The organism is Natrialba aegyptia DSM 13077 (assembly GCF_000337535.1).
Classification (GTDB): Archaea; Halobacteriota; Halobacteria; order Halobacteriales; family Natrialbaceae; genus Natrialba; species Natrialba aegyptia.
Window position 1 is genome coordinate 281,911 of the sequence record NZ_AOIP01000016.1, and the last position, 56,750, is coordinate 338,660.

Sequence of the window (56,750 nt, forward strand, 5' to 3'; positions counted from 1 at the left end):
GGCGAACCGAATCGGCACTCGACCCGGCCGCCGCCGAAGTCCTCGGTCGAACGACCACCGACGCGCCGCTCGCCGCCGTCGTCGAAAAGCCGCGCACGGAGACTGCGATCGAATCGCTGCGCGCCGAAGGCGTCTACGACGACTCGCGACGCGTGCGCGAGACCGATGCCGAAAGAATCGCGCTGCCGATCACCGAGCCGCCCACCGAGACTGCCGTGCTCGATGTCGTCCGGCAACTCGATCCCGAACCGCGCACGACCGACCTTTCCGACCTGCTCGCCGAGCGCGGCTGGAGCGAGGCTGCACTCGAGTCGATCCCGAACTCGTGGGCCGTCATCGGCTCGGTGATCCAGGTCACGGTTCCGGATGGATTTCCGGACGACCAAGACGGAACGCGAGAGCGAGAACAGGGACGAGAACGGAAACGGGACCGAGAACGGGAACTCGGCGAAGCCCTCCTCGAACTCCACGGCGAAGCCGACAGCGTGATCGCGGACGAAGGCATCGCCACCGAAGGCGAGGCGGGTCGCATGCGCGAACCGCGAACGCGGCACCTCGCCGGCGAGCGCGATACGGAGACGATCCACACGGAACACGGCACGAAGTACGGTCTCGATCCGACGGCAGTCATGTTCTCGCCGGGCAACCAGGCCGAGCGCGTTCGGATGGGTGAACGCTGTGCGCCCGACGAGCACGTCTTCGACATGTTCGCCGGGATCGGCTACTTCACGCTGCCGATGGCCCGCGCCGGCGCGCGGGTGACGGCGACCGAGATCAACCCGACCGCGTTTCGCTACCTGGTCGAGAACGCACTCTTGAACGACGTGAGCGAGCACGTCGACGCCTACATGACCGACTGTCGCGACCTGGCCGGCGAGATCGACGCCGATCGCGTCGTTATGGGCTACTACGGCAGCGGCGGCCGTTCAGACGGGGATACAAAAACGGAACCAACAACGGAATCGGGGACGAACGCGGAATCCATCTCTGAACACGAACCCCATTCCGAATCCGAGCCCGAACCCGAATCCGACCCCGAGTTCACCGCGAGAACAGACGCCGCCCACACGTTCCTCGACGACGCCCTCGACGCCCTCGTCCCCGGCGGGACCCTCCACTACCACGAGGCGACTCCCGAAACGCTGCTCTGGGAGCGACCGATCCGGCGCGTCGAAACCGCCATCGACGCCGCCGGCCGAACGCTCACTGAACTCGACCACCGCCGCGTCAAGAGCCACAGCGCCGGTGTCGACCACGTCGTTCTCGACGCGACCGTCGAGTGAGGGTCCTGCGGAACGTGCTGTCGCTTCCGTTGTGAGACTCGCTGTTGACCCTGAGCGGTGCAGTTAGAACCATTACATATCCGAAACTCGAGTTTTCAGAGACTGAGTAGCGGCTTGAGCGAGGAGAACGGCTGAAAACGAGAGTAGACGGTCGGTAACGCGAATTATTGCGCGCGTTTACCCTTACTACACATATACTTTTTGGCCGATTTCTACCGTAGAGAATGGTTATTACCATTTAACGAAATATTCATTAGAGTGTGACTGTGTCGCAAAAGAAAACGTTGCGACACAGACAGAGACATGAGTCGACACACATCGAAATCAGCGGTAATACGGAGTATGGCAGTCGTCTTTGCCCTCCTCATGATCACGTCGGTCCCGGCAATGGCGGGGATCAGCGGATCGAGCGGGGCAACGGAGACATCACAATCAGCACCGGCGGACGCTATCGAGGAGTCGCTCCGCACAGCGGACGGCACGACCGAGATGATCGTCCGGTTCGAGAGCGCAGACACCGCCGCTGCGACGAGTTCAGCCGATGCCGTCGAGATGATGCAATCGCAGGCTGACAAGTCGCAGGTGAAAGCCCAGAATTGGGCGGCAGAGACTGACGGCGTCGAGTTCGTCGAGAGCTTCTGGATCGCGAACGCGGCGCTGCTGGAGGTCGACACGGACGAAGTGTCGCCGAAGGAAGTGCTTCGGTACACCGGTGGCGAGCGCGTTCACGAGAACTTCGAGCTGTCGCTCCCGGAGAGCCAGTCCGACGCTGACGAGAGCTACTCGCCGGCCAACGAGAGCGCCAACGTCACGTACGGCCTCGACATGATCAACGCGACCGAGGTCTGGGACGAACACGACACCCAGGGCGGGGGCGCTGGCGTCGCCGTGCTCGACACCGGCGTCGACGGCGACCACCCGGACATCGATATCGCCGACGAGAACTGGCAGGAGTTCGATAGCAACGGCGAGCCCGTCGACTCCGAGCCGAACGACGGCCAGGGTCACGGCACGCACGTGAGCGGCACGGTCTCCGGATCGGACGATCCGGCCGGCGACGTGCCCGCCTTCGGCGTCGCACCCAACGCCGAACTCTACCACGGGAAGGTGCTCGACGACAGCGGCGGCGGCACGTTCGCCCAGATCATCGCCGGGATGGAGTGGGCCGTCGACGACACCGACGCCGACGTGGTCTCGATGAGTCTCGGCGCGGACGGCTACGACAGCCAGATGATGGAACCGTCCGAGAACGCCCGCAACGCGGGCGTCGTGCTCGTGACGTCCGCCGGCAACTCCGGCAACGGCATCAGCGGCGTGCCGGGGAACATCTATCCAAACTTCGCGAGCGGTGCCGTTGACGCGGAGCACAACGTCGCCTCGTTCTCGAGCGGTGAAGAGATCGAGACGGCCGAGGCCTATCCCGACGCGCCCGAGTACTGGCCCGACAACTACACGGTGCCGAACGCTGCAGCGCCCGGCGTCGACGTGCTGAGTTCGGTGCCCGGCGGCGGCTACGACGACACCTACTCGGGAACGTCGATGTCCGCACCGCACCACGCGGGGGCGTTCGCGCTGATGATCGCCGCCTCCGGCGGCGACGCCGACCGCGAGATGCTCTACGATGCGATGGAGGAGACCGCCTGGAAACCGGCCGACTGGGACGAACCCGACGACGAGTACGACACCCGCTACGGCATGGGTATCATCGACGTCGCGGCCGCGACGAACATGGTCGCACTCGACAGCGGAATCGACGGCACCGTCACGGACGCCGCCGGTGAGCCGATCGAGGGCGCAACCGTCGCCATCGAAGACGGTCTCGAGACCGAAACGGACGCGAACGGTGAGTACAGCCTGGTCGCTCCGGCCGGCACCCACACCGTCACCGTCGACGGCTTCGGCTACGAGTCGACCAGCGCCGACGTGACCGTCACCGAAGAAAACACCACCGTCCAGGACTTCGAACTCGCCGACGCGCTCGACGCCGAACTGGCCGACGGCCAGCCCGACGGCGTCGAAGGCGGCGATGCGATCAACGTGACGACGACCGTTGCGAACGCCGAAACGGTCACCGTCGACCTCGCGGGCGACTACGACCCCGCGGACGCGACGCTGTACGTCGAGGGTGAGGAAGCCGCCTTCGGCGAACCGATCGACCTCGGCGGACCGATCTCGGGCGACCTGACGATCACCGTCGAAACGACCGAAGACACCGCGGGTGAACTCTCGCTCGAGCAGACGATCGGCGGCATGGGCGACGAACTGACCGTAAGCACCGGTCCGACGATGGTCTTCGAGGAGTACGTTCCCGTCGCCGTCGTGGACGACGCCGGTGCCCAGGGAGAGGCCGTCGCCGACACGCTCGACGGTTCGCTTCCGGAAATGTACGATCCCGTCGTGACGACGTCCGAGGACGCGATGGACGGCTACGACGTGATCGTCGTGCAGAACATCGAGACGGCGAACGCAGACGAGTTCGTCAGCGCGACCGAAGGGGGCGACACCGGCGTCGTCTACCTCGATCAGTGGGGCGACGGAAGTAACGGCGTTCCGGCCCACTCCGAAGCGACCGGCGAGCCGGAATCCACGTTCGAGGACGACCTCGTCTCGCCACCGCTCGGATACGAACTGACCGCCGACCACGAGATCTTCGAGGGCGTCGGTGAGGCCGGCGATACCGTCGACCTCCACAACGCGCTCTTCGGCGATCACACCTGGTTCGAGGGCACCGAGTACGACGTGCTCGCGGAGACGACCGTCACCGGAGAGTCGGTCGGGTCCGGCTTCGCCGTCGACGACGAGAGTTCGACGATCCTGGCGTCGAACCTGGGATACACGGCCTTCGTCACCGGCGGTGACTACACGGCGGACGCCGACGCGATCCTGTCGAACTCGGTCGAGTACCTGGTTTCGGGTGCCGACGAGCAGGAGAGCGCCCTCATGTTCGGCGAGGGCGACTACATGGGATCCATTGGCGAGACGACGACGGTCGAGATCAACACGAGCGCCGAGGCCGTGGCCGGCTACGAGACGCAAGTCCACTTCGATCCCGACGTCGTGCAGGTAGAGGGCGTCGAAGGCGTCGACTTCGCGGACCCGGTCACGAGTATCGACAACGAGAACGGCACGGTCTCGCTCGCACAGGCCCAGAGCAGCACCGAAGCGATGCCGACCCTCGCCGAGATCGACTTCGAGTTCGTCGCCGAGAGCGATACCGAAACCGACCTCGTGTTCGACGAGGACAACACCTACCTCAACGACGAAGCGGGCGAGGTCAACGTCACGCTGGTCAACGGAACGATCGCGTCGGCTTGGCCCGGTGACGTGAACGCCGACGGGACGGTCAACACGCTTGATGCGACGTTCACCCAGCAGTATCTCAGCGGCGAGGAACCGAACGGCACCTTCCACGAGGAACTCGCCGACATGAACGATAACGGCGAAGTCGATGCCGGCGACGTGACGAGCATCCTCGAGGAGATCGTCAACACGCACGGTATCCAAGCACTCGCGTAAGCGACCGACGGCACAGTCTACGAAACACACCATCGAATCGCCACGTGGCGATTCCGTCTGTACCCGCGGGTCGTACTAGGACCGACCTCGCGGCCGCAGGCTGCAGAGAACTCACATTATTTCCAGATCCAATGACACGTACGAGATTGACGCCACGACTGTTCGTTCTCACACTGATCGTCGTCCTCGTGACGACAGCGATGGCCGCGACGGCAGCGACGGCGGCGACGCCCGTCTCCGAAACGGACGCGGACGCACAGCCGACGATCCACACGACCAGCGACCAGGGCGCACTGCTTACGACCAATGCGGACGAGACGCTCACGCTCGAGGTCCTCGAGGAAACCGACGAGACCATCACCGTCGCCATCTCCTCGACGGCCGCCGATACCGCCGGCTTTCAGGCGAACCTGAGCTACGATCCCGACGCGACGAGCGTCGCTGACTTCGCGTTCGAGGATCTCGACGGGATGGCCGAGGACAACGTCGACCCCGACACCGGTCACCTCTTCCTGACCGAGTCCGTCGTCGGAGCCGACAGCCTCGACGAACCGACCCTCGCAACGGTGACGTTTACCGTCGGCGAGGACGGCCTGGACGAACTCGAGTTCGTCGACGACGACTCGCTCGTGAGCGACAGTGACGGCGAGGTAATCAGTGGCGAAGACGATGGCGACGACGGCGAGTCGCCGCCTGCAAGCGGTGGCGGTGGTAGTAGCGGTGACGACGATAGCTCCGGGAGCAGCGGTGGGGGCGGCGCTGGAACGAGTGATAACGGCGACGGAAACGGAGACAACACTGACGATACCGACGGCGGCAACGAAACGGATGACGGAGCGGCCGACGGCGGGTCGGACGAAACGGGCGACAGCGACGGTGACGGAAGCGCCGGCGACGATGACGATGCCGGAGCGACCGATGGCGACGACAGCGACGGCGATGCAGAGAGCGATGGCGACGACGGCGGGGAAAGCGACGACACGGACGGCGAAACGACCGACGACGGGAACGGTAGCGACGGCGAGGGAAGCGACGGACTGCCGGGCTTCACCGGTGGCATCACGCTCGGCGTGCTGGTAGCCGTCCTGGCCGTTCTCGGTGCGACGACGCGCCGGCGGGACTAACGGCTCCCGTCTGTGACGGTTTTCGTTGATTTGGCTATTTTGTGGTTTCAACGGGTTTGATTAGTTGACAACACGGATACAGACGAGTTCAGTGCAACTCGACGAGCGATTACGGGGGCGTCGGCGACGACGAACGCGACGTCGACGACGGACGTGACATTCATACGATCGGAGCGAATCATGGGAACCATGAACCGAAACCAGATCATCGCGCTCGTCTTCGCGTTCCTCATGGTGACCTCGGTGTTCGCGGGCGTTCTCGCTGCATTTTAGCGCGGGTACCGAGCCGGATTCGAAGACGAAACGCAAACGCCGATCGGATGACGGACGGGATGGGACGTCCGCGCCGGGCAGCGCAGGGCGCATCGCTGGCGGGCAGCGATAGGTAACACGAGAGGGAGCGTCGGCTTTCATACGGACTGCTGTCAGTGCCGGGACAGCCCCACCCGTCCTGTGGCTTGGCACCCTCCATACTGGCGTCCTCCGTCCTGCGAGTGTGCCGAGAAATCAGTACAGCAGTCCGTATCAGTAACCCGAGTTACGAACCGTCCGTTTCCCAGACATCGGCGAGCGGACTCGACGACGAACGCGACGAGTTCGATGAACTCGATGAACTCGTCGCGGAGTTCGACGACCGGCCTGATCGGTGCGGTCGGCTCCCGGAACGGCCGCGACGACGCGCGTTCGTTTCTCCATTTGTTGAACGCCCCGTACCGCTTCCAGCGCGGGCGGCCTGCGGATCGAACGCCGGGAGGTCAGGGCGGGTCATACGATCGACCTGCGCACTGAACCAGTCCGGCGTGTCCGTGCGAGCGCGGTCGAACAGATCGAGGAGACTCGAGTCCGCGAGGTAGGTCGCGCCGTGGTCGTCCGGCGCGCGGACGACGCGCCCGCAGGCCTGGATGATGGTTCGTAACGCGGTGCGGTAGTACCAGGCCCACTGGCCCTCTTCGAGTCGGTGGGCGACCCGCGAATCGCCGGTGTTGAGATACGGCGCTTTGCAGAGGACCTGCCAGCGACAGAGGTCGCCCTTCAGATCCAGCGCCTCCTCCATTTTCACCGAGAGAAAGACATCAGGGTCGTCGCTTGCCTTCCACTCCTCTAAGTCGGCGTCGCGGCCGTCGCGATCGTGAACTCGGATGCGGTCGCCGACGCCGAAATCGCACAGGAGTTCGGCGAGCCGTTCCTGAATGTCGTAGGAGTGGGCGTGAATCAGCCCCTTTTCGTCGGGGTGGCGCTGCATGAGACGGACGATGGTGCGGGCGATGTCCGGCGTCGTTTCGTCCCGGTGCTCGTAGGTCATCTTCCCCTGCGTCACGTCGTACAGCGGCCGGTTTTCGACGGGAAAGGTGTGGCCCACGTCGACCAGCGCGACGGCTTCGGGGTCGAGTCCGACCTGCCGGCAAAAGGCCGCCTTATTGAGGATGGTCGCCGAGAGGAGGGCGAACTTGTTCCCGCGGTCCCAGACGGTGTGTGCGAGGTACTTCTCGGGGTTCATCGGTTTGATGGTCAGGGGGCCGCCCCGCGCCTCGTCGGTGTCGTCGTCCGTTCCGTCGCCGGTATCGCCCGCGTGCGGCTCGGATTGATCGACCAGCCACGTCGTCGGACTCTGCGGGTCGCGGTAGTCCGAGACGAACCAGTCGAGTTCGCCGATGAGTTCCTGCAGGCGGTCGCGTTCGCGAACTTCGCGTGGCGACAGCGACTCCTGGGAGAGGAGGTCGTCCTTCCGGCGGGTGCAGGTCTGTTCGAGGTTTTCGGCGTAGCGGACGGCGCGTTCGATGCCGTCGATCTGCGGGACGCGCAGGTCGTCCCAGAAGGGGACGGTTCGGGGGCCGAGTTGGATCGTCGCGTACATTTCGGCCCACTCGGCGAGGCCGTGGGCTTCGTCGATGACGACGACGTCGCGCTTGCGAAAGACCTCGCTGCCGGCGGTCTGCATGAAGTACGCGAGCGTCATCGCCGCGATTTCCCGGTTCGAGGCGATGGCGCGGTCCGAGAAGTACGGACAGCGGTGTTTGACCGAGCAGTCGTAGCCGCGCTCGCGAACGCAGGGTGCCTGGTTGACCGGCGTGTTGCGCTCTTCGGGGAGGATGCAGGTGTAGTTCGATTTGCCGCGAATGACGTTCAGGTCGGCGAGCAGGTCGTCGGCCGCAACGTCGTCGAGTTGAGACACCTGCGGCGTCGTGTAGTAGGCTCCCGTGGCCTCGCTCGGGTCGGCGTCCTCGACGGTCCGGGCACAGCCGGCGACGGCGCGGGCCAGAAGGGACTTGCCGCTGCCGGTCGGCGCGCGAACGAGCACCACGTCGTTGCCGGCCGCGAAGGCATCGCGAATGTCGCGGAGCGCCTGCTCCTGGTTCCCGCGGTAACTGGGGGCTGGAAAGGCTTCGAAGAGCCGATCGGGATTCACCGTCTGACTCACGGACCGGCCGACTCCTAAAGGCTACGGAGCGTCGCTCGCGCTGAACCGTTCGGCTGCAGTGACCGAGTTCAGGCGAGCGATCGTGAACTCGTCAGTGCGGATCGAATCGGCGGTAGGCGCTGGATACTCGGGGGTAACTGACCGATTACAAATACGGATTCCGTCCTCGGATTGACGTGCGGAAGGGTCGCTCAGCGGTAGAGCACCGCGGTGCCAGCCGACACTGTCCCTGGCCCGCGGCGGCAGCATGCCTCGTGGCGTTCAAATCCCACCCCTTCCGTGTACGGTTGCGGGAAACATGACCGTTCCCGTTGCCATTGCCGCCACACGACGGGCGGCTTGCGTGTCCATGGCTCGCGTTCGGTCCGGCTAACGCGAACGCGGGCGATGACTCATGTCTCTTCCGAGGATCGTTCGGTACTGAGGGGTGTTGCGTTGTACCTCACGTTCACGAGATCCACGTCCGCTTCTACCGCGTCTTCGTGTTCCCCTTCCTGCTCCGCCGTCGTACTCAGATCAAAGCTACGGGTGTTTCGAGGACGAACGTGACGCCGGAGCCACCCGCGAGTTCTCGTGATCGATCCGTTCGAGCCGAGCGATATCGTCGGCGGTCGGGTTGTCGGGAACGACGTCGAGACAGGGGTGACACAGCAGGTGTTCCGTCCCGTCCTGCAGTTCGAGCGTGATCGCCGAGCCATCGCTGCCGTCGTTTTCGCCGAAGGTCCAGAGGTTGGCGACGCCGCCGGCAACGGTGACCGGTCGCCCGCAGCCGTCGCAGGCGTTCGGTGTCATATTCGATGGTTGTTCCGAGCGCTGAAAGTCGTTCCCCCGCGACCGACGAATTATACGGATCGCCGCGGTACCGTCGACTATGGAGGTGCACTGTGACGGCTGTGCTGGCTGTTGTATGGACTGGACGGCACTCATCGAGCGCGACGGTGACGGGAGCGAGAACGGAACCGAACTCGAGTGCAGCACAGATGCCGACAGTGGCAGTTCCGAAGCGGGGCTCTCGGAATCAAATCTGCGCGGTCGGGTCGGCAATTCGGACGCGGACGCGACGAACCGGCCTCCGTTCGACTCGGACGCCAACTTCGTGCCGCTCACCCGCGAGGAGGTCCGAACCTTTCTGGAGCGAGGGCTGGCCGCCGCGATGACGCCCCGGTTCTGGCACGCCCGCGACGAGAGCGAAGCGGTCGAAATCGACGGGCACGCCGTCGCCGCGATCGCGGACCGCCCGGTCTTCTTCGTCGGCCTCCGAAAACCGCCGAAACCCGTCACCCCCTTCGATCGCACGGAGCCAACGTGGCTCCCAGCCTGCGTCTTCCTCGATCCGACGACGCTCCAGTGTCGCATCCACGATGACGACCACTTTCCGACCGAGTGCGGGGCCTATCCCGCCCACAATCTCGAACTCGACCAGGAAACCGAGTGCGAGCGCGTCGAAGCCGCCTTCGGCGGCGACCGACTGGTCGACGACCGCGTCACCGACGAGGAAATCGCAGACGAACCGCTACTCGGCTTGCAGGCCATCGGCGAGAAACTCTTCTGTCATCCCCGACCGACTGAACTCGAGGGCGTTATCGATCGTCTCGAGGCCGGTACCCTCCGACCGGCCGACCGCGCGGAGTGTCTCGCGGTCGCAAGCGCCTCGAGTTCGGGAACGCTGGCGGTCTCCGAATCCCACTACGAACGGGGGAAAGCGCGGGCGCTCGAGGCGATGGACGGCGACACCGGCAATGACAGTGATGACGACCACGACGACGATACCGACGATACCGACGGTGACGCCGCGGCGGGCGAGTCGGAGACGCGCTCCTGGGTCGGCCCCGCCATCCGCGAGTGGACCCGGCGCTACCGCCACCACCAGCAGTCGACACCGGGGGACGACGCCCCGCCAGCCGAACTCGCAGTCGACATCGAGGAGGCCCGCGGCGCTCCCGAGACGCCGGGCTGGGACGCACTCGAGTGACCGAGGGCCGTCGGATACGATCGTCGCTGAACTCGGCGAGGTCTCTGTGAACGCGCGAGTGCAGGAGCACAGGAGTCAGTACGACAGTGGAGTGCAGCGGGTAGCCGCGGCTCAGGGGCGTAATTGAGGGGAAAACGGCGATGGATCGATCGCCACTAGTCCGACTTGATCTCCTCGAACTGGTCCAACAGATCCTCGGCGGATTCGCCGGCGTCGTACTCTACGCGGCCGTGATATATCGTTCGTTCGTCATCGAAGTCGGCATCGACTCTCGACGCCTGTTGTTCGCGGCGCTCGTGTTCGTCTTCGTCATAGGCACCCATTGACATGGCAAGTATACACATAGTAGGGTCGGTTCGCATATCAATGTAACGGTCGTTCATATCCGAAGTCACTCACGAGGTCGGGACGGTTGAAACGTCTCGCAAAACGTATGCACGGCCGCCCCGTAACACGAGTGTGGCAAAGCCGCTTCGCTTTCGCTATTCGCCCACATCCTGGAGCGAGCAGCGAGTTCGACAGAAGATTCTCCAGCCACTTCGATCGAATATCGGTGCACGTGCAGTGACGCCGCAGTTCGAGATCGGTGCCGACTGGGAAACACACCGCTTCGAGATGCAAAACGACGACGTCGCCCTCTTTGCGCGTACCGACGACGAGGCCTACTGGATGGGCAACACCGAGACGCCCTCTTCGCTGTGGCGGACGGACAAGTACGGCTGGGACGAGATTCCCTATCACGTCTCGCGGTGGGCCCAGCGCGAACTCCTCGCGACGCTGCACGAAGGCGATCCGTGGCTCGCGGACTATCCACACCTCTCGTGGTACTTTCTGCCGGTGTTCATGTCGAAAGACGGGCGCGAATCGACGCGGGCGTTCTTCCGCCAGCACGCGGCAGGCTTTCCCGACGCGAGTCGGCGGGAGGCGACGCGATTCTTCGAGGAGTTTCTCACGACCGGCGTTCTCGACGAGTATCGACACGTCATGTCGGGAAAACTCGGCACCAGCGCCCACGTCGACCGCGTTCGGATGAGCGCCGCGATGGGCGAGTTCATCGCCGCCAAAATCCTCGCCGACGCGGGCTATACGGTCACGCCCGAAATCGAGGTAACGACGGGTCACTCGCTTGATTTCCGGGCGGAGGACGAGGAGACGAACGTGCTCGTCGAGGTGACCCGTCCGCAGCCGCCGGGAAATCGGGCCGCATCCGGGCCGGTCGCGGCAGTTCGTGATACGGCGGAAACGAAGACCAACGGCCAGCTCGCGGAACACGGCGGCGGCGCGGTGTTGTTCGTCGACTGCTCGAGTTTCCGCGACGACGCCTGGGCGGCGGTTCGCGGCGAGCAGCCGGACGTTCGCCACCGGCCAGCCGTCGTCTACCGGACCCGTCCGAACGGCCGCGTCGAGGGCTATCGGAAAGGATCGGTGCCCCTCGAGTTCGGCGACGCGATCGAGTTCATCGACTGAGACGGTCCGCTGTAACGATTTACCGGCGCAACCGCAGGGGGCGCGGTTGTGCCGGAAATGACTTACAGCAGTCCGTATGACTCGCGATTCGCCGCGACGTTACTCGACCAATCGCTCGATTTCCGTCACCAGAATATCGCTCGCACCGGCCTGTTTCACGTCGGTGATCGTCTCGAAGACGGCCCGCTCGTCGACGACCGCGTGGACGGCGACCTTCTCGCCGCCGCCGTTCGCGATGTCCATCACCGTCGGCCCGCCCAATCCGGGGATCACGTCGCGGACGTCGTCCAGTCGGTCCTCGGGCACGTTCATCATCAGGTAGCGCTTGCCTTCGGCCTGTTTGACCGACGCCAGCGCGGTCCGCACCTCCTGAATCTTCGGCTCCTCGCGAACGTCCTCGCGGGCGAACAGCCGCACCGAACTCGAGAGAACCTCCTCGACGACGCCGAGGCGGTTCATCTTCAGCGTCGTGCCGGTGCTCGTGATGTCGACGATGGCGTCGGAAATCTCGACGTGCGGCGTCAACTCCGTCGCGCCGGAGACCTCCACGACGTTCGGCTCGAGGCCCCGCTCCGCGAAGAACTCGCGGGTGACGTTCGGGAACTCGGTCGCGACGGTTCCGCCCGCCAGGTCGTCGACCGACGCGATCGACCCGTCTTCGGGCGCGGCGAGGACGAGCCGACAGCGACCGAACTCGAGGTCGAGGAGTTCTGCCACGTCCGTAACCTGTGCCTCCCGAACCTGGTCGTAGCCGGTGATTCCCATGTCCGCGGCCCCGTCGGCGACGTACTCCGGAATGTCGGCCGCGCGGGCGAAGAGCACGGACACGTCGGGGTCGACCGTATCGGCGTAGAGCTGGCGGTCCGCACCGTTCTCGAGGTGGAGCCCCGCCCGCTCTAACAGGTCGATCGTCGGCTCGTGCAGGCGGCCCTTGTTGGGAACGGCGATTCGCATTGCCACACCCTTCGGTATCGGCGGGCAACTGTCTTTTCATCGAGGCGGGTTTCGCTGGCCGAACCGGTCACGGCGTCGTCGGGACGGGGCCCGGCTGCTGGACTTGCTCCGCAAACAACATCTCGAGCAGCGCCGGCGTCACGTAGGCTTCGACGACGGCGGCGAGGACCAGCAAGAGCCAGGCGAACCCGACGAGCGCGGCGGTCCGAGCGAGATACGGCCTGGTGAGAAACGCCTCGCGGGACCCGAGGACGCGCTCGCCGAACCGAGTCACGAGTCGAAAGCCGACGCCGGCGGCGATGAACAGCGCCGGGAGTTCAAAAATGCCGTGGGGGACCAATCCCGCGACGATGAACTCAACCCCGACGAGTTCGCCGACGGCGGCGCCGACGTTACCGACGATAATGCCGTTGGCGACCATGATGAAGGCGGTGAGCAGGCCGAGCGAGAGCGCGCCGCCGATGGCCAGGAGGAACGGCACGGAGTTGTTCTGGATGAAAAAGGAGGCTGTGAGATCGAGTTCGAGTTGGCCCTGTTCGCTCCCCGGCCCGGAGTCGGGGGCGAGCCCTTCCTGAAGCAGTTCGGCGAGCAAGTCGAGTAAGTTGACGCCGGCGAGCAGGAGGGCGATACCGAGGAGGACGCCGAACGCGAAGAGGCCGGTCGCCGCCCAGGTGGCGCGGCGGTGTTCGTCCCACGCGGCGCTCAGGGCGTCGAACAGTCCAGGGACGGCGGTCCGCGAGACGACGGTGAGGGCCACGAAGCCGAACCCGAGCGCGGTCGCGCCGATGACGGGGCTGCTATCAGGTTGCGTCCCGGCCGTTATCGCGGCCGACAGGAACGAAGCGAGCGCGAGTCCGAGAACGAGCACCGTCCAATTTCGCTGCGCGGTCGGACTGGCGGTGGGGCCGTCGGTCATAGCAGTACCGTCACGGAAATCGGGGATAAATCCGCCGACTGTGTCCGGGCGTCCGACCGCGGGGGCCGTCACGAGCGGTGCGGATCGTTGGTTTCGGTGGTGGTTCCCCGCGAGGCGTCGGCGTGTGCGATCGAAAATCAGAAGAAACATTGACAACTCGGTGGAACAGCATTATATGAGCGGTCGAGTTGGGCCGTCGATGTGGTTCCCGGACCGGCCCCCGACGCGGACGGATATCAGCATGATCGGGGTTGGAGTCGTGCTACTCCTCGTGAACGTGCCGTTTCACCAGCCGTTATCGTGGCGAGCAATCGCTGTCGGATTCGTCGCGGTTCTCTTCGTACTCGGCCCGGGAGCCAACACGCGGCTCGCAGCGTCCGTCGGTCAGTGGTTCCGAGAGATCGGAGCCGATGGCCGGATGGGCGTCATCCTCCTGTATTGCTGTGCGGTGGTCCTACTACTCGTAGTCGTTCCGATACGGCTTACGTTCCTTCCGCACGCCTTCATCGGTGGGATACTGGCGAACACGCTGTACGCCGTCGCCTACGTGGCGTGGGCCAAGAAGGGACGCGGATGGCGGATTAATCAGGGTACTAACTAATACGGACTGCTGTAAGTCATTTCCGGCGCAACCGCAGGACGGGCGCGGTTGCGCCGGTAAATCGTCACAGCAGACCGTATGAGAGGGGCAGTGGCTGCCGTGGGAGTAGAAAGTGGTGTGACAGAGCACTCCCGCCGACAGATTCGCGAGTTCACTGTACCGATCACTAGTGAGCGGAGTCGAGATCTGGGCCGAGACAGGCGACCTCCAAGGGGCGAGCGAAGCCAGCGAGCAGATCAGGGCCCACCGTGGAGACTGCTGAGACGGAGAGGACCACGAGAGGAACCCGCCTCGAGTTCGCACTCAAATACGGCGGGAGTGGACCGGCGGTGCTCTCGAACGGGAACACCAGTTCCAGTGGAAATGAAGGGGCACAAGCGGCGGGACCAAACGCGACTGGCCACTACCGCGGCGGCGCACTCGTAACCGTTACGCTAACACGGCCGACCGCGAAACGATGCGTATGGCGACACTCGCGATTACCGGCGGACAACTCCTTCGCCCGGACGGCACGATTTCCCGCGCGGACGTCCTCGTCGATCAAGACGAGGGGACGATCCTCGAACTCGGCGACGACCTCGCCGGTACCGGCGAGACGATCCTCGACGCCTCGAACGCGCTCGTCACGCCCGGCTTCGTCAACGGCCACTCCCACGTCGCGATGACTCTCCTCCGTGGCCATGCCGACGACAAGCCGCTCGACACCTGGCTCCAGGAGGACATCTGGCCCGCCGAGGGCGAACTGACGCCCGAGGACATCCGCGCCGGCGCCGAACTCGGACTGCTCGAGATGATCAAGTCCGGCACCACCGCGTTCGCGGACATGTACTTCGAAGTCCCCGAAATCGCGGCTGCGGTCGACACGGCGGGGCTTCGCGCCCGCCTCGGCCACGGCGTCGTCACCGTCGCAGCCGACGAGGCGGCCGCCCGCGAGGACGCCCAGACGAGCATCGACGTCGCTCGTGAACTCGACGGCGCGGCGGACGGACGCATTTCGACGGCCTTCATGCCCCACTCGCTGACGACGGTCGGCGAGGAATACTTAGACGAGTTCGTTCCGAAGGCTCGCGAGATCGGGGTGCCGATCCACTACCACGCAAACGAGACGACAGACGAGGTCGCGCCGATCGTCGAGGAACGCGGGGTGCGACCGCTCGCGTACGCGGCCGAGAAAGGGATGCTCGAACCCGAGGACTTCGTCGCACACGGCGTCCACGTCGACGAAAGCGAGATCGAACTGCTCGCCGAGGCGGGGACCGGCGTCATCCACTGTCCGGGTTCGAACATGAAACTGGCGAGCGGCATGGCTCCGGTTCAACGGCTGCTCGACGCGGGCGTCACGGTCGGCCTCGGCACCGACGGCGCGGCCTCGAACAACGACCTCTCCTTGCTCGACGAGGCGCGCGATGCGGCCATGGTCGGCAAACTCGAGACGGGCGACGCGAGCGCGGTTCCCGCCGAGGCCGTCGCCGAGTTCCTCACGCACGGCACCGCCGACGCGATCGGTCTCGATACCGGCCGACTGGAGCCGGGCGCGGCCGCCGATCTCGCCGTGATCGACCTCGACGCGCCGCATCTGACGCCGCCCCACGACCTCGTGAGCCACCTCGCGTACGCGGCCGCGGCGGCCGACGTGAAACACACGATCTGCGACGGGCAGGTGCTCATGCGCGACCGCGAGGTGCAGACGCTCGACGAGCGTGCAGTGTGCGACCGGGCGAGCGAACGCGCCGCGGCACTGGTTGATCGCGTCGCGGAGTGAGGCGACCAACCGTCTCGGCGTGAACGAAATCCGAACGCTCAGAGACACCAATAAACAGTATACTCGTCTTTTGGACGGTCTCGCTGATTCGAAAACCGACCGAACGCCCCCGAACCGCCGGCGGGCTTTATTCACAAAACTCGAACTATCGTGACTTGCAATGAGTCGCCACAACCACGTTGCAATCGCAATCGCTGCACTGGTCGTCCTCTCCGTGGCCGCCTTTCCCGGCGCGGTCGCCGCGGACGAATCAACCGACGAATCGGCGCTCGAAATCGACGTTGCACAGGACGAGACGGTGGCCGTTACCGTCACGGAAAACGACACCGTCGTCGACGAGATGAACCTGACCGTCACCGCAGTCGATGACAACGAAACGTACGCGGACGCCGGCACCTACACCGGCGTCGACGGCGAGTTCACTCTTTCGCCCCCGGACGGAAACGAGTCGGTTGAACTCGCGTTCGACGCGACGGTCGACAATGCGACGGTCGAAACGACCGAGACGATCGACGGAGCCGCCGCCGAGAACGAGACCCCCTTCGGCGAACTCGTCTCGCAGTTCGTCGCGGACAACAAGAACGAAACCGACGGGCCGTTCGGCCTCGCGGTGGCCAACTTCGTCGTCGAGAACAACCCGGGTAACGCGCCCGATCACGCCGGACCGCCCGCACACGCGGGTCCGGGCAATGACGGCGACGCAACCGACCGGCAGGGCCCGCCGGCTCACGCCGGACCGGGCGGCGATGACGATAGTGAGAATTCGACGGCCGAACTCGACGACGAAGGCGCAGAGACGGTCGACGAGGTGCAGAACGGCGACGACGACACCGAAGACGAATCCAACGGCGGCGGTCCGCCATCACACGCCGGAGCGAACGGTAACAACCGCTAACGACACCGACCGTACGCAATACCACATCCGCCATCGGACGACGGCTCTCCCATCCAGAGGCACCACCCACCACATCGCTCGTTCCCGTCGCCGATGCCGGTCTCGACCGCGGCGGTCATCGCCACCGGCCGTCCACGCCGCTGGCACACCGCCGACGTCCGCCGGCCTGGACTTGATCGATATTCGCAGGCAGCGCTCGTTTTGACTGGTTGCCTTCGGTAGCGTTTTGGCCCCCGTCGCACTCACTCGATGTATGAGTGACTACCAGCGGATCAGCGAACAGCTGGACGACGTCGCCGACGCTCGCGAGGAGGGGCGTCGGAAGATGGACTGGGCCGCCCAACACATGCCCATTCTCGAACACGTCCGCGACGAGTTCACCGCGGACCGTCCGTTCGAGGGCGAGCGGATCGGGATGGCGATGCACGTCGAGGCGAAGACGGCGATGCTGGTCGAAACGCTCGCCGAAGGCGGCGCGGAGGTGGCCATTACGGGCTGCAACCCGCTCTCGACGCACGACGATGTCAGCGCGGCCTTGGACAGCCACGACAACATCACGAGCTACGCGAAACGCGGCGTCGACGACGATGGGTACTACGCCGCCATCGAGGCCGTCATCGACCACAAGCCGACGATCACCGTCGACGACGGAATGGACCTCGTCGCCGCCATCCACGAGGACTATCCCGAACTGATCGAGACCATCATCGGCGGGGCCGAGGAGACGACCACGGGCGTCCACCGCCTGCGCGCGATGGACGAGGACGGTGCACTCGAGTACCCGGTGTTCGCGGTCAACGACACGCCCATGAAGCGCCTGTTCGACAACGTCCACGGCACCGGCGAATCCTCCCTCGCCTCCATCGCCATGACCACGAACCTCTCGTGGGCCGGCAAGAACGTCGTCGTCGCCGGCTACGGCTACTGCGGCAAGGGCGTCGCGAAGAAAGCATCGGGCCAGAACGCGAACGTCATCGTCACCGAAGTCGAGCCCCGGCGCGCCCTCGAAGCCCACATGGAGGGCTACGAGGTCATGCCGATGGCCGAGGCCGCCGAGGTCGGCGACGTCTTCCTCACGACGACCGGCAACCGCGACGTCATCGTCGACGAGCACTTCGAGAAGATGCAAGACGGCGTCCTGCTCGCTAACGCCGGCCACTTCGACATCGAGATCGACCTCGACGCGCTCGCCGAGCGCTCCGTCGACCACTACGAAGCCCGCGACGGCGTCGACGCCTACGAGATGGCAGACGGCCGCCGGCTGAACGTCATCGCCAAGGGTCGCCTCGTCAACCTCGCCGCCCCCATTTCGCTCGGCCACCCCGTCGAAGTTATGGACCAGTCCTTCGGCGTCCAGGCCGCCTGCGTCCGCGAACTCGTCGACAACGGCGACGACTACGACGCCGGCGTCCACGACGTACCAGACGAACTCGATACGGAAATCGCCGAGATCAAACTCGAGGCCGAGGGCGTCGAGTTCGACTCGCTGACGGACACCCAGCGCGAGTACATGGACAGCTGGGACCAGGGAACGTAACTGCCACACAACGCGTTCGTTCGGAACGCGGGCCTTCGGATCGGGCGTGCTGGGTCCGGATGCTCGGGCGTTCCGGTGTTCGTACTCCCTCTGTTGACTCTCGCGAAGTCGTTCGAGCGGAACGGCCATCACCCTGAACTGGGTCGGGTGTGAGAATCACCTATCGAATGCCAGAGACGCCGTCAGCGTCCGACGAAAGACCGACCGATTCCGCCGAAGCGACCGCTGACGAGAACGCGGGGAAAAGCGACGGCAGTCGCACGGAGGGAAAGAAGGAACGCAGCGGGGAAGAACCGCCAACGGATCCGCGGTCGTACTCGATCGGGCCGCTGCTCAAACGCTCGCACATCGACTCGGACGGCCACCTGGAGGTCAGCATCTACGTCGAGGGCACCGGCTCCCTCGACGACATCGACCTCGACGTGTTTCTCAAACGCCCGCGGATCGACCCCGGCGAGCGAATCGAACTCGGCGTCTTCGTCTCGGGCTGTGACTCCGTCGCCGAGGAAACGATCAGCGTCTTTCACGACCACGACGACGTGCTCGATCTGACCGATCCGGGAACGGTGCGTCGAAACCGCGTCGATTCGAGCGAGACCGCGGGACCAGCGAACGGGGCATCGAGCGGCGAGGCGAACGTGACCGCGGCCGACGACGAAACTGCACCCGAAACGGTGGCCTCTCCCTCGACGCTGTTTCAGCACGGAACGGCGACCGACGATCGAGAACTCCGACAGAAGCCGCTCGACGGCAACAGCCGCGATGATCCCGCCTACATCCTCGAGTTCAATACGCGAGCGAGTGCGACGCCCGGGCGATACCGGCTGCCGGTCGTGCTCACGTATCGGTCCGAGGCGGGAATTAAACAGGAGAAACACGTCCGGACCGTTCGCGTGAATACCTGGCGCGAACGGTGGGAGCCGTGGGTGACTCGCGGTGTGCTTCTGGGCGGCGTTCTCGGCGTCTGTAGCGCGGTCTATGGTGGCGGTTCCGTGCCAATTCCTGGGGCGCTGGGAGTGGGGTTGTGAAAACTGCGATCGCGACCGGTGTGGCGGACAGGAGAGAGGAACGCCCAAGAGGGCAGCCCGCAAACGTCCGGACATGGAAACGTCCACACGACAGCGGACGGATGGCCCGGTTCGGTCGACGCTCGTCGGCATCGGGCTGGCGGTGCTCGGACTGGTCGCCTCGCAGTTCACGTCGCTTCCGGCCGCGCTTCTCGACTCGACGTTGCTCACCAACCCGGGTGGCGCATCCAACCTCGCGACGTTCGTCTTTCTCACCCTGAACTTCGCCGGCTTCGTCCTCGTCGGCGGGGCCTACCTCTGGTGGACGGACCGCGGCTGGGGATGGCTGGATCTCGAGGTGCCGACGCGGCGCGGCTGGAGCTACATCGGCCTCGGCATCGTCGCCAGTATCGCGTTCGTCATGGTCGTCAACACGGTCGCGACGGTCCTCGAACTGCCCTCGTCCGAGAATCAAGTCATCACGCTGGTCGGGGACGATCCGACCATGGTCCTGCTCATGATCGTCATCGTCTTCCTCTTTAACGCCCCCGCCGAAGAGTTCCTGTTCCGGAACGTCATTCAAAAGCGCCTGTACGCCGCGTTCAGCCGCATGGGCGCGGTCGTGGCGACGAGCCTCATCTTCGCGGTGCTTCACATTCCCTCGTACGCCATCGCCATGGACGACGGCACCTTCGCCCCGCCCGGCGCGATCGCCGTCTCGCTCGCCGTCGTCTTCGGCGGCGCGCTCATCTTCGGCACCCTCTACGCGAAGACCGACAACCTCTTCGTCCCGATCGCGGCCCACGCCGCGTTCAACGCGATCCAGTTCGGCATCCTCTATCTCGTGCTGCGGTACGCCCCCGACGAACTCGAGACCGCGACGGCTGTGTCGCTCGAAACCGGCCTGGCACTCCTGCCGCTGTAGGCCGTCGCCGACCGCGGTCCCGCCCCGTTTATTAGCTCCCGCCGGTGATCCTTCCGTATGTCTCAGGCGAAGGGCGACCGCCGCGAACGCGAACTCGTCAACGAACTCGACGAGGCCGGCTTCGCGGTGATGCGTGCGCCCGCAAGCGGCTCGGCGACGGAACGCGAACTTCCCGACGTACTCGCCGGCGATAGCGAACAGTTCTACGCGATCGAGGCCAAGTCGAGTTCAGGAGATCCGATCTATCTCACCGGGGAAGAGGTCGAGGCGCTGATCTACTTCGCCCAGAATTTCGGCGCGAAGCCCCGCATCGGGGTTCGATTCGACCGCGAGGACTGGTACTTCTTCCACCCCGCGGACCTCCACGTCACCGACGGCGGGAACTATCGGGTCAAAAAAGAGACAGCGCTGGCCGAGGGCACCGACTTCGCCGAGTTCGTCGGCGCGTCCGAGAAGGTGACCCTCGACGAGGTCGGCGCGGCGGAAGACGACGGGCCGGACGAGGACGTGCTTCGGGTACTCAACGCGGTCGAGCAGGGCGTGATGGGAGTCGAGGAGGCAGCAGACGCGCTCGAGTAGAGTGCGTCAACATCCAACTCTCAACGCTGCTAGTCCGATTCCGCCGCGATTTCGCGTACTCGGTCGGGATCGATCGGTTCGTAGCGAACGATGGGATCGAACGCCTCGAGGGCGAATCGATCGCCGCTCGTGATACCGCGCGCCTCCCGGTCCGCGAGTTCGGTCGCGACGAACCGCCGGGCGACGAGCGCCAGCCGGCCGTTTCCGTCGTCGAGTTCTCGCTGGGCGCTCTCGAGCAACAGCGCCGCCGTGAAGACGTCGAACACGTAGTGCGCCAGCCGTTTGGCCGACAGTTGTGCGTACTCGTCGTCCGCGCCGGCGAGCGTCGCGAGCGCGGTTAGCAGGTCGTGGTACTCGTCCTCGACTGTCGCCGCGGTGTCCGCGAGCGCCGGGTGCGAGACGGTTTCGAGTCGCGCCTCGATCGCCGCCTGGAGCGGTTCGTGGGCCTCCTCGCGGGAGAGCGCCCGGAGCACGTCGAGCGAGAGGACGTTCTCGGTGCCCTCCCAGATCGGCAGGACCTGCGCGTCCCGAAGCAGGCGGTTGGTGACGAAATCGTTCACGTAGCCGTTGCCGCCGTGGATCTCCATCCCGTAGGAAGCCGTCTCGACGGCCATCCGAGCGGTTCGGGCCTTGGCGATGGGGATCAACAGCCGCATGAGCCGATAGGCGTCGTCGGCTGTCTCACCGGCGCGCTCGGCACGCTCGCGTTCGGAAAGCAACCGTGCCGCCTCGAAGACGTAGGTCGTCGCGGCCTCGTGGGTGACGGCCATGTCGACGAGATCAGCCCGCATCAGCGGGTACTGATCGATCGTCTCGCCGAAGGCCTCGCGGTTCGCGGCGTAGATCTTGCTCTCCAGCAGCACCCGGCCAATGATTCCGCAAGAAGCCGCCGCGTTCGACAGGCGCTCGAGATTGAGCATCTCGGCCATCTGCCGGAAGCCGTTCTCCGACTCTCCGACGAGGAACGCCTTTGCGCCGGTGAACTCGACCTCGCCGGTCGGCACCGAGATGGTGCCGAGTTTGTCCTTCAGCCGCCGGTAGAGCTGATCGTTGACCGCCTCGGAAGAGAGCGGGCCGTCCTCGAGCCGCTGTCCCTTGGTCAGCGGGCCGTTCTGACCCGAACGATCGGGGTCGGCGTGGGGAACGAGAAACATCGAGAGTCCGGCGGTTCCGTCGGGTGCGTCCGCGGTTCGGGCGAGCGCGAGCGTCCCCTCGGCGTCGATATTCGAACAGAACCACTTCTCGCCGAAGAGTCGCCAGCAATCCGCTTCATCGTCCCACTCGGCGCGGGTTTCGTTCGCGCCGACGTCGCTGCCGCCCTGTTTCTCGGTGAGGAACATCGCCCCCTCGACCAGACCGTCGTACTCGCGGCTCGTCAGCGCCTCGTAGAACGGCGCGTGCTCGTCGCCGCCGAACTTCTCGAGGACGAGCGCGGCACCGGCGGTCATCGCGACCGGGCAGTCGAATCCCGGATCGGCGTAGCTAAGCAGGCACTGCATGGCGAGGTTGTGCGCCAGTCCCATCGGCTCGTCGCGCCCCGGCGGCGCTTCGAACGCGTCCGCGACGATCCCCCGCTCGTAGGCCAGCCGCTCGTTCTCGTACTGGCGTTCCGGGTAGCGGACCAGGTTCTGTACCTCGCCGTCCCTGTCGTAGGGCTCGAGTTCGGGTCCGTGATCGTCGATGTCGTCGGCGTTGGCTGCGATGGTGTGCCCGACGGTCTCGCCGAAGTCGGCGAGACGGGACTCGGCCCAGGTGAACTCGTCGTCGGTATAGACCCGCCGCACTTCGCGTCTGAGCGTTCGGTCGAGGGTCCAGTAGTTGACGCCCCGCCCGTCGCTGAACTCGGCGTAGTCGATCCCCGTGTCCATACTCGCAATTGTTACCGTGACTCAATAAAATGGGCGTAACAAAACGGGGTGTGCGTTTCGTCGCGTTTGCGCTAGACGGGGTTCGCTCGCTACTGGGATCGCTTCTCGAGGCGTGTTCGCGGGAAGACGTACACCTGTAGCGAGGCGGGGACGACGCCGTTCGCCTTCACGCTCGCGTGTGGATAGATCGCGCCGACGACGGGGACGTCCGGGTCGTACGTCTCGTTCGTCCCGTACTCGGCGACGGTGCGGCCGGTCGTCTCGATCCGAACGGCGTCGGCGCGTCGGTCGGAAACGTCGACGACGGTGAGCCGGTCGCCCGTTTCGCGGTCGACGACCGTGTCACCCGGCCAGATCGCGTGGTCATCGCAGTAAACCGGACTGCCGTCGGCGTCGTCTTCGTCGACGAAGACCGCGGTTTCGCAGTCGTGACACTGGACGGCGAGTTCACCCGGCGGCGGGGTGCGCCCGTCCGTAATCTCGATCGCAACGCGGCGGATGTGCTTACAGCGGACGCCGCGGAAGACGTGATCGGGACAGGTGCATCGACCGCCGGTGAGATCGACGAGGTAGGTGTGATCGCTGGCGGATTCGACCTCGTAGAGGCCGTCCCCGAGCGGGAGGACGGACATCGGCTCGGTTCGTGCGCGGCGCGAGCGCTGCTCGAGCGTGTCGGTGGACGGTGCTGGAAGTGTCGCTTTCGGTGACGCTGTTGTTTTCATGGGTGCGTCGAGAGTGGTGCTGATGGTCGGGTTGCTATTCAACGAGTGTAGGGGCTCGAGGCCTATAACGGGTGTGTTCGTTCGAATTGCTGACTTTCGAACGCGGCTGACCATCGAGGTTCGTGATAGTATTCGCGACTCTCCGCGGTCATAACTGACAACCGGGCGGCGCGAGCATCGACCGGCGGCGCACAATAGGTGAGTTCTAAGAGGATGGCACCGTTCTCCTCGATATGGGACTGCTGGACGGACTCCGTGCCGCCCTCGGATTGCGCGCCGAGACCGACGCCAGACGCGACGCCGACCCCGAAGACCTCTTCGGGATGAGCACCGCCTACCTGACGATGGAAGCGGAGTTGGGCTACCGGTCGCTCGACGTCGGCGCGCTCTGTTTCTCCGGCGTCGACTCGCGAAGCTTTCGCGACACCGTCGCGGAGGTCGAGTCCATTCTCGAGGCCGGCCAGAAAGACACCGGCACCGAGTTCACCGTCACGGACGACGACCACGGCTATCACTGGGTCGTGCTCAGAGACACCGATCCGGAGGATCTGATCACGAGTATGCACTTCGCGGCGGACACGTTCATCGAACGCGACTACGGGTCTCGCCTGCTCGCAGCCGTGTTCGCGTACGAAAACAGCGACGGGCCGGCGTACTGGATCTACTCGTTCCGTCGCGGCGCGTACTATCCGTTCGCTCCACGCGCCGGCCGAGAGCGCGATTCGAGTACCGAGTTCAAACTCGAGTCGACGCTGGACGGCGAATTAGAGATCGAAGGCGAGAAGGAATACTGGTATCCGCTCTGGCCGAGCCAGCAGGGAACCCACCCCTGGGAGTAGGCGAACGTGTTGAACGAGGTCGCACCAAATATATTTGGCATCACGCACTTGTCACACAAGCCCATACGAAATGATACGGCAGGCTTGCCACATCATCCCCACCACACCACTTCACATCCGAACTGCGCCATACACAGTTCGTCGCCTGCCGCATACCACTTCCTTTCCATCCCCTTCGATACCTGACGCCTGACTCGATAGTCAGTAGTGACTCATCGAGCCGTCTCTCGTGACCGGTTCCCTATCGCGGACCGAAGGAGTGTTTTACATCGAAGACTTCCTAGAGAGCAATGAGTCACCAGCATCTCGAGGCGCTCGACGTCGCGGCTATCCGCGAGGAGTTCCCGATCCTCCAGCGCGAGTTCGACGGCCAGCAGGTCGTCTACCTCGACAACGCGGCGACGACCCAGACGCCGGACCCGGTCGTCGACGCGATCAGCGACTACTACCGGCGGTACAACGCGAACGTCCACCGCGGGATCCACCACCTGAGCCAGGAGGCCTCGATCGCCTACGAGGAGGCCCACGACCGCGTGGCCGAGTTCATCAACGCGGACGGCCGCGAGGAGATCGTCTTCACCAAGAACACGACTGAGGCGGAGAACCTCGTCGCGTACTCGTGGGGACTGAACGAACTCGGCCCCGAAGACGAGATCGTCCTCACGGAGATGGAACACCACGCCTCGCTGGTCACCTGGCAACAGATCGGCAAGCGAACCGGAGCCGACGTGAAGTACATCCGGGTGCAAGAGGATGGCCGTCTGGACGCGGAGCACGCCCGCGAACTGATCACCGACGACACCGCGATGCTCTCGGCGGTCCACGTCTCGAACACGCTCGGCACCGTCAACCCCGTCTCCGAACTCGTCGACATCGCCCACGAGCACGACGCGCTCGCGTTCATCGACGGCGCGCAGGCCGTTCCCACCCGGCCGGTCGACGTCGAGGATATCGGTGCGGACTTCTACGCGTTCTCCGGACACAAGATGTGCGGTCCGACCGGTATCGGCGTCCTCTACGGCAAGGAGCACCTGCTTGCCGAGATGGAGCCGTACCTCTACGGCGGCGACATGATCAAGAAGGTGACCTTCGAGGATGCAAAGTGGAACGACCTCCCCTGGAAGTTCGAGGCCGGCACCCCACTCATCGCGCAGGGAATCGCGCTCGCCGCCGCCATCGACTACGTCGAGGAGATCGGCATGGACCGCATCCGGGCCCACGAGGAAGCCCTCGCGGAGTACGCCTACGAGCGACTCGCCGAATTCGACGACATCGAAATTTACGGCCCCGAGCCCGGACCGGACCGAGGCGGCCTCGTCGCCTTCAACCTCGACGACGTCCACGCCCACGACCTCGCCTCGATCATGAACGACTACGCCGTCGCGATCCGGGCGGGCGACCACTGCACCCAGCCGCTCCACGACAAACTCGGCGTCGCCGCCTCGGCTCGCGCCTCGTTCTACATCTACAACACCCGCGAGGAGATCGACAAACTGGTCACCGCGTTGGACGACGCCCGGCAGCTGTTCGCCTGACGAACACTGCTCCCACCGAACCGTCCGGTTCTGTTGGTGAGAGTCACCGTCTATCGAATACGCCGTCCTCAACGAGTCAATACGCTGGCGATTGCGCGGGTTGGCTCTGCCACCGATCCGAGCACGACCGATCAGCATCCAGCAGCGGAGCGCTTATCGGAGTCCCCCGAAAACGCGACCGACATGATAGAACTCGAGACCGTCCGTAATCGCGCCAAACCGTACTTCGAGGACGCGCCGCCGGCCCACGACTGGCACCACGTCCAGCGCGTCGAGGAACTCGCGGAAACGCTCGTCGAACGCCACCCCGAGCCGGAGACGGTCGACGAACGCGTCGTCTCCCTCGCCGTCCTCCTCCACGACATCGGCCGCGAACGCGAAGACCGCGGCGAGATCGACGACCACGCGACCTGGGGCGCACGGGAAGCGGGCGAGATCCTCCGCGAGTTCAGCGCGACCGACGAGACGGTGTCGCGGGTCAAACACTGCATCCGCGCCCATCGATACTCGAACGATGTCGACCCCGAAACGGTCGAAGCCGAACTCGTCTCCGACGCGGACAACCTCGATGCGCTCGGGGCGGTCGGCATCGGCCGCGTCTTCGCCCACGGCATCGCGATCGACTCGCCGATGTACGATCCGGCCCTCCCGGTGGCCGACGATGAGACGGCCGCCGGGACGAGTCAGTACAACCACCTCCACAAGAAGATCCTCGACCTGCCGGCGCGCATGTACACCGACGCCGGCCGCGAACTCGCCGCGGCGCGCGCGGCGTTCGTCCGCGAGTTCATCGCGCAGTTCGATGCGGAAGTCGCCGGCGAGCGGTAGCGTGATCGGCCGGTCGTTCACGGACCTGTCAGGCACTATTCTAGAACTGGCACAGCGTTTTTGATTCTCAGGCCGGTACGTACCGGTGCCGAGGTGAGAACCAATGTACGAGAAACGTATCGGGAGTCCGCAACGCGATCCGTTCGATGCCCTGGTCGACGGTCTCGCCGCGGCCGATCGGTACGATTTCGTCCTCGGAATCATTCCGATCGCATTCGCGGTTGCACTGGTCGTCGCGACCGTCACGAACGCGCCGGTGACGCAGCCACTGGCCGTCGCCGCTCTCGTCGGCATCGTCGCCATCGTCGATGCCTGTTATCGCAACCCGCCGATCGACCAGGGATCGACGTAACGGCGTGATATCGACCGCCAACATGCAACCGTTTTCCGGCGCGCGACCGCCGGTCTCGTCCGGCGAGCGTCGCCCCGGAACCCTTTTACAGGGCACTGGCATATCCGTACACACCGATGGGACTGGGTTCGGATATGTACCGACAGCAGATCCTCGACCACTACAAGAATCCCCGCAACTACGGGGAACTCGAGGATCCAACGTTTACCCACGTCGGCGAGAACCCGATGTGCGGCGACGAGATTCGTATGGATGTCAAACTCGATGACGACGAGGAAACCATCGAGCGAGTCGCCTTCTCCGGCGACGGCTGTGCCATCAGCCAGGCCTCCGCGAGCATGCTCTCGGGTGAACTCCACGGCAAAACCGTCGACGAACTCCTCGAGATGGACCGTGACGACATCATCGACATGCTCGGCGTCGATATCTCGCCGATGCGCGTCAAATGTGCCGTCCTCGCGGAGAAAGTCGCCCAGGACGGTGCCGAAATCTACCAGGGTGAACTCGACGTGGAGAAGACGACGACCGAGGACTAAGAACTGAGGATTGCGGATTGCGAATTTCGGACTGACCGCCACACTCGTTCTACCGCCGTTTCGATTTCGATTCGAACCGTAAGAACTCGAGAGTTCGGGTTCGGTTCACCAGACCCTGCCGCGTGATCCCGAGTTGGAAGTGTTGTGTAGCGAGTGCGCTCAATCGGTGATTTCGGACGGTGGTGGCCGAACGGCAGTCACTCGCCGCTGGGGATACCGAAGCACGAATGCACAACGCGCGAAACGACTGCAATGAGAGAGATGGCCGAAACGGCGGTACAGTAGTTACTCTGCTTTCAGCCCGCCGTCTTGGACACGCATGACCGCCTCGCCGTCGGCGAGGTTCGGCGCGTCGACCAGGCGGACGATCCGCTTGTCGCCCTTGGACTTGCGGAGGTACATCCGGAAGGTCGACTTGTGGCCGAGGATGTTGCCGCCGATCGGCTGCGTCGGGTCGCCGAAGAACGAGTCCGGGTTCGAGGCAACCTGGTTCGTCACGATGACGGCCGCGTTGTAGAGGTTGCCGACCTTATCCAGGTCGTGGAGGTGCTTGTTGAGTTTCTGCTGGCGCTCTGCGAGTTCACCGCGGCCGACGTACTCGGCGCGGAAGTGGGCGGTCAGCGAGTCGACACAGAGGAGGCGAATCGGGTACTCGGCCTCTTCGTGCTCGCTGGCCAGTTCCTTTGCCTTCTCGGCCAGCAGCATCTGGTGGTTGGAGTTGAACGCCTTCGCGACGTGAATCTTGTCGAGGATGTCCTCGACGAGTTCGTCGACGGCGGCCTCGTCGGCGGCCGAGCCTTCGATGTCACGGTCTTCGAGCGTCGCGTTGATAACGTCGTCCGAGAGACCGCGGACCATGTCGTCGATGCGCTCGGGGCGGAACGTGTCCTCCGAGTCGACGAACATCGCAGCACCGTGGAGGCCGCCGACCTCCTTGGGAAGCTGGACGTTGACGGCCATCTGGTGGGTGACCTGGGATTTCCCCGCACCGAACTCGCCGTAGACTTCGGTGATCGACTGGGTTTCGATGCCGCCGCCGAGGAGGTCGTCGACCTCGTCGACCTGCCAGCTCAGTTTGCCGATTTTGTTCCGTCGTTCGAGCACCGTCGAGCCGGTTTCGAAGCCGCCGACGTCGGCGGCGTCGCGGGCGGCATTGACGATATCGGCCGCGGTGGAGTCACCGACATCGGCGGTGTTCGAGAGTTCAGCGGGGGCGGCGACGGCGAGGCTCTGGAAGGAGTCAAAGCCCGCGTCGTGGAGTTTGTCTGCGGTTGCCGGTCCAACGCCGGGGAGTTCCTCGAGGTCTGCGTCTGCCATACTCCGTCGTTGTCCCGGCGACCCCATAAACCCTCGTTAACAGGGAAGTGAAAGTGAAAGTGAGGGCAAGCGGCGGGGTAGGCAACGATGAGACTAGAGGTTAAAGAGTGAAGGCGGCGAGAACGAGACGATCAACTTGTCGACGCGTCGGCGGGTGACCACTCGAAGCAGGTGAGACGGTCGCCGCTGGCGACGTAGAGGCGCTGTTCGGCGAGTGCGGGCGTGTTCGTGATCGCCCCCTCGAGTTGGGTGTGCCACCGGTGGCTCCAGTCGTCGGCGAGGTCGATACCGTAGAGCGAGCCGGTCGTATCCCCGACACAGAGGATGGTTCCGGCGACGACGGGGCTCGCACTGACGGTGCCGTCCAGCGCGACGCCCTTTTTCGAGAACAGCCAGCCGCGACGCTTTCGCCGGCCGACGGTCGTATCGGTGACGTGGGCGTAGCCGTCGGCAGCGCCGACGATCGTTGCCTCATCCTGTGTGAGTACCGTGACGCCGGAGGTGAACTCGTCGGAGATGGAATAAGTGAACCAGGTCTGGCCGGTGTCGGCGTTCAACGCGAGGAGGGTGCCGCCGTCGTCGGCGACGTAGACGCGTCCGCCGGCTATCGTGGGCCCGGCGGGAACGTCGCCGTTCGTGGGGGCAGACCAGAGTTCGGTCCCAGTTCGTGCCTCGAGACACTCGACCGTGCCGCCCTCAGTGGCAGCGTAGAGCCGGGGGCCATCCCAGGAACGTCGTTCTCGTTCCGAGGGCAGCGGGCTGGTATCTGCGTTATTTCGGTCGAGTTGGTCCAGTCCCAGGTCCTGTATTTGCCGGTCGCGTTCCAACTCCCCGTCGTCGGCGATTGCGGGCGAACCCGTCACAGCTGTCTCGGTTTCGGTGGTCCAGCGTTCCCGTCCGGAGGTACCGTCGAGAGCGGTGAGGCCGTCCTCGTGACCAACGGAGAGATCGCCGGTTTCGCCCGAATAGACGGGTGCAGCCGTGAGTTGTGCGGGTACTGTCGTCGCCCAGTGTTGCTCTCCCGTTGCTGGGTCGAGGGCGTAGATCGTGCCATCGTCGGTGCCGAGATAGAGGTGTTCGCGAGTGACGATCGGCGCCGGCTCGGTTGCCGCGGTCGTCTCGAAAACCCAGCGCCGATGTCCCGTCTCGCGGTCGAACGCGTAGCAGTTGCCACGGCGTGTGCCCACGAAGACGGTGTCGCGGTCGAGAACCGGTGAGCCGACGTGGCCGACGAGATCGGCCGTCCAGGCCACTGTAACCCAGCGTGGATCGGTCACGTCGCGTCGAACGCCGGCGTGGCGATGATCTCCCTCGAACTGTGTCCACGAAGTCACTGCCAGTGACTACTGAGCGAGCCGGGATAATGCATGCGGCCCGGTGTCGCAGACTAACGCCGCCGCTGGAACGACGAGAGAACGACAAGCAGAACCCGGCAGCTGAGAGCGGAACCGGAATACGGCACCGTTCGCGATCGTGATCCCCCGTTAGATGACGACTGATCGCCTGCCGTATCCGCTACTGGTAAGGCGACTCGATAGGCGCAGTGTCTACAGAATGTGGAACGGCCTGCGAATCGAAGATGCTGGTACCGATACGTCTCACAGTCCGCGCCGGTCGTCGGTCTCTACTGTCTCACTTCGAGAATCCGCGCATCACACTCGTTACAGGTAATTGCGTAGACCTGATACGACCGACAGCAGGATTCGACGGTCTCCTCATCGAGCGAAATCGTCCCGTCACAGCCCGGACACTGCTCGACGAACGCCCGGAGTCCGTTCGCCAACTGACTCCGTTGCTCGAGTGACAGTTGCTCCCACTCCGGAACCTCCTCCGAGAGCGCGCGTGAACTCGCGAGATCGGCGACGAGAGCAGCGTCTGACTCCCACTGGGCGGCGACCCTGTCCTCCACGCGAGCACGAACCGGCGACGTTGCGTCGTCGGGGTGGTCGATCGATACCGACGCCGGCTCCGTTTCGAGAAACGCCGCAACCTGGCTCGCTCGCTCGCCGTCCCGAATCTCGTCGATCGCCCCCTGCCAGGTCGCCTCGAGGTCGTCCGCAAGACAGAGGTCTTCCTGCTCTTGCTCGCCATCGTCCGCCGCTCGCGTGCACGGAACGACGAGTTCGTGTTCGAGGAACCACCGTTCGGGTTCGATCGGTTCGCCGGCTGCTTGAGAGCGAGTGGTATCGGCCCCCGTTTCGGCGGCATCGGTTTCGAGCGTCGAACCGCCCGGTTCGGGTGCCTTGTCGAACTTCGCGAGGAGCCAGTCGGGAAAGTATCGCTTCGTCAGTGCCGGCGTTCCCGGAACGAGGTACCCGCGGAGGCCGATGGCAGCAACGGAGAGAACGAACACGGCGACCGCAGCGATGGGTGATACGATCGCAACCGCAACGGTCAGGACACCTGCGATAACGAGATTGACGGCAGTACAGGGGATACAGCGATTCTCACCGGTGTATTCGGGGTTGTGTACCTGCGCGAGGATCGGAAGCTTCGTGAGTTCCATATTTCACCCATTGTATGAAATTACAAAAACGTTTTCCCGCCGGTAATTGCCGGTACTATATCGGGCTCACGACGGCGATTCCGCAGTACACGCAGTACACTCAGTACATCCGCAGCAACTGCGCATGGCGCGTCTCCCCGACATCGAGGACGTTCGCCTCGTCAACAAACCCCTCCTCGATCGCGAGGGAAACAGCACGGGTGCCGACGATATTGGCCACATCCGCCCGCGCGAGGCTATCGATGACCGTCTCCTCGTCGACTTCGTCGCCGCCGTAGAACTCGTCGGTGACCGTCAGGGAGAGGTCCTCGGCTTCGAACGTTTCGCCGAGGATGTCGCTGTCGCACACGGCGACGAGCAGTCCTTCCGGAGTCTGTCGTTCAGTCACGCGCATGATCGTATCCGCATCTCGTACGTACTGTGGAGTCGTGACCGTATTTGTGTTTATGGGTGTCCGGTCACGGGCGCTGGAGTTCGTTCGTCCCTCGGGTCACCGGAACACCGGGTCACCGTCGTCACTCGAGTTCCCACTCGCGATCGCGGTCGGCTTCGCGACCCGGGTCGCTGAGGTCGTCCACACCGGTCGGCTGGCCTTCCATCTCCCGGCGGTCTTCCATGATCTCCTGTTCGGCCTGCTCGCGCATCTCGTTTGCCTCCTCCGCGATTTCCTCGGCCTCGTCGTACTCGCCGAGTTCTTCGAGAATCTCGGCTTTCTCTTCTAAGACCTTGGCGTTTCGCAGGCCGAGTCGGATCGCGTTGTCGATACACTGCAGGGCTTCTTCGGCCAGGCCGCGCTCCGAGAGGAAGAACGCGCGGTTGAACCAGCCCTCGGCGAAGCGCTCGTCTATCTCGATGGCGCGTTCGGCGTGCTCTAAGGCCTGGGCCGTCTCGCCGAACTCCCAGAGGGCGTAGGCGAGATTCGTCTCGGCCGTCGCGGCGTGTTCGCTCTGGTCGTCGATGTCGAGCGCCTCGCGGTGGGCACCGATCGCCGCGTCCCACTCCTCGAGTTCGGCGTGGGCGACGCCCTTGTTGACCCAGGCTTCCTGTTCGAGTCGCTCGTCGTCGGCGAAGCGGGCGGTCCGCTCGAAGGCGTCGGTCGCCTGCTCGTAGCGGTTGATCTGCATGTAGTTCAGCCCGACATCGAGCAACTCGCTGGCGTCGACATCGTCGCTCGCGATCTGCTGGCTATCGAGCGTATCGGTGACGACCCGAGAGTCCACCGGGTCGACCTTCGAGGGGTCGATATCCAGTTCCGGCGGATCGAGATCGAACTCGTCGTAGGGGTCGTCGAACCCCTCGCCTTCGGAGAAACGGTGGTCGCGGGGCTCGTCTCCATCGCCCTCTCGGTCAGTCATTACCAGAATTTGGCGTCGCGGACTGTTAAGGGCTGCGACCCGGCTACCGACGCCGTGCACGCAGCTGCGGTTCGGAACCACCGTTCGTCCGCCGACTTCACGACCTTGCGGCCCCGAAACGAGCCATCGTTCGACGGATCGTCCGTTACCGTTGAGTACCGCGGCCGCGAGTGCACACGTATGCGTCTCTTCGTCAGCGTCGACCTGCCCGACGACCTCGCGGAACCGGTCGCCGATCTCCAGGACGAGTTCAGCGACGCGAGCGGCCTCACTGTCACCGACCCCGAGCAGGCCCACGTGACGCTGAAATTCCTCGGCGACGTCGACGGCGAGCGGGTGCCCGACCTCGAATCCGAACTCGAGGCTGCGGTCGCCGACGCCGGCGTCGACCCCTTCACGGTTCGCTACGGCGGCCTGGGCGTCTTCCCGAGTCTCGAGTACATCAGCGTGGTCTGGTTCGGCACCGAAACCGGCGGCGAGGAACTTACTGCGCTCCACGAGGCCATCGAGGAGCGAACGACGGAGATGGGATTCGAGGCGGAATCGCACGAGTTCACGCCGCACGTGACGCTCGCGCGGATGGAGCACGCAGGTGGGAAAGAGTTAGTGCAAGAACTCGTCCGCGAGCGGGAGCCGACGGTCGGCGAGACGCGCGTCGAGGAGGTTCGGTTGACCGAGAGCACGCTCACCGAGGAGGGGCCGGTGTACTCGACGGTGGCGCGGTTCCCGCTCGACGAGTGACCGACTCCACCCGGCTGTGGCCGCCAGTATGCGTCGTTGTGAGTGCGCTATCGGTCGCCTACAGCCACTGTAGCGCCCGCATACGGCACGATAGCCGAACGATACAGCACCGGGAGTGATAGGGACCGATCCCGTAGCCGGACCGGTCGATGGGGAACTCGTCCACGGCGGATCACGGTCCCGACCACCCCGACCACCCTGACCGCACCACCGCGACCGGCAAGCGTCGCTCTCGCATCGGGCGAACCGCCTCGGTCAGCCGCCGCGAGTTCATCGCCGCGGTCGGCGGCGTCGGCGCAGTTTCGATCGTCGGTACGAGCGGAGGTGGCGATGCGGCCGACACCGAGACGCTCCGGATACGTGTCTCTCCGGGGCCCATTCCGCCGACCGTCTGGATCCGATACGGGATTTCGGGCCTGCGACGCGACTGGCCGGTCCCCTTTCGGGAGTGTTTCGCTGCGATCGAAGACGCCATGGCACAGCTCCAAACCTACGCCGTCTCCAACTCCGACCGCATCGACGCCGATTTCGACATTCGCGTCGAGCGCGGCCCATCCGTCCGGTTTCCCCCGCTCGCGACGCCGCGACCATCCGAACTCGTCCTTCCCTCGCTGTCGACCGTCCTCGACGTCTTTCGCGACCGGCTTCGGGACCGGGGTGAACTCGGCGGGCCGGCCTGTCACGTGCTGTTTTGCTGGTCCCCGCTCAACTACCGGGTCGGCTACGGCGGGACGATGTCGCCGAACGATCTGGTCGGTGCAACGGGTTCCGACGGCGCCGCCGCGGACGGCGCACAGACCGTCGCCAACGTCGGGGCGACCGAAGTCTGGGACTCGCGAGCCATCAGCCGGAACATCGCCATTCACGAGGTCTTTCACACGTTGCTCCCGCCGGAACTCGTCGAGGCGGTCGGTGGAACGGACTGTGACCACGACCTCGGAGCCGCGGCTCGAGTTCAGACCGGCGGGGACGACCAAGCACTTCGCGTGACGCCGATGGCGACCGCCTACGCCGGCCCGGACGAACTCGGCGGCGGAACGCGCTTTCACGGCACCGGCTGCTACGATCACGACGAGTTCACCCGTCACGACGGCTACGAAGGCGTCGACCGATTCGAGTACACGACGAGGATGAGCGAGGCGACGCTCGCGGTGGCGACGCGGTACCTAGAACGGATTCGGGAGCGACGGCGAGCGTGAGAGCGGAGAGACGATGAGGTGAACTCGTACCGTCCACGGACCTCCGTTTTTCGACCGGTCCCGAAAGATGGACAAGATTTTAAGCCAGCACGGGCTACGTCCGGCTACTATGGGTAAGAAGTCGAAGGGCAAGAAAAAGCGACTTGCCAAACTCGAGAACCAGAACAGCCGCGTTCCGGCCTGGGTCATGATGAAGACTGACATGGAAGTCCAGCGGAACCCGAAACGACGCAACTGGCGGCGTAACGACACTGACGAGTAACACAATGAGTGCAAGTGATTTCGAAGAACGCGTCGTAACCGTCCCGCTGCGGGACGTCAAGAAGGGAGCCAACCACGAGGCCGCGGATCTCGCCATGCGACTCGTCCGTGACCACCTCGCGAAACACTTTGCGGTCGACGGGGACGCCATCCGACTGGACCCCTCGATCAACGAGGCAGTCTGGTCGAACGGGCGCTCGAACCCGCCACGAAAACTTCGCGTCCGCGCGGCCCGTTTCGACGAAGAGGGTGACGCCGTCGTCGAAGCCGAGGTCGCCGACTAACCACTACACTTGCAACGCCTCGCCTTCGCCGGGTCGGCCTACGTCGGCGTCTTCGCCCGCGCGACCGACTCGTGCGTGCTCGTTCGTCCCGACATCGACGACGACGCCGTCGCCGACCTGACCGACGAACTCGAGGTGCCCGCAATCGAAACGACCGTCGGCGGCTCCTCGACGGTCGGCGCATTAGCGACGGGTAACGAAAACGGCCTGCTCGTCAGCTCTCGCGTCCTCGAGTACGAACGCGAGACGCTCGCCGAGGAAGTCGACGTTCCCGTGGCCGAACTGCCGGGCAGTATCAACGCCGCCGGGAACGTCGTCCTCGCGAACGACTACGGGGCCTACGTCCATCCGGACCTGCCCCGGGAGGCAATTCAGATCGTCACGGACACGCTCGATGTACCCGTCGAACGCGGCGATCTCGCGGGCGTCCGAACCGTCGGCACCGCCGCCGTCGCGACGAACGACGGCGTCCTCTGTCACCCCAAGGCGACCGACGAAGAACTCGACGTCTTGGAGGACGTTCTCGACGTCCGCGCCGACGTCGGGACGATCAACTACGGTGCACCCCTCGTCGGCTCCGGCCTGCTGGCAAACGAGTTCGGCTACGTCGTCGGCCAGGATACGACCGGCCCTGAACTCGGCCGAATCGAAGATGCACTCGGGTATCTCGACTGATCCGTCACGCCACGGCTCGAGTTGTTTGACGCGGACCCGGACACTGGGAACCGGACGGCTCGTATTCGTTTCTGATAGCGTTTCCGTGACTGTATCGTGTTCGTAACGTGGCTCGCAGTGACGGGTAACCTCGGTGCGTATCTAACGATGGAACAACTACTCGGACTCAGCGACGCGGTTCCGGGTGCGCTTGCACTGCTCGGATCGGTAGCTCGCGGTCTCCGGTGACCGTCGCCCGCGCTGATTGATACGGTCTGCTGTAACGATTTACCGGCGCAACCGCAGGACGGGCGCGGTTGCGCCAAAAATGACTTACAGCAGTCCGTATGAGAGCGTTCGAACCGACGAAACGGAACTCGGCGTGCAGACAGTGGCGGGTGCTAGAGAAGACGTCGACACCTCGGGGTCCGTCGAAGAACGATCACACCCGGTTCGCGGGCGCAGTCGGAATCGCAACGCTACTGTCGTTCGAATCGGTGGCGGACGACCTCGCTGTCGTCGTCCCACTCGAAGTCATCATGAGTGCGGGAGAGCAGTTGCCGATACGCCTCGAGATCGGCCATCCCCTCCGCTCGTGCGTCTTCGTCGGTTAGCTCGCCGAGCGTACGCTCGGTGACATCGGTCACTTCGAACGTCGTCTCGCCGATGGTAAACGTATCGCCCGCCGACGCGTACTGGTGGCCGCGGTGGATCTGGGTGACATCACCTTCGAGTACCTGCGTTTGCAGTCGGTCGCTGGGGAGTAACTCGCTCGGATCGAGTTCGCTCATACCCGTGCGTACGCGGCCCCGGGCAAAATCGGTTGGCACGCAGCGGACGCCCCGCGCTGTTCATATAGTCAATATTTATACTGTCTTCCAACGATACGTTTCGTATGGTCCTCCAATCGGTATTCGCCCGGTTTCGAACCGGGTTCGAGATCGCGAAGGCATCCTTCGGAGTCTTGCGGCGCGAGAAGTGGTTACTCGCGTTCCCAGTGTTGTACGGAACGGCCTGGCTCGTCGGGTTGATCGGCCTCGTCGGCGGGATCGTTGCGGCGCTCTTCGGCGTCGGCTACGGGATGGCGCTCCTAGAGCAGGTCACGAACGTCTCTCCCGGAACCGCCGATGCGGCTGTAACCGTCACGCTGGTCGTCGCCGCGGTCGGGTTCATGTTCGTCGCAACGTCGATTGCGACGTTTTTCAGCGCGGCGCTCGTCCACGCCGTCGGGACCCTCTTTACGGACGAACCGACGGGGATCCGGGCCGGACTCGGAGGTGCCTGGGAATCGCGCCGGACGATTCTCGCGTGGGGCGTCGTCGGCGCGGCGGTCGGCCTGCTCTTTCGGGCGCTCGAGAGTCAGGACGGACTCCCGGCCCAGATCATCAGATCGGTTGCCGGCTTTGCCTGGTTCGCGATGACGTTTTTCATCGTTCCCGTAATCGTCTTCCAGGACGGGAGCGTTCGCGAGTCGATGCGCGAAAGCGTCGGCCTGTTCCGCGAGACGTGGGGGCAGGTTGGCGGCATCAACCTCGGCGTCGGACTCGTACTGCTGCCGCCGATGATCCTCACCGGACTCGCTGGAATCGGCTTGCCGGTGTTCGTTCTCGACGACCCATGGTCGGTTCTCACGTTCACGCTCGTACCGACGCTGCTGGTGCTCGGTGCGCTCATGGTCGTCTACCAGGCCGCAACCGGAGTCGCAAAGACGGCGCTGTACCAGTACGCACGCGAGGGGACGCTGCCGCCGGAGTTCGACGGTATCGATCCCGATACTCTGACGCGGTCTTCCGGACCGACCGGTGCGCTGAACCAGCCACCGAATCAGAAGCCCGGCCAGATATAGACGGTAGTAGCCGCTGAAAGTCGGTGCATACCTGGTCGCGCGGCCACCGTGCGATCAGTGTGCAAACGGTTCAGTTGTGTTACAGAGGAACCCCCTCGGAACCCGACTCACACAGTCCGTCTCCCCCGGAGACGATCGGTCGCGTTGTGACGATCGAGACGCCAGTGCCGACCCGGAAATGGCTATGGAAGGGAAGATTCTTCCGACTGCCTGCCGGAGTGATAGCCATGAGTCAGTTTGCGGTCACCGGCCGGTTCACCGTTCGCGACGGCTACGCGGCGGGTGGAACTCGGCTACGGCCGGAAACGAGGCTGTTGCCCGCGAGTACTCCGAGACTCGTTTCGGCAGCCAGCGTGGACTCACGCGCACGGAAATCGAAGACGACGACTACGACAACGGAGGTTGATGCAGAATGAGCCAACAGCAACTTCAGCAGCTCTCCCAGGAACTGCAAGAGATCGAAGAACAGATCGACGCACTCGAAGCGAACGTCGAAGAAATCCAGCAAGAGCAGACCGAAGTCGACGAGGCCATCGACGCGCTCGACACCCTCGAGAGCGACTCGACGGTACAGGTCCCGCTCGGCGGCGGTGCCTATCTGCGTGCGACCATCGACGATATCGACGAAGCGATCGTCGAACTCGGATCGGACTACGCCGCAGAGTTCGAACAAGACGACGCGGTCGAGGTCCTCGAACGCAAGAAAGAGACCCTCGACGACCAGATCGACGACCTCAACGACGAGATCGGCGATCTCGAAAGCGAAAGTGACGACCTCGAATCGCAGGCCCAGCAACTCCAACAGCAGGCGATGCAACAGCAGATGCAGCAACTTGGCGGGCAGGGCCAGGAGCCCGACGAATAGTCGATACGCAGTAGTCAGTCCGCAGTTCGACGACCGATCGATTCCGTTCCCTGTTACGAACGCAGTACGCAGTTACCGGGTCCAAGTCACCACCGACCGATCACAGCCACCAACAGTTCCAGTCACAGTTACCGTTACCAATGTTCGATAACCTGAAGGAGAAACTCGGAAGCTTCCGCAAGGACGCCGAGGAAGCAGCCGAAGAGAACGTGGAGGAAGTCGACGAGACAGCAGCCGAAGCTGAAGCTGAAGCCGAAGCCGAAGCCGAAGCCGAGGGAGAGCGGGAAGGCGAAGAAGGAGACGAAATCGACCCCGACACTCCCGAAAGCACTGTCGCAGAGGCTCCCCCCAGCCAGGACGCTGCCGCTCACGCAACGGACGAGCCCGCCACGCCAGACGACGCTGCGACCGCCGCTTCGAGTTCAGCGTCGGACCCCAGCGACGGTGGCGAGGAGACCCGGGCCGACTCTCGGTCGGAGCAAGCGCCGGCAACCGACGCGACACCCGGCTCTTCGCCGGGTTCCGAATCAGCATCACAACACGACAACGAGACGACGACACCGGAAGCTGCCACTGACGCCGACGCTGAACTCGAAGCAGACACTGCGTCGGTAGCCGACGAGACTGAGGCCGGAGGCGAGGGAGAGGACGAAGACGAAGACGAGGCAGAAGCCGACGACGCCACCAGTACCGGCTTCGGTCGCAAAGCCAAATCCTTCGTCAAGGGCAAGTTCGTCATCGAAGAAGAGGACCTCGAGGACCCGCTTTACGAACTCGAGATGGCGCTGCTTTCGAGCGACGTCGAGATGGGCGTCGCCGAGGAGATCCTCGACACCATCCGCGATGAACTCGTCGGAGAGACGCGTACGTTTACGACTTCGACCGGAGACGTCGTCGAAAACGCGCTTCGAGAGGCGATCCACGACGTGATCAGCGTCGGTCAGTTCGACTTCGACGAGCACATCGCGGTCGAAGACAAGCCGGTCACGATCGTCTTCACCGGCGTCAACGGCGTCGGGAAGACGACCTCGATCGCAAAGCTCAGCCGCTACTTCGAGGACCGTGGCTACTCGACGGTGATGGCGAACGGAGACACCTACCGTGCGGGTGCCAACGAGCAGATTCAGGAACACGCCGACGCGCTCGACACGAAGCTCATCGCCCACGAACAGGGCGGGGACCCAGCCGCGGTGTTGTACGACGCCGTCGAGTACGCCGAAGCCAACGACATCGATGTCGTCCTCGGCGATACGGCGGGGCGACTGCACACGAACGAGGGGCTGATGGACCAACTGGAGAAAATCGACCGCGTCGTCGATCCCGACATGACGCTGTTCGTCGACGAAGCCGTCGCCGGGCAGGACGCGGTCAACCGCGCCCGCGAGTTCAACGACGCGGCCGAAGTCGATGGCGCAATTTTGACGAAGGCGGATGCGGACTCGAACGGCGGGGCGGCGATTTCGATCGCACACGTGACCGGCAAGCCGATTCTGTTCCTCGGTGTCGGTCAGGGATACGACGATATCGAGCAGTTCGATCCGGACGAGATGGTCGATCGATTGCTCGAGGAAGACGCGTAGCGGGTAGCGGGCCGCTCGTTTTGGACCGAAGAGGTGCCGCAAAACGGCGACGGATGGCGACCGTGGCTGCACTCGGAATCGGCGGCTCGATTACCGCAGGAAACAGCGATCGAAGACGAAATGTATATTGATGTTGTGGCTGACAGAAAAGTATGCGCCCTCCTCGATCTCGGCGGTCCCTTCTTGCGACGGTTGCGGCGATAGTTCCATTTACGGCCGGCTGTTCGGAAGCGTGGTTTGACGACCCCGAAACGCCAGCAGAGACGTCGACGACGGTTACTCCCGAATCGTACGACTGTACCGATCTCTCCCGTCCGGCGCCCCGTCCCGAGGCCACGTCGTCCGCGTCGACGTTTGAAGACGGTTCGGCGGAGCAGTCGCTCGAACCGCTCGAGTATCCGTCGACGCTCCCGGATGCCGAAACGACGACCGGGGCAGCCACACAGTACGCGATCGAGTTCGAGCAGGCGTATCGACAGAACGCACTGCTCGTCGAATACGGGGACCAGACGCGCACGTTCGATCTCTCAGTCACCGATCGGCAGTCGTCACCGGTCGGGGCGGACGGAGAGACGAATGGCAATGTGACCGAAGCGAACGCAGCAGAAACGGAGGAGCCAGCAACGAACGAGACCGGGTCGGCAACGGGATCGGGATCGAACGGCACCCTCGTCTCGCTCGTCTACAACCTGACAACTGAAACAACCGACGGTAACAACACGAAGTGGGGTGTACGAGCGGTTTATTACGTTGGCGAGGTCGTCCTGCGAGCCGTCTACGACGGTATCGCCAACGACCCGACGTTCGATCCCGACCCCCGAGAGCGAGCCCACAGCGAACTCGTCGCCTGCCTCCGATGAACGAGAACAAGACCGAGAGCGAGAGTGAGAATGAGAGTGAGAACAAGACCGAGAGCGAGAGTGAGAATGAGAGTGAGAACAAGACCAAAATCAATAGCCACTGCCCCATCGGCCCACCGGCGGCAAAACACCAGTAGCTTATGCGCACACCCTCCATAGCCCTCGATATGTCCCGCGGTATCGGCGTGTTCGATCCGATTCAAGAAACCATCCCCGAGTGGGCCGCCATCGTCGTCGCGCTCGTGACGCAACTCGGCGATATCTGGTTTCTCGCGGTCCTCCTCGGCGTGCTCTACTGGCGTCGCCCGCGCGAGCGAGGGGAAGTCCTCACCGTTGCCGGCCTCGGCCTGGCCGGATTCGCCCTGATTACGACGCTCAAGTACACCTTCGCGCTGCCGCGGCCGGCACACGCGCTCGTCGAACTCGAGACGCTTTCGCCGACGGTCCGCCCGTTGTACGAGTTCACCGGGACGGCGAGCGGCTACGGCTTTCCGAGCGGGCACGCGCTGGTGACGACGGTCGTCTACGGGAGTCTGGCGGTGCGGCTGTCGCTCTGGACGCTGCGACGGCGAGTGCTCGCGGCGGGAACGCTCGTCACGGTGGTCTGTCTCTCCCGGGTCGCCCTCGGCGTGCACTTCGTCGTGGATGTGGTCGCCGGAATCGGGATCGGGCTGGCGTTCCTACTCGCGGTCACGGGCCTGCTGACGCGGTATCCGGACGACGAACAGACGGTCGTCTTCGCGATCGCGGCCGCTCTGAGCGTCGCCGCGGTGGTCGCGAGCAGCGCCACCCTCGATTCGATGCTCGTTCTCCTCGGGTCGCTCGGTGCGGTCGTCGGCTGGCGGCTCGTCGGCCGGGAGCGGCTGACAGCGGTTCCGGGAAGCCGGTGACGACGATGCGGTGACGGCGACGCGGTGACGGTGACGGCGCGTTTATCACACCCGACCGAAAACGGAGGGTATGGAAACCATCCGCGTCGCAACCCGCTCGGACGCGGCCGCCGTCCGGGAAATCTACGCGCCGTTCTGTACGTCCTCGTCGGTCACGTTCGAAGAGACGCCGCCGACCGAGTCCGAAATGGCCGACCGCATCGAGTCGACGCTCGAACGGTATCCGTGGCTCGTCGCCGAAACCGATGCAGGCGTCGCTGGCTACGCCTACGCGGGGCCGCTGCGCAAGCGTCAGGCTTACGAGTGGCTCGTCGAACTCTCGGTCTACGTGGCCGAGGACGCCCGCCGGTCGGGCGTCGGTCGCGCGCTGTACGAGGCGTTATTTGCGGTTCTCGAGCGGCAGGGCTACTGCGACGCCTACGCAGTGACGACGCTGCCGAATCCGGACACGGTCCGGTTCCACGAGCGACTGGGCTTCGAACGGCTCGGCGACTTTCCCGCGATGGGCTACACGCAGGACGCCTGGCACGACGTCTGCTGGTGGCGACGCCCGCTCGCCGAGAAGGAGGACGACCCGGATCGACCCACACCGTTCCAAGCGTTCAGCGAGGCGGGCGACGTGGGCTCGTTGCTCGCAGCCGAAACGGACGAGGTATTCGACACAGCGGGGTCGACCGAAGTCTCTTAGTGACCACCGACTGACACGGTCGCTATGGCACCCTCGAACTGGCGCACCTACCTCGTGACGCAGGCCTCGCTTTCGGCGGGCCTGTCGACGGCGGAGATCGCCCGCAAGGCCATTGCAGGCGGCGTCGACGCGATTCAGCTTCGGGAGAAAGACACCGATGCGCGAACTCGATACGAACTCGGGCGCGAACTCCGCGAGTTCACGGCCGAGGCGGACGTCGCGCTCATCGTCAACGACCGGGTGGATCTCGCACAGGCGATCGACGCCGACGGCGTCCACGTGGGACAGTCCGATCTCCCGGTCGCAGTCGCGCGCGACCTGCTCGGTCCCGACGCGATCGTCGGCTGCTCGACCTCGACGGTTGCCGAGGCACGGCGGGCCGAAGCCGACGGTGCGGACTACCTCGGCGTCGGCTCGATCTACGGAACGACATCGAAGGCTGTCGCCGAACACAAAGACGGCATCGGCCCCGAGCGCGTCGCCGAGATCACCGACGCCGTCTCGATCCCGGTCGTCGGCATCGGCGGCATCACCGCCGACAACGCCGGCCTCGTCGCCGACGCTGGCGCTACCGGCGTCGCCGTCATCTCCGAAATCACCGCCGCCGACGATCCACGGGCTGCGACCGAAGCGCTCTCGGCGGCTCTCGAAGCGCCAACGCAAAGCCCCTCGAGAACGGAGGGACAGCCATGACTGACTCGATCGACGTACCCAGCGCTGAACTCGCGAATTCCTTACGGGCGATCGACGAGTCAGCGCCGCTCGTCCAGGCACTGACGAACGAGGTGACGATGAACGACGTGGCGAACCTTATCCTGCACTGGGACGGGTTGCCGGTGATGGCGGACTCGCCCGGCGATGCCGGCGAGATGGCCCACGGCGCGGACGCGCTCTTGCTCAACACCGGCCAGGTTCCGGCGACGAAAGTCGACGCCATGCGCGAGGCCGCACAGACGGCGACCGAGCGCGGAATCCCGATCGTCCTCGATCCCGTCGGCGTCGGGTCGACGCCGACGCGCAAGGACGTTGCACAGACGCTACTCACAGACACGACGTTCACCGTGATCAAGGGCAATTACGGCGAGATCAGCGCGCTCGCCGGGGTCGAGGCGGACGTGAAAGGCGTCGAATCGGTCGGCGACTACGAGGAAATCGAGGAGACGGCGCGGTCGCTCGCGGACTCGACCGGGTCGATCGTCGTCGCCTCCGGCGTCGAAGATATCGTCGCCGACGCCGACAGCACCTATCGACTCACCGCGGGCCACGAAATGCTCGGCGAAGTCGTCGGCACCGGCTGCATGCTCGGCGCGACGCTTGCGGCGTTCAACGGCGCACTCGAGGACAAACACGCCGCCGCACTCCACGGCACGCTCGCCTTCGGCATCGCCGGCGAACGCGCCGCCGAACTCCACTACGAGGGACCGGCGAGCTACCGGACGAACTTCCACGATGCAGTCGCCGGGCTGACAGCCGATGTCGTCTCCGAACTCGACCTCGAGTTCAGCGGCCGCGTCGAGCGGGTCGCGTGAGGCGGGTGTGCGGGTATGGCGGATGCGGCGGTGAAGATGAAGGTGAAGATGAAGAGCGCTTAGCAGACCGGCTTCGGGTTCGCACCCATCGCTTCCATATTCTCGACGTACTCGGCGTAGGCGGCCTCGATAGCGCCCGTCGCGGCGTCCATCGCACGCTCCTGATCCGCCTCGGACTGGCAGACGGCCGCGAATACCTCGCCGGTGCGTTCGAGTTGGGCATCTAGGTCGTCGCCGAACTCGCGGAAGACGGCGGCGGTCTGGGGGTCGGCGTCGCCGACGAAGTAGCCGACGACCTGTTCTTTCGAGCGCTTGCTCGCGAGGATGCGACCGGCGAGTGCACCGACGCGTTCGACCGTCTCGTCGATTCCGCGCAGGTGGTCGTGGAGGGCCGGGATCGCGTCCGGTTCGTACTCGTCATCGCCGAGTTCGTCGCGGACGGTCTCGAAGTGTCCTTCTTCCTCCGCGGCCGTCGCTTCGAACGCCTCGCGTGCACCGTCGTGGGATTCGTCGTCGGCCCAGGCGCTGAAGGTCTGCCAGGCGGCGTACTCGGCGTCGGCGGTCGCCTCGAGCACGGGTTCGGTGTCGATGTCCCCGCCAGTCTCGGCGTAGAGCGATTTCGAGGAGCCGAGTCGCGAGAGTTCGGTCTGGGCGGTTTCGCGGACGGTGTCGAGGAAGGCGTCGAAGTCGGCGGCAGTGTCGCTATCGTCAGCCATACCGGTGCTTTGGGAACCCGATAGTTAGACCTATCGTCAGCCGCCGACGCTACGAGTCGTCGGTTCGGGCCAGGAGCGCGAGAAAGAGCGCGATCGAACAGACGAGTATCACGACGAGGAGCGTCTCCGCGACGAACCGGATCGACGCGGGGCCGATCTCGCCGACGCTGACGAATCCGGCAGCGAGAACGACGATCCCGAAGGCGAGCAACTGGTTCGTCGTTTTACGGCTCCTGAGCCAGTCGGTGTCGTCGGTCATCGGAGTGGAGTCACGGTCGCAGCATCTCCTGTCGGGGAGATAGCAGTTTCGATCGCACGCGGCTCGAAAAAGAATCGGTACGAATCGGCGGAGCCGACGGTCGAGACAGCCATCGCGAGCGGTGCCGGTCACCGCATGAGCGCGACCGCGAGCGGTCTCGTGGTCCCGTTAGTTCGCGTCGCCGGTTTCGACGGGCGCGTTGACCAGGTTACCCCACTCGGTCCAGGAGCCGTCGTAGTTGACGGCGTCCTCGTAGCCGAGCAGTTCGTGCAGGGCGAACCAGGCGACCGAGGAGCGCTCGCCGATGCGGCAGTAAGCGACGGTCGTCTCGCCGCCCGTAATGCCCTTCTCGGCGTAGAGTTCTTCGAGTTCGTCGCGGCTCTTGAACTTGCCCTCGTCGTCCGTAACGGCCGCCCAGGAGATGTTCTGCGCACCCGGGATGTGGCCGCCGCGCTGGGCCGTCTCCTGCAGTCCCGGCGGGGCGAGCACCTCGCCGCTGAACTCTTCCGGCGAGCGGACGTCGACCAGCGGAACGCCGCGCTCGATCGCCTTCTCGACGTCGTCGCGGTAGGCGCGGATGTTCTCGCGCGGGCCGTCGGCGTCGTACTCGACGGCCGAAAAGTCCGGTACCTCCTCGGTCGTCGGGTAGTCGTTCTCGAGCCAGTACTCGCGGCCGCCGTCGAGCAGGTAGACTTCGTCGTGGCCGTAGTACTTCAGTTGCCAGTAGGTGTAGGCGGCGAACCAGTTCGAGTTGTCGCCGTAGAGGACGATCGTCGAGTCGTCGCTGATCCCGTGAGACCCGAACAACTCCTCGAGATCCTCCTTCTCGAGGATGTCGCGGCGAGTCTGGTCCTGCAGTTGCGTCTCCCAGTTGAACCCGACCGCGCCGGGTGCGTGTTCCTCGTCGTAGGCCTCCGTGTCCACGTCGACCTCGACCAGCCGATGTCCGGGATCGTCGCTCTTGAACTCGTCGAGACGGTCCTCGACCCAGTCGGCCGTGACCAGCACGTCGTTGGCGTACTCGTTCGTTGCCATACCCGAGCCCAGGCACCCCAGGGTCATAGTGGCTCATGAACCGGACAATTCGGTCGCCGATCAACTGTTCCGGATGGTATTGCCGGTAGATGTGCGCCGGGATTGCCGATTGACACCAGCACCACCGCAAGGAAGTGAAAGCCGGCGAACGCCGCCGGTTTCCGGCCCCACACCGAGTTCAGTCCGCCACAATCGCGGATCATGTTGCCGCTATTCCGGTATCGAGGGGAGACGTGCCGGGATCGGTGTCCTCTCCGTGCTGGACCGAGTTCGAGCACGCAATGGACGAATCCGTCGTCGTCGATCTCGACTGGCTCGCAGACGCTCGTGAGGACCCGGAGGTACGCCTCGTCGACGTGAGGGACGCGTGGGAGTACGACGGGATCGGTCACATTCCCGGGGCCGTCAACATCCCGTTCGACAGCTATCGGGACGACACCGATATCGACCGGGGAACCCTCCCCGGGGCCGACCCGTTCGCCGACTTACTCTCGACGGCCGGAATCAGCCCCGAGGATACCATCGTCGCCTACGACGACACCCACGGCGTCTTCGCCGCCCGCTTGTATCTCACCGCGCTCGAGTACGGCCACGACGACGTGCGACTGCTCGACGGCGACTTCAGCGCCTGGAACCTGGAGTACGAGACGACATCGAACGAACCCGAGTTCGAGCCGACGACCTACGACCCCGAACCGCTCGACCCGGACGAAAGCCCGCTGGTCGACCTGTCGGCCGTCGAAGACGCCATCGAGCGCGACGCGCTGCTGGTCGACACCCGCGAACGCGACGAGTTCGAGGAGGCCCGCCTCCCCGGTGCCGTCCGGTTCGACTGGCGCGAGGCCGTCGACGACGAGACGCGGAGCCTCCTGCCGGCGGACGAACTCGAGGCGCTTCTCGAGGATCACGACATTACGCGCGACCGCGAGATCGTTCTCTACTGTAACACGGCGCGGCGGATCAGCCACACCTACGTCGTCCTCCGGGCGCTCGGCTACGAGGACGTGTCGGTCTACGAGGGCAGCCTCACGGAGTGGCTGGCGATGGACGGCGAGGTCGAAAGCGGACCGGTCGAACGGTAGCGAGTTCGCGAGTTCCGTCTCGGCGACCCTGGGAAGCGGGCGTTGATAGGGACGAGAACGTCGAGTATCACTTCGTTCCCTCGAGAGCGAACGCGTGCGAGAGGACGCCCGAGAACGGGATTACTGCTCAAACCGACTTCGAATCGCGTCGAGCGGAATCATAATCACAAAAAATAGCGCAGCGACGGACACGAGATACCCCCACTCGATCGAGTTCTGGACGTACTGAATGACCAGGAGCGTGAGAAACACGACGAGAGCCTGCACGATCCGGTCTCGAAGCGTCCGGCCGACGAGTTCCATAGCGAGAGTCCATCGGGAGATGACAATATGGTTTTGTTTTGAATCGCGTTCAGAACTCGTTCGGACGGTACGGGTTCCGAATCACTAGCGCGGACTTCGAACGCCGCCGCTCGCGCCGCGGTTTCGGGCCAAGTTCACCGCCGGGTGCGAGCGTGGTGGTTCGATGGATGTGGTTGGATCGTGATGGTGGTCCGATCGTCTCGAACACCCGGTGGCAACTCGGCTGCCCGCCGCGACGCGAGTTCACCCGCGGTGGAACCGCGTTACTGAACTCGGTTCGCGGGGGTTAGTTCGGTTTGGATCGGTCGGTGTCGGGTGCGGTATTGGGACCGGATCGGTTGGTGTCGGTGTCGGTGCTGGGGGCGGTATCGGCATCGGTACCAGTACCGGCATCGGCAGCGGTGCCGGGGTCGGGGTCGGAGCCGGTGGAGGGGTCCGGCGGAGCGACGCGACAGCCGCAGGGGCCGGCGATGGCTTCGCCGGGGCCGATCATGGTTCGCTGTGCAATTGGCCTCCCACAGCGGGGACAGCGCGGGAGTTCACACTGGGCGAGTCGGTCGGGTTGGTCGGTGTCGTCTTCGTTCCCGCCGTCGCCACTCTGGGCGCTGTCGTCGGCGTCGTCGCTCATCCCAACCGACACCTCGTTGTGCTCGTAATTCGCCAGGAGATACCTGCTGCTGATCGAATAGTGCGATGCATCAGTCGTGCGGGATGTTTATATCCCGTGAGAATGTACGCAAACATGGCTACAAACCCTCGTAGGTTTGGAAGCCACGTCTCGGATGTTCCTGCATCCGGGGCATTTCAATGCCCGTTTAATGGCTTCCGTCCTAATTGTTGACTGGTAGTGACTTATATCTACCGCTGAACGCCGGGAAGGAGCAGAATCCAGAACGCGACCGCGATCCACTGCCGTCAAGCGCCGTCGGTATCTCGCCAATCCGGTGCCGTCGAATACCGCCGCGACGAGAGTTCATCGAACGCCGCGTAGACCGCCTCCGACAGCGCCGGGTGCACGTGAACCGGTTCCGCAACGTCGTCGACGGTCCCCTCCCCGCGGTCCATCGCGGTGACGACCTCCTGGATCAGCGTCGAGGCGTGGGGCCCCACGATGTGACAGCCCAGAATCTCGCCGTCCGGGGCTGCAAGCACCTTGACGAACCCGTCGTCGGCGTGGAGGATCATCCCCAGCGGCGCGGCGTCCACCGGCACCGTCGCCACACTGAACTCGCGGCCCGCGTCCTCGAGTTCACCTTCGGTCCGCCCGACGCTCGCGACCTGCGGGGACGTGAAAACCGCGTGGGGCATCGCGCCGTAGTCGACCGTCTCGCCGGCGTCCTCGAGGACGTTCGCGGTGACGACGCGAGTCTCGTAGTCCGCCGCGTGCTTGTAGGGTTGCTCGCCGAGCACGTCGCCGAGCGCCCAGATCCCGTCGACGCTCGTTTCGAGCCGGTCGTCGGTTTCGACGTGGCCCGACTCGTCCGTTTCGACGCCAGTCGCCTCCAGGTTGAGGGTGTCGGTGTTCGGCCGCCGACCGGCCGCGAGCAGGAGGTCGTCGGCTTCGCGGTCGATCGCGTCGCCGCCGTCACCCTCGTCGCCGCTCGGCTCGGCCGTCACGGCGATACCGCCGTCGGCCTCCTCGACGGCCGTCGCTTCGTACCCTGTCCGAACGTCACAGTACTCGCCGAGTGAATCGGTCACGACGTCGCTGACGGCGTCGTCCTCCCGCGGCACCAACCGGTCGCTTCGCCCGACGATCGTGACCTCGGTCCCGAGCGCGCCGAAGAAGTAGCCCAGCTCCGCGCCGATGTAGCCGCCGCCGACGATCACGAGCGAATCGGGCTGGGAGTCGAGGAAGAGCGCGTCCTCGCTCGTCAGGAACTCGACGGATTCGAGCCCGTCGATCGGCGGCACGACCGGACGACCGCCGACGGCGATGACGACGGTGTCGCCGCGGATCCGCTCGCCGTCCGTGTCGCCCGAATCAGCGTCATCGCCGTCGCTGGCATCGATCTCGATCGTCCGCTCGTCCACGAACCGCCCCGTACCGCGGTAGCGGTCGACGTTCTCGGCCGCCTCGATCGATTTCGCCTGCCGATCCGCCTTCTCGTAGACCGCGTCGTGGATCGCCGCGGTGAACTCGCCGTAGTCGACGGCCTCGAGTTCGGCGTCGATGCCGAACTCCGAAGCGCGGCGGAGTTCAGCGACGATGTCCGCCCGGTGAATGAGCGCTTTCGAGGGAACGCAGCCGCGAGTGACGCAGGCCCCGCCGAGCGGTCCGGGTTCGACGATGGCGGCGGAGAGCCCGTCGCCGGCTGCTGCGGTCGCGACCTGACTCCCCGATCCGCCGCCGAGAACGACCAGATCGTACGCGTCCATACACGCCATAATCACGGACGGCCGCGTAAAACTGAAGCCTGCTATCCGAACGGACGGTGTCCGCCGCGGCTCCGTCCCGATCAGTCCCGGTCAGTCCCGGCCGGGATCCTGGCAGCCGACGATCGTCACCGCCCCCGTTCCGGCGAGCCCGTGGTTTCCGTCCTCACTGCGTTCCCACTCGAGTCGACCGCTCGATTCGTCGCCGTCGAACCCGGTTTCGTCGACCGGAAAGTGCAATTGGAGCGCCGTTCGCCCGTCCCCGTTCACATCGACTTCGTGACCGCCGTGCACCGGCCGCGCACCGCCGCCGTCGCCGACGACATCGGGTGCTCCGAACCGATACCGAACGGGCTCGCTCGTCGGATCGAACTCGTCCGTCTGCAAGACGACGACCGGAACGACGCCCTGGCTCCGCGGATTGATCGGGGCCGGATCGCTTCCGCTCCCCGGTTTGATCTCGATCTCGAGATCCGGCGGGAAGTGGGCGGCCGCCTGCCCGCCGAGCGCCGCGATTCCGAGCGTCGTCGCCGCAAGTCCCGTCCCCGCCCGGAGAACTCGGCGTCGGTCGACTCCAGTCTCTTCGTTCGTCGCTTCGTTCCGTTGCGATGAATCGCGTCGTGGTCCGTCCATACTACGGGCCATACCTCACGGTCCCCGGTGGTATTCGCTCTGGTCCGAACGTAGAACCAACCGCGTCGACAGCGAGGAGAACTCGGTCAGTCGTTAGAGCCAGTCGTCACCTGGGTCGTCAGCAGTCGCTTCCTCGTACGATTCGACTGCGGCCGCGAGGTTTTCGAGGGCCTCCTCCGGGGTCTGTCCCTGGCTCGAGACGCCAGTCGCCTCGTCGTCGGCAATGTGAAGTCCGTGATCGTTGACTCGCAGCGTCACGTCCGCATCCTCGAGCGCGTCGTACTCCGAGGGATCAACGTCTGCATCGGAGCTCATACGCGAGTATTGTCGGGGTCGAGTGAAATACTCACCGACGTGCCGACGTGTGGTCCGTGTGCCCTCTCATTACAGTTCGGACCGTTTAACCAACGCGTACACGAGCAGTGCTGCAAGGACCGTACTGAGATACGCCTCGGACCCGGCGAGCAGTCGGGCGAGCGGGCCGATCGGCCCGATATCTCCGTATCCGATCGTCGTGTAACTGATGTAGCTGAAGTAGAGATTCTCGTAGAACCCCTCCGCCCCGGTTTCGAAGAGCGGGCCGCCAAACGCATACGGTATTGCGAAAAACAGCGGCGCGATGGCGAAGACGATGCCGATCCGCATCGGCCGCATCCCGTGCCCACAGGTGAGCCCGAGAAAACAGTTCTCCACCACTCGACCCAGATTCTTCAACCGAGTCCACAGTCCCGCATCCGGATCGGAAACAGCCTCGAGCGTCTTGTGACGGCTGTACCGCTGGCGCTTGACGCGGAACTCGCCGGCAGTCTTCATATCGCCGATCTCGCTTGCGCTCTGTTTGGCCTTCAGATACGTCGTCTCGACGACTTCCGGCGTCATCTCGAGAGCGTAGTCGGGATCGAACTCGTCCGTCCGTGGCTCGTCGAAGCCGTGAATCGTCCAGCCGTTTCGGTCGAGATACTCGCGATGTCCGCTGAAGTCGAACGTATGGCCATCGAACTCGTCGAACTCGGTCCGGCAGAACCGGAAGTAATCGAGGAGTTGGCGGCGGTCCGTTGTCCGTTCGGCCTCGAGTTCAACGTCGCCGACGCTCGCGAGTGTCAAATCGTACCGGATCCAGCCCTCGGCGGGTTGAACGATCCGTCCACTTCGGATCTTACCGCGCGTGAAATCGACGAACGCATCGTCGTCGATTCCGTGCGCCTCGATATCGATCCGTTCTGAGACGAGACAGCGACTGAAATCGACCGTGCCGCCGAACGCCACGTTTCGAACGTTCGCGGATGCGATTTCGGCGTCGTGAAAGTCGACGTCGTCGGCGAATCGCGCCTGCTCGAAGGACACGTCGTCTTTGAGGTGATTCGCCCCACCGACGAACTCACAGCCGCGGAAGGCACACGGCCCGTCGAACTGACCGCCCGAGAAGTCGGCGTCTTCGCGAAATCGACCCTCGTCGAAGTTGACCGCGCGGGCGAACGAGACGTTGGGAAAGTCCGCATCCCCGTCGAAGGTCGCCGATTCGAAGCGTGCAGTCCCGCGGAATTCGGCGTCGGCGAACGTGACGTAGCGAAACGACGCCCGGCGAAACGTAACTGCGTCGTGAAAGACTGCTTCGGCGAAACTGGCATCGTCGATCAGCGTTCGAGCGCCGCCGGCGAACGAGGCCCCACGGAACGTCGCCTGCTGCTGAAACGTCGCGTTGGTGAACGCAGTATCATCCCTGAACTCGACTTCGTCGAAATCAGCGTCTGCACCGAATTCAGCGCCGTGAAACTCCGCGTCGCCGGTGAACGTCGCCTCCTGAAAAACGGCCGTCTCGCAGCACGTGAGATCATCGAACATCGTGAAGCCGAACTCGGTCTCACGAAAGGAAACCGTCGAGCGGAAGGTCGCTCCGGAAAACGTCGTGTTGTCATCGAGGTGATTCGAGTCACCGTGACACTCCGCCGCCCGGAAGGTCACCTCGTCATCGAACGTGGCCTCGTCGAACCGAACGTCATCGCGAAAGGTAGCTTCATCACAGTCGACCGGCCCCTCGAATGTCGCGCCGTCGAACGCAACATCGTTGTCGAACTGCGCTTCGAAGAGGCTGGTCTCTCCGGTGACGGTCACGTCCGAACACGAAACCGGTGTCTCGACGTGTGCCTCGGTCACTCGAAGCGATCCGAGAGTCGCCCCGTCCAGAACGACCGGAACTGTCACCCGAGAGTGCGACAGCGAGAGCGCTTCGATGGTCGCCCCGCTGAGATCGACCGGATAGCGATCGACGCTCTCCAGGGTGGTCCGATCCAACGCGAGTGCAGGTAGCGTGACGCCGCTGAGATCCTTCTGGTCTTCGGTACCGCGTTCGAGGACCGTCCGAAACGTCTCGCGAACGTCGTCGTCCGTGATCCCTCGTGCCTCCCGTTCGGCCGGCGAAAGATGGAGAATGGAGGGATCAACGGTCGCGGGATCGTCAGCCGCATCCCCTCGTGTATCTTCCATGGTGGATCAGTAGGTAAATCGGAATCATATAAGTTTAGAAGACAACTCGTCCGCCGGCCACTACCGCGAGAACGGTTCACCGCAGGTGTCGACGAGTCACTTCCTCGTAAGGGCAGTCCGCGTGTACAACGCGAGTTCGAACTCGGGATACGTGTGATAGGTCTCGTAGCCGCCCTCGTCGAGTTCGATCGTCGTGACGGCTTCCGACTCCCCGTCGAACGAGTACGCGAGGTCGAACGAATCGGGTTGTGACAGATATCGGTCGCGGGGAAACGCCGAAAGCGGACGGTGATCGACGACCGTCACACACCGCAGCGCGTCGGTCTCGAAGACAAGCCGGCGGGAGGGCTGGTCCGGATTGAGCGAGATCGCTGTTCCATCGCGGCCAACTACCGAGGTGGGATTGCAGGTCGAGAGTTCATAGAACTCATAGGTGGGTGCGCTGATGTAGTGAGAGCTGCCGATGATCCGAAACGTGAACTCGGTTCCCAGCAGTGGTCGTGTGAGCGAGTCGAACACGCGGACGCCGTCGGTCGCCGGCGGAGAGTCGGCGTGAACGAACTGAAGGGTATCCTGTGTCATTGTCAATCGACGATAATATCGTAGTTAGGGCGGAAGACGTTGTTCGGTTCGACGCCCCGATAGGACGGAAGCGATCGCCACTGCCACGTCTCGAACGTCTCGGCATTCTTATGAATATAGTCGCTCTCGGCGCGCTGGAGAGCAGGTTCCGGTGTCGGCCCGTCCGAGAGCACGTAAAATCGTTCACCGGGTTCGAGTTCCGTATCCCCATCGAGGTCGTCGTAGACGTAGTACGGAAGGTACCGGTCAAAACCGGCCTCACGAACCGTGTTGGCGTAGACTTTGCTGTGGGTGGGGTGGTCGCCGCTCGTATAGACCCAGGAGACGACGAGGCCCTCGTCGCTCAGGTGGTCGCGAAGCAGCGAGTAGAACTCCGTCGAGTACAGAGACAGCGTCTCGTCGCTTCGGACACCCGGAATATCGAGGAGGATGAGGTCGTACGTCTCATCAGTTGCCTCCAGATAGGTGAACGCGTCCTCGGTGGTCGTGTTCAGTCGATCGTACTCGTACGCCTCGTCGTTATACTGCCGGAAGAACTCTCGCTCCCGCGCCATCTCGAGGAACTCGCCATCGATATCGACCTGATCGACCGACGCATTGTACTGGCGGAGATGGTCGACGGCGATATAGTCGCCACCGCCGACGAGCAACACGTCGACCGAGGACGGATCGTCGAAGGTCGTCATGGGAACGTCGACGAGTCCGCTGTGATAGGAGTCGACCCAGGTGTCACAGAACTGGATCGCCCGATCGAGATGCAGACACGTCTCCGTTCCGGCGTGTCCCTCGAGTTCACGTTCGTAGGTGAGGACGGTCTGATACGGCGTGGTATCGTAGCTCCGGGTATCCACGCTTGCCACGCCCTCGGGGAACTCGCGTTCGATAGTTCGTTCGAGATAGGTCGTCGTCACCGCGCGGTCAACCGCGTTCGGGTGGCCGATGAGACCGCCGTAGGTGCCGGTCAGGAGGAGGCCGACGAGCAGGAGGGCGCGCCACTTCCCGGCGGTTGGACGCGAGAGCGTGCGGGTTGCTCCCGAGAACGTCCACGCGGCAAACCCCAGTGCGGCGAGTGCGTTCAACAGGCCCAGTGCGAAGACGCTCACGACGAGCCCGAACCGGGGGTACAACACGAGCGCATAGACGACCGTCCCGGCAAGCCCTCCGAGATAGTCGACGCCGAGCACCTCGGAGAACGACCGCTCGTCGGGCTTGCCGACCGTGAAGAAGACGGTGAGGATCCCGCGGACGATTCGTCGCGGGTAGAGCCGGCCGAGCGACGCAAAGACCGTATCCTCTCGATCCTCGACGAGATCAGTCAGCAGCGGCACCTCGAACCCCGATAGCACGCCGACGACGAGGATCGGGACGTGTGAGAGGCCGAGGATCAGTGCACCCGCGCCGGGAACGCTGACCGGCGGGAGCGAGTTGATCCCGATGATCGCCATCGCCCCGACAGGGCCAGCGATTGCGAGATACACCTCGGTCCGGAGGAAATTCGACTCGGGCTCGCCGAGCTGCGCCGAGAGGACGGACCCGATTCCGAGCGAGAACATGTAGAGGCCGATCGTGATCGAGTACCTGAGGACGGTCCCGCCAAAAAACACCGTCAGCAACTCCGAGTAGACGAGTTCGTACGCGATCGAACAGAAGGCGACGACGAACGTCACCGCGAGCGTTACGCGCCGATCGGTCACGAACCCGCGAGCCGGGGCTGGGGTCCGAGATCCGGTGGCGGTAGTCATTCCATCATCTGACATAGTGTCTGAAGGTTCCTTCGTCGAACGTCACAGCGCCGTCTCAGCCGCTCGTGAGAGCGATGAACGACAACGCTGACGGCAGCGATGGCGACAGCACGACGGTCCGACGACCCTACCGGCGACGCCTACACTCGCGGTCGCACGTGCCAGGCCTCGTCGATGGTCCACCCACTGGTTGCCTGCTCAAGCTTGAAGTCCGCAGCCTGCCACCCGAAATCGGTATCGCCATCCGGCGATTCGAGATGTGTCCCGACGCGGTACCACCCCGCATCGATCTCCGATTCGGTTTCTGTCTCCCCCTGTCCGTCCGCAGAGAGGCCGGGGAGGTCGACTTCGAACATCGATCCGAGTTCGGGGTCGGACCATTCCTCGTCCCAGTCAGCCGGCTCCGGCCCTGGAGACTCCGCCTGATACGCGTCGTTCGAACCCATGTAGGAGACGCCGAGGGTAGCAATGGTGGCCCGATACGTCTCGAGTTCATCGTCGTGGTTATCGCGCCAGTGGCTGCCGGAACTCGCACCGTAGATGGCCCAGCCGTGGCGACCCGTGGGTGCCGACGAGGGGACGCCGTTCCCGCGACTCGTCGCACCGCTTGATCCCGATCCTGAACTCGATGATCTCGATCCGGCGCGTGCGAGACCGATCGGAACGAGCGGCGTGGCAACTGGGGCGTCGACGTTGTCGGCGCGCGACTCGACTTCCGGTTCCGAGACGAGGGCAATTTCCATCGTCCCCTCCACGATCGAGATGTCATCGAATACCGTGGACTCGCGCGGCGGCGGGGTCTCGTCGCTGCTCCCCAGACAGCCGGCGAGTCCTCCGACTGCAATCGCCAGCCCGCTTCCGGAAACGCGGAGGAGACGCCGTCGATTCATACGCTCCTGTGATCGTTCTATCACAAAGTGCTTTGCGTTTTGATGAATCGCCGATTGTTCACTGTTCGAACAGTTGAAGTGAACGCGGTGAGTACGTCACGAGTACTATGGCCGGTAACGAGAACGCAGTACAACGGTCTCTCACGGGTGATGTTCGGCTGGACGGCGGCGAGGCGACGCCCATCGAACTCCGCGGTGCTGACGATGTGTACGTGCGCGCCGATGCCGTCGACGGACGGCTCACGATCTTCGATCCAGAATACGTCTTCACGGATGTGCCGACCGAGGGTGAGCACGTCGACAGGGACGACGTTCGAACGGTGATGGCGGGCGATATCGAGGACGGCTATGTCGATCGCGTCGACGGCGACGTTCTCGTCACCGAGGCCGAAGACGTCTTTGTCGAACACGGGGCGGCCGAACACGTCTCGACCGT

The 56,750-nt window shown here is 64.4% G+C and carries 58 protein-coding genes and 1 tRNA gene (2 of these 59 only partly in view); 34 read left to right on the forward strand and 25 right to left on the reverse strand.

All coding sequences use genetic code 11. The features are described from left to right. The 3 genes from C480_RS08035 to C480_RS08045 all read left to right on the forward strand — a co-directional run. Positions 1-1,283: the 3' portion of a class I SAM-dependent methyltransferase gene (locus tag C480_RS08035; protein WP_086009649.1), read on the forward strand. The gene continues 25 nt to the left of window position 1, outside the view; the window shows 1,283 of its 1,308 coding nt (coding positions 26-1,308); the start codon falls outside the window, past its left edge; it ends in the stop codon at positions 1,281-1,283. Positions 1,284-1,625: 342 nt separating this feature from the next. Next, the gene (locus tag C480_RS08040) at positions 1,626-4,799 is read left to right on the forward strand and encodes a S8 family serine peptidase (protein ID WP_006665115.1); all 3,174 of its coding nucleotides are present in this window, start codon (positions 1,626-1,628) and stop codon (positions 4,797-4,799) included. Between the two features lie 131 nt (positions 4,800-4,930). Next, complete coding sequence (locus C480_RS08045) at positions 4,931-5,923, forward strand: hypothetical protein (RefSeq protein WP_049903415.1); 993 nt, start codon at positions 4,931-4,933, stop codon at positions 5,921-5,923. Positions 5,924-6,461: 538 nt separating this feature from the next. Here the strand turns inward: C480_RS08045 and C480_RS08050 are convergent. Beyond that, a complete protein-coding gene (locus tag C480_RS08050; protein ID WP_006665117.1) occupies positions 6,462-8,342 on the reverse strand; it encodes a helicase C-terminal domain-containing protein in 1,881 nt (626 codons plus the stop codon). Positions 8,343-8,522: 180 nt separating this feature from the next. On the opposite strand from C480_RS08050, the gene C480_RS08055 reads away from it, so the two are divergent. After that, positions 8,523-8,622: transfer RNA gene (locus tag C480_RS08055), tRNA-Gly, on the forward strand. Positions 8,623-8,864: 242 nt separating this feature from the next. Here the strand turns inward: C480_RS08055 and C480_RS08060 are convergent. After that, positions 8,865-9,134, reverse strand: a complete 270-nt coding sequence (locus C480_RS08060; protein ID WP_006665118.1) for a DUF7561 family protein — start codon at positions 9,132-9,134, stop codon at positions 8,865-8,867. A gap of 79 nt (positions 9,135-9,213) precedes the next feature. On the opposite strand from C480_RS08060, the gene C480_RS08065 reads away from it, so the two are divergent. Next, positions 9,214-10,314, forward strand: coding sequence for a YkgJ family cysteine cluster protein (locus C480_RS08065; protein WP_049903420.1), 1,101 nt, complete (start codon positions 9,214-9,216; stop codon positions 10,312-10,314). A 155-nt stretch (positions 10,315-10,469) separates the two neighbouring features. Here the strand turns inward: C480_RS08065 and C480_RS23630 are convergent, their stop codons facing one another. Further along, positions 10,470-10,643: a DUF5786 family protein gene (locus C480_RS23630; RefSeq protein WP_006110690.1), complete on the reverse strand. Its 174-nt coding sequence runs from the start codon at positions 10,641-10,643 to the stop codon at positions 10,470-10,472. A 130-nt stretch (positions 10,644-10,773) separates the two neighbouring features. On the opposite strand from C480_RS23630, the gene C480_RS08070 reads away from it, so the two are divergent. Further along, positions 10,774-11,781, forward strand: a complete 1,008-nt coding sequence (locus C480_RS08070) for a DUF5784 family protein (protein WP_083873355.1) — start codon at positions 10,774-10,776, stop codon at positions 11,779-11,781. 99 nt (positions 11,782-11,880) lie between these two features. Here C480_RS08070 and hisG read toward each other — a convergent pair whose 3' ends face one another. Continuing rightward, entirely contained in the window at positions 11,881-12,735 is an 855-nt protein-coding gene (gene hisG, locus C480_RS08075) for an ATP phosphoribosyltransferase (protein ID WP_006665121.1), read from the reverse strand. A gap of 67 nt (positions 12,736-12,802) precedes the next feature. Beyond that, entirely contained in the window at positions 12,803-13,651 is an 849-nt protein-coding gene (locus C480_RS08080) for a stage II sporulation protein M (protein WP_241433802.1), read from the reverse strand. Between the two features lie 175 nt (positions 13,652-13,826). On the opposite strand from C480_RS08080, the gene C480_RS08085 reads away from it, so the two are divergent. The 7 genes from C480_RS08085 to hjc all read left to right on the forward strand — a co-directional run bounded on the left by C480_RS08085 (position 13,827) and on the right by hjc (position 20,957). Continuing rightward, positions 13,827-14,252, forward strand: a complete 426-nt coding sequence (locus C480_RS08085; protein WP_241433803.1) for a hypothetical protein — start codon at positions 13,827-13,829, stop codon at positions 14,250-14,252. A gap of 463 nt (positions 14,253-14,715) precedes the next feature. Beyond that, positions 14,716-16,014 (forward strand): amidohydrolase, encoded by a 1,299-nt coding sequence (locus C480_RS08090; RefSeq protein ID WP_006665124.1) that lies wholly within the window; start codon positions 14,716-14,718, stop codon positions 16,012-16,014. A 160-nt stretch (positions 16,015-16,174) separates the two neighbouring features. After that, on the forward strand, positions 16,175-16,909 hold the full coding sequence (locus C480_RS08095) for a hypothetical protein (protein ID WP_006665125.1): 735 nt from the start codon (positions 16,175-16,177) through the stop codon (positions 16,907-16,909). A gap of 253 nt (positions 16,910-17,162) precedes the next feature. Continuing rightward, positions 17,163-18,446: an adenosylhomocysteinase gene (locus tag C480_RS08100; RefSeq protein WP_006665126.1), complete on the forward strand. Its 1,284-nt coding sequence runs from the start codon at positions 17,163-17,165 to the stop codon at positions 18,444-18,446. Positions 18,447-18,613: 167 nt separating this feature from the next. Further along, positions 18,614-19,474 (forward strand): hypothetical protein, encoded by an 861-nt coding sequence (locus tag C480_RS08105; protein WP_006665127.1) that lies wholly within the window; start codon positions 18,614-18,616, stop codon positions 19,472-19,474. 73 nt (positions 19,475-19,547) lie between these two features. Continuing rightward, complete coding sequence (locus tag C480_RS08110; RefSeq protein ID WP_006665128.1) at positions 19,548-20,378, forward strand: CPBP family intramembrane glutamic endopeptidase; 831 nt, start codon at positions 19,548-19,550, stop codon at positions 20,376-20,378. Between the two features lie 57 nt (positions 20,379-20,435). Continuing rightward, positions 20,436-20,957: a Holliday junction resolvase Hjc gene (gene hjc, locus C480_RS08115; RefSeq protein ID WP_006110700.1), complete on the forward strand. Its 522-nt coding sequence runs from the start codon at positions 20,436-20,438 to the stop codon at positions 20,955-20,957. Between the two features lie 29 nt (positions 20,958-20,986). Here the strand turns inward: hjc and C480_RS08120 are convergent, their stop codons facing one another. Next, positions 20,987-22,825: an acyl-CoA dehydrogenase family protein gene (locus tag C480_RS08120; RefSeq protein WP_006665129.1), complete on the reverse strand. Its 1,839-nt coding sequence runs from the start codon at positions 22,823-22,825 to the stop codon at positions 20,987-20,989. Between the two features lie 89 nt (positions 22,826-22,914). Then, entirely contained in the window at positions 22,915-23,547 is a 633-nt protein-coding gene (locus C480_RS08125) for an SWIM zinc finger family protein (protein WP_006665130.1), read from the reverse strand. Positions 23,548-23,780: 233 nt separating this feature from the next. Between C480_RS08125 and pspAB the strand changes: the two genes are divergently transcribed. The 5 genes from pspAB to sufU all read left to right on the forward strand — a co-directional run bounded on the left by pspAB (position 23,781) and on the right by sufU (position 27,637). Then, positions 23,781-24,386: a PspA-associated protein PspAB gene (gene pspAB / locus C480_RS08130; RefSeq protein ID WP_006665131.1), complete on the forward strand. Its 606-nt coding sequence runs from the start codon at positions 23,781-23,783 to the stop codon at positions 24,384-24,386. Between the two features lie 290 nt (positions 24,387-24,676). Then, positions 24,677-25,921 (forward strand): aminotransferase class V-fold PLP-dependent enzyme, encoded by a 1,245-nt coding sequence (locus tag C480_RS08135; RefSeq protein ID WP_006665132.1) that lies wholly within the window; start codon positions 24,677-24,679, stop codon positions 25,919-25,921. A 183-nt stretch (positions 25,922-26,104) separates the two neighbouring features. Continuing rightward, positions 26,105-26,749 carry an HD domain-containing protein gene (locus C480_RS08140; protein WP_006665133.1) on the forward strand — a complete coding sequence of 215 codons (645 nt, stop codon included), beginning with the start codon at positions 26,105-26,107 and terminating at the stop codon, positions 26,747-26,749. A gap of 103 nt (positions 26,750-26,852) precedes the next feature. Continuing rightward, a complete protein-coding gene (locus C480_RS08145; RefSeq protein WP_006665134.1) occupies positions 26,853-27,101 on the forward strand; it encodes a hypothetical protein in 249 nt (82 codons plus the stop codon). A 116-nt stretch (positions 27,102-27,217) separates the two neighbouring features. Continuing rightward, entirely contained in the window at positions 27,218-27,637 is a 420-nt protein-coding gene (gene sufU, locus C480_RS08150) for a Fe-S cluster assembly sulfur transfer protein SufU (protein ID WP_006665135.1), read from the forward strand. 285 nt (positions 27,638-27,922) lie between these two features. Here sufU and radA read toward each other — a convergent pair whose 3' ends face one another. The 5 genes from radA to C480_RS08175 form a co-directional block, all read right to left on the reverse strand. Then, the gene (gene radA / locus C480_RS08155) at positions 27,923-28,954 is read right to left on the reverse strand and encodes a DNA repair and recombination protein RadA (protein WP_006665136.1); all 1,032 of its coding nucleotides are present in this window, start codon (positions 28,952-28,954) and stop codon (positions 27,923-27,925) included. A 131-nt stretch (positions 28,955-29,085) separates the two neighbouring features. Continuing rightward, the gene (locus C480_RS08160) at positions 29,086-30,288 is read right to left on the reverse strand and encodes an outer membrane protein assembly factor BamB family protein (RefSeq protein WP_006665137.1); all 1,203 of its coding nucleotides are present in this window, start codon (positions 30,286-30,288) and stop codon (positions 29,086-29,088) included. A 290-nt stretch (positions 30,289-30,578) separates the two neighbouring features. Next, entirely contained in the window at positions 30,579-31,460 is an 882-nt protein-coding gene (locus C480_RS08165; protein WP_006665138.1) for a hypothetical protein, read from the reverse strand. Positions 31,461-31,560: 100 nt separating this feature from the next. After that, a complete protein-coding gene (locus tag C480_RS08170; protein WP_006665139.1) occupies positions 31,561-31,854 on the reverse strand; it encodes a DUF424 domain-containing protein in 294 nt (97 codons plus the stop codon). Positions 31,855-31,975: 121 nt separating this feature from the next. After that, positions 31,976-32,815: a tetratricopeptide repeat protein gene (locus tag C480_RS08175; protein ID WP_006665140.1), complete on the reverse strand. Its 840-nt coding sequence runs from the start codon at positions 32,813-32,815 to the stop codon at positions 31,976-31,978. A 180-nt stretch (positions 32,816-32,995) separates the two neighbouring features. On the opposite strand from C480_RS08175, the gene thpR reads away from it, so the two are divergent. From thpR to C480_RS24515, 6 genes are all read left to right on the forward strand, one after another. Then, on the forward strand, positions 32,996-33,556 hold the full coding sequence (gene thpR / locus C480_RS08180; RefSeq protein ID WP_049903454.1) for an RNA 2',3'-cyclic phosphodiesterase: 561 nt from the start codon (positions 32,996-32,998) through the stop codon (positions 33,554-33,556). 149 nt (positions 33,557-33,705) lie between these two features. Beyond that, on the forward strand, positions 33,706-34,755 hold the full coding sequence (locus C480_RS08185; RefSeq protein ID WP_006665142.1) for a hypothetical protein: 1,050 nt from the start codon (positions 33,706-33,708) through the stop codon (positions 34,753-34,755). A 109-nt stretch (positions 34,756-34,864) separates the two neighbouring features. Continuing rightward, the gene (locus C480_RS08190) at positions 34,865-35,017 is read left to right on the forward strand and encodes a 50S ribosomal protein L39e (RefSeq protein WP_004267621.1); all 153 of its coding nucleotides are present in this window, start codon (positions 34,865-34,867) and stop codon (positions 35,015-35,017) included. Between the two features lie 4 nt (positions 35,018-35,021). After that, positions 35,022-35,300, forward strand: coding sequence for a 50S ribosomal protein L31e (locus C480_RS08195; RefSeq protein WP_006110715.1), 279 nt, complete (start codon positions 35,022-35,024; stop codon positions 35,298-35,300). 9 nt (positions 35,301-35,309) lie between these two features. Beyond that, positions 35,310-35,975: a translation initiation factor IF-6 gene (locus C480_RS08200; protein WP_006665143.1), complete on the forward strand. Its 666-nt coding sequence runs from the start codon at positions 35,310-35,312 to the stop codon at positions 35,973-35,975. Positions 35,976-36,071: 96 nt separating this feature from the next. After that, positions 36,072-36,203, forward strand: a complete 132-nt coding sequence (locus tag C480_RS24515) for a hypothetical protein (protein ID WP_275040271.1) — start codon at positions 36,072-36,074, stop codon at positions 36,201-36,203. Between the two features lie 230 nt (positions 36,204-36,433). Here C480_RS24515 and C480_RS08205 read toward each other — a convergent pair whose 3' ends face one another. After that, positions 36,434-36,745: an ASCH domain-containing protein gene (locus tag C480_RS08205; RefSeq protein WP_006665144.1), complete on the reverse strand. Its 312-nt coding sequence runs from the start codon at positions 36,743-36,745 to the stop codon at positions 36,434-36,436. A 104-nt stretch (positions 36,746-36,849) separates the two neighbouring features. Between C480_RS08205 and C480_RS08210 the strand changes: the two genes are divergently transcribed. The 8 genes from C480_RS08210 (at position 36,850) to thiM (ending at position 44,212) form a co-directional block, all read left to right on the forward strand. Beyond that, positions 36,850-37,800 (forward strand): DUF6159 family protein, encoded by a 951-nt coding sequence (locus tag C480_RS08210; RefSeq protein WP_006665145.1) that lies wholly within the window; start codon positions 36,850-36,852, stop codon positions 37,798-37,800. A gap of 412 nt (positions 37,801-38,212) precedes the next feature. Continuing rightward, positions 38,213-38,665 (forward strand): prefoldin subunit alpha, encoded by a 453-nt coding sequence (pfdA, locus tag C480_RS08220; RefSeq protein ID WP_006665147.1) that lies wholly within the window; start codon positions 38,213-38,215, stop codon positions 38,663-38,665. Between the two features lie 140 nt (positions 38,666-38,805). Beyond that, positions 38,806-40,245 (forward strand): signal recognition particle-docking protein FtsY, encoded by a 1,440-nt coding sequence (ftsY, locus tag C480_RS08225; RefSeq protein WP_006665148.1) that lies wholly within the window; start codon positions 38,806-38,808, stop codon positions 40,243-40,245. A gap of 152 nt (positions 40,246-40,397) precedes the next feature. Beyond that, entirely contained in the window at positions 40,398-41,105 is a 708-nt protein-coding gene (locus C480_RS08230) for a hypothetical protein (protein WP_006665149.1), read from the forward strand. Between the two features lie 167 nt (positions 41,106-41,272). Further along, a complete protein-coding gene (locus tag C480_RS08235; protein WP_006665150.1) occupies positions 41,273-41,995 on the forward strand; it encodes a phosphatase PAP2 family protein in 723 nt (240 codons plus the stop codon). Between the two features lie 70 nt (positions 41,996-42,065). Next, complete coding sequence (locus tag C480_RS08240) at positions 42,066-42,683, forward strand: GNAT family N-acetyltransferase (RefSeq protein WP_006665151.1); 618 nt, start codon at positions 42,066-42,068, stop codon at positions 42,681-42,683. A gap of 24 nt (positions 42,684-42,707) precedes the next feature. Then, entirely contained in the window at positions 42,708-43,376 is a 669-nt protein-coding gene (thiE, locus tag C480_RS08245) for a thiamine phosphate synthase (protein ID WP_006665152.1), read from the forward strand. Continuing rightward, positions 43,373-44,212: a hydroxyethylthiazole kinase gene (thiM, locus tag C480_RS08250; protein WP_006665153.1), complete on the forward strand. Its 840-nt coding sequence runs from the start codon at positions 43,373-43,375 to the stop codon at positions 44,210-44,212. Before thiE ends, thiM begins: the two co-directional genes overlap by 4 nt. Before the next feature lie 59 nt (positions 44,213-44,271). Here thiM and C480_RS08255 read toward each other — a convergent pair whose 3' ends face one another. The 3 genes from C480_RS08255 to C480_RS08265 form a co-directional block, all read right to left on the reverse strand. Next, a complete protein-coding gene (locus tag C480_RS08255) occupies positions 44,272-44,928 on the reverse strand; it encodes a hypothetical protein (protein WP_006665154.1) in 657 nt (218 codons plus the stop codon). Between the two features lie 49 nt (positions 44,929-44,977). Beyond that, a complete protein-coding gene (locus C480_RS08260) occupies positions 44,978-45,187 on the reverse strand; it encodes a hypothetical protein (RefSeq protein ID WP_006665155.1) in 210 nt (69 codons plus the stop codon). Between the two features lie 168 nt (positions 45,188-45,355). After that, positions 45,356-46,222: a sulfurtransferase gene (locus C480_RS08265; RefSeq protein WP_006665156.1), complete on the reverse strand. Its 867-nt coding sequence runs from the start codon at positions 46,220-46,222 to the stop codon at positions 45,356-45,358. A 281-nt stretch (positions 46,223-46,503) separates the two neighbouring features. On the opposite strand from C480_RS08265, the gene C480_RS08270 reads away from it, so the two are divergent. Continuing rightward, complete coding sequence (locus tag C480_RS08270; protein ID WP_006665157.1) at positions 46,504-47,304, forward strand: sulfurtransferase; 801 nt, start codon at positions 46,504-46,506, stop codon at positions 47,302-47,304. Between the two features lie 120 nt (positions 47,305-47,424). On the opposite strand, the gene C480_RS08275 is transcribed toward C480_RS08270, so the two are convergent. The 9 genes from C480_RS08275 to C480_RS08315 form a co-directional block, all read right to left on the reverse strand. Then, positions 47,425-47,607, reverse strand: coding sequence for a hypothetical protein (locus C480_RS08275; protein WP_006665158.1), 183 nt, complete (start codon positions 47,605-47,607; stop codon positions 47,425-47,427). Between the two features lie 286 nt (positions 47,608-47,893). After that, entirely contained in the window at positions 47,894-48,235 is a 342-nt protein-coding gene (locus C480_RS08280; protein ID WP_006665159.1) for a hypothetical protein, read from the reverse strand. Between the two features lie 287 nt (positions 48,236-48,522). Then, positions 48,523-49,986 (reverse strand): dihydrolipoyl dehydrogenase, encoded by a 1,464-nt coding sequence (locus C480_RS08285; protein WP_006665160.1) that lies wholly within the window; start codon positions 49,984-49,986, stop codon positions 48,523-48,525. A 90-nt stretch (positions 49,987-50,076) separates the two neighbouring features. Beyond that, a complete protein-coding gene (locus tag C480_RS08290) occupies positions 50,077-50,616 on the reverse strand; it encodes a hypothetical protein (RefSeq protein ID WP_006665161.1) in 540 nt (179 codons plus the stop codon). Between the two features lie 93 nt (positions 50,617-50,709). Continuing rightward, positions 50,710-50,931 carry a type II toxin-antitoxin system HicB family antitoxin gene (locus tag C480_RS08295; RefSeq protein ID WP_006665162.1) on the reverse strand — a complete coding sequence of 74 codons (222 nt, stop codon included), beginning with the start codon at positions 50,929-50,931 and terminating at the stop codon, positions 50,710-50,712. Between the two features lie 69 nt (positions 50,932-51,000). Continuing rightward, positions 51,001-53,100 (reverse strand): pentapeptide repeat-containing protein, encoded by a 2,100-nt coding sequence (locus C480_RS08300; protein ID WP_006665163.1) that lies wholly within the window; start codon positions 53,098-53,100, stop codon positions 51,001-51,003. Positions 53,101-53,196: 96 nt separating this feature from the next. Then, the gene (locus C480_RS08305) at positions 53,197-53,682 is read right to left on the reverse strand and encodes a hypothetical protein (RefSeq protein WP_006665164.1); all 486 of its coding nucleotides are present in this window, start codon (positions 53,680-53,682) and stop codon (positions 53,197-53,199) included. A gap of 2 nt (positions 53,683-53,684) precedes the next feature. Further along, positions 53,685-55,376, reverse strand: coding sequence for a spermidine synthase (locus C480_RS08310; protein ID WP_241433804.1), 1,692 nt, complete (start codon positions 55,374-55,376; stop codon positions 53,685-53,687). Between the two features lie 188 nt (positions 55,377-55,564). Continuing rightward, positions 55,565-56,314, reverse strand: a complete 750-nt coding sequence (locus C480_RS08315; RefSeq protein ID WP_006665166.1) for a hypothetical protein — start codon at positions 56,312-56,314, stop codon at positions 55,565-55,567. A 107-nt stretch (positions 56,315-56,421) separates the two neighbouring features. Between C480_RS08315 and C480_RS08320 the strand changes: the two genes are divergently transcribed. Next, on the forward strand, positions 56,422-56,750 hold the 5' portion of the coding sequence (locus tag C480_RS08320) for a hypothetical protein (protein ID WP_006665167.1). It continues 637 nt past the right edge of the window; only the first 329 of its 966 coding nucleotides appear in the window; it begins with the start codon at positions 56,422-56,424; the stop codon falls past the right edge of the window.

Coding starts and splice junctions, on each gene's coding strand:
- C480_RS08125 (WP_006665130.1), bottom strand. CDS start 23,547: ATGAAAACAACAGCGTCACCGAAAGCGACACTTCCAGCACCGTCCACC.
- C480_RS08195 (WP_006110715.1), top strand. CDS start 35,022: ATGAGTGCAAGTGATTTCGAAGAACGCGTCGTAACCGTCCCGCTGCGG.
- radA (WP_006665136.1), bottom strand. CDS start 28,954: ATGGCAGACGCAGACCTCGAGGAACTCCCCGGCGTTGGACCGGCAACC.
- C480_RS08210 (WP_006665145.1), top strand. CDS start 36,850: ATGGTCCTCCAATCGGTATTCGCCCGGTTTCGAACCGGGTTCGAGATC.
- hjc (WP_006110700.1), top strand. CDS start 20,436: ATGTCTCAGGCGAAGGGCGACCGCCGCGAACGCGAACTCGTCAACGAA.
- C480_RS08080 (WP_241433802.1), bottom strand. CDS start 13,651: ATGACCGACGGCCCCACCGCCAGTCCGACCGCGCAGCGAAATTGGACG.
- C480_RS08145 (WP_006665134.1), top strand. CDS start 26,853: ATGTACGAGAAACGTATCGGGAGTCCGCAACGCGATCCGTTCGATGCC.
- C480_RS08120 (WP_006665129.1), bottom strand. CDS start 22,825: ATGGACACGGGGATCGACTACGCCGAGTTCAGCGACGGGCGGGGCGTC.
- C480_RS08065 (WP_049903420.1), top strand. CDS start 9,214: ATGGAGGTGCACTGTGACGGCTGTGCTGGCTGTTGTATGGACTGGACG.
- C480_RS08095 (WP_006665125.1), top strand. CDS start 16,175: ATGAGTCGCCACAACCACGTTGCAATCGCAATCGCTGCACTGGTCGTC.
- C480_RS08315 (WP_006665166.1), bottom strand. CDS start 56,314: ATGAATCGACGGCGTCTCCTCCGCGTTTCCGGAAGCGGGCTGGCGATT.
- C480_RS08260 (WP_006665155.1), bottom strand. CDS start 45,187: ATGACCGACGACACCGACTGGCTCAGGAGCCGTAAAACGACGAACCAG.
- pfdA (WP_006665147.1), top strand. CDS start 38,213: ATGAGCCAACAGCAACTTCAGCAGCTCTCCCAGGAACTGCAAGAGATC.
- C480_RS08205 (WP_006665144.1), bottom strand. CDS start 36,745: ATGAGCGAACTCGATCCGAGCGAGTTACTCCCCAGCGACCGACTGCAA.
- C480_RS08285 (WP_006665160.1), bottom strand. CDS start 49,986: ATGGACGCGTACGATCTGGTCGTTCTCGGCGGCGGATCGGGGAGTCAG.
- C480_RS08085 (WP_241433803.1), top strand. CDS start 13,827: ATGAGCGGTCGAGTTGGGCCGTCGATGTGGTTCCCGGACCGGCCCCCG.
- C480_RS08110 (WP_006665128.1), top strand. CDS start 19,548: ATGGAAACGTCCACACGACAGCGGACGGATGGCCCGGTTCGGTCGACG.
- C480_RS08235 (WP_006665150.1), top strand. CDS start 41,273: ATGTCCCGCGGTATCGGCGTGTTCGATCCGATTCAAGAAACCATCCCC.
- C480_RS08280 (WP_006665159.1), bottom strand. CDS start 48,235: ATGAGCGACGACGCCGACGACAGCGCCCAGAGTGGCGACGGCGGGAAC.
- C480_RS08100 (WP_006665126.1), top strand. CDS start 17,163: ATGAGTGACTACCAGCGGATCAGCGAACAGCTGGACGACGTCGCCGAC.
- C480_RS08305 (WP_006665164.1), bottom strand. CDS start 53,682: ATGACACAGGATACCCTTCAGTTCGTTCACGCCGACTCTCCGCCGGCG.
- C480_RS23630 (WP_006110690.1), bottom strand. CDS start 10,643: ATGTCAATGGGTGCCTATGACGAAGACGAACACGAGCGCCGCGAACAA.
- C480_RS08135 (WP_006665132.1), top strand. CDS start 24,677: ATGAGTCACCAGCATCTCGAGGCGCTCGACGTCGCGGCTATCCGCGAG.
- ftsY (WP_006665148.1), top strand. CDS start 38,806: ATGTTCGATAACCTGAAGGAGAAACTCGGAAGCTTCCGCAAGGACGCC.
- C480_RS08230 (WP_006665149.1), top strand. CDS start 40,398: ATGCGCCCTCCTCGATCTCGGCGGTCCCTTCTTGCGACGGTTGCGGCG.
- C480_RS08265 (WP_006665156.1), bottom strand. CDS start 46,222: ATGGCAACGAACGAGTACGCCAACGACGTGCTGGTCACGGCCGACTGG.
- C480_RS08290 (WP_006665161.1), bottom strand. CDS start 50,616: ATGGACGGACCACGACGCGATTCATCGCAACGGAACGAAGCGACGAAC.
- pspAB (WP_006665131.1), top strand. CDS start 23,781: ATGGGACTGCTGGACGGACTCCGTGCCGCCCTCGGATTGCGCGCCGAG.
- thiM (WP_006665153.1), top strand. CDS start 43,373: ATGACTGACTCGATCGACGTACCCAGCGCTGAACTCGCGAATTCCTTA.
- C480_RS08165 (WP_006665138.1), bottom strand. CDS start 31,460: ATGGAACTCACGAAGCTTCCGATCCTCGCGCAGGTACACAACCCCGAA.
- C480_RS08240 (WP_006665151.1), top strand. CDS start 42,066: ATGGAAACCATCCGCGTCGCAACCCGCTCGGACGCGGCCGCCGTCCGG.
- C480_RS08090 (WP_006665124.1), top strand. CDS start 14,716: ATGGCGACACTCGCGATTACCGGCGGACAACTCCTTCGCCCGGACGGC.
- C480_RS08040 (WP_006665115.1), top strand. CDS start 1,626: ATGGCAGTCGTCTTTGCCCTCCTCATGATCACGTCGGTCCCGGCAATG.
- C480_RS08275 (WP_006665158.1), bottom strand. CDS start 47,607: ATGGAACTCGTCGGCCGGACGCTTCGAGACCGGATCGTGCAGGCTCTC.
- C480_RS08045 (WP_049903415.1), top strand. CDS start 4,931: ATGACACGTACGAGATTGACGCCACGACTGTTCGTTCTCACACTGATC.
- C480_RS08300 (WP_006665163.1), bottom strand. CDS start 53,100: ATGGAAGATACACGAGGGGATGCGGCTGACGATCCCGCGACCGTTGAT.
- C480_RS08270 (WP_006665157.1), top strand. CDS start 46,504: ATGGACGAATCCGTCGTCGTCGATCTCGACTGGCTCGCAGACGCTCGT.
- hisG (WP_006665121.1), bottom strand. CDS start 12,735: ATGCGAATCGCCGTTCCCAACAAGGGCCGCCTGCACGAGCCGACGATC.
- C480_RS08255 (WP_006665154.1), bottom strand. CDS start 44,928: ATGGCTGACGATAGCGACACTGCCGCCGACTTCGACGCCTTCCTCGAC.
- thiE (WP_006665152.1), top strand. CDS start 42,708: ATGGCACCCTCGAACTGGCGCACCTACCTCGTGACGCAGGCCTCGCTT.
- C480_RS08105 (WP_006665127.1), top strand. CDS start 18,614: ATGCCAGAGACGCCGTCAGCGTCCGACGAAAGACCGACCGATTCCGCC.
- C480_RS08140 (WP_006665133.1), top strand. CDS start 26,105: ATGATAGAACTCGAGACCGTCCGTAATCGCGCCAAACCGTACTTCGAG.
- C480_RS08060 (WP_006665118.1), bottom strand. CDS start 9,134: ATGACACCGAACGCCTGCGACGGCTGCGGGCGACCGGTCACCGTTGCC.
- C480_RS08185 (WP_006665142.1), top strand. CDS start 33,706: ATGGGGAACTCGTCCACGGCGGATCACGGTCCCGACCACCCCGACCAC.
- C480_RS08295 (WP_006665162.1), bottom strand. CDS start 50,931: ATGAGCTCCGATGCAGACGTTGATCCCTCGGAGTACGACGCGCTCGAG.
- C480_RS08175 (WP_006665140.1), bottom strand. CDS start 32,815: ATGACTGACCGAGAGGGCGATGGAGACGAGCCCCGCGACCACCGTTTC.
- C480_RS08190 (WP_004267621.1), top strand. CDS start 34,865: ATGGGTAAGAAGTCGAAGGGCAAGAAAAAGCGACTTGCCAAACTCGAG.
- sufU (WP_006665135.1), top strand. CDS start 27,218: ATGGGACTGGGTTCGGATATGTACCGACAGCAGATCCTCGACCACTAC.
- C480_RS08170 (WP_006665139.1), bottom strand. CDS start 31,854: ATGCGCGTGACTGAACGACAGACTCCGGAAGGACTGCTCGTCGCCGTG.
- thpR (WP_049903454.1), top strand. CDS start 32,996: ATGCGTCTCTTCGTCAGCGTCGACCTGCCCGACGACCTCGCGGAACCG.